This window comes from Streptomyces changanensis (assembly GCF_024600715.1).
GTDB classification, from domain to species: Bacteria; Actinomycetota; Actinomycetes; order Streptomycetales; family Streptomycetaceae; genus Streptomyces; species Streptomyces changanensis.
The window spans coordinates 5,081,284-5,138,954 of the sequence record NZ_CP102332.1 but is presented as its reverse complement, the minus strand read 5'-3'; the positions used below and the strand labels follow the sequence as shown (position 1 = coordinate 5,138,954).

The 57,671-nt window shown below is 74.1% G+C and carries 46 protein-coding genes, 1 pseudogene and 1 riboswitch (1 of these 48 running past the window's edge); of the genes and pseudogenes, 12 read left to right on the top strand and 35 right to left on the bottom strand.

All coding sequences use genetic code 11. From position 1 onward, the window contains the following. On the bottom strand, positions 1-465 hold the 5' portion of the coding sequence (locus tag NRO40_RS22760; RefSeq protein ID WP_058943812.1) for an APC family permease. 1,602 nt of this gene lie to the left of the window's left edge; only the first 465 of its 2,067 coding nucleotides appear in the window; it begins with the start codon at positions 463-465; its stop codon lies beyond the left edge, outside the window. Positions 466-674: 209 nt separating this feature from the next. Here NRO40_RS22760 and NRO40_RS22755 point away from each other — a divergent pair, with 209 nt between their 5' ends. Continuing rightward, the gene (locus NRO40_RS22755) at positions 675-1,343 is read left to right on the top strand and encodes a potassium channel family protein (RefSeq protein WP_058943813.1); all 669 of its coding nucleotides are present in this window, start codon (positions 675-677) and stop codon (positions 1,341-1,343) included. Beyond that, positions 1,343-2,020 (top strand): potassium channel family protein, encoded by a 678-nt coding sequence (locus NRO40_RS22750; RefSeq protein WP_058943814.1) that lies wholly within the window; start codon positions 1,343-1,345, stop codon positions 2,018-2,020. The genes NRO40_RS22755 and NRO40_RS22750 overlap by 1 nt, the downstream gene beginning before the upstream one ends. A 187-nt stretch (positions 2,021-2,207) precedes the next feature. On the opposite strand, the gene NRO40_RS22745 is transcribed toward NRO40_RS22750, so the two are convergent. The 7 genes from NRO40_RS22745 to NRO40_RS22715 form a co-directional block, all read right to left on the bottom strand. Continuing rightward, entirely contained in the window at positions 2,208-3,113 is a 906-nt protein-coding gene (locus NRO40_RS22745) for a DUF3159 domain-containing protein (RefSeq protein WP_408057044.1), read from the bottom strand. 3 nt (positions 3,114-3,116) lie between these two features. Next, entirely contained in the window at positions 3,117-3,515 is a 399-nt protein-coding gene (locus NRO40_RS22740; RefSeq protein ID WP_079047313.1) for an OB-fold nucleic acid binding domain-containing protein, read from the bottom strand. A 108-nt stretch (positions 3,516-3,623) separates the two neighbouring features. Next, on the bottom strand, positions 3,624-4,310 hold the full coding sequence (locus tag NRO40_RS22735) for a response regulator (protein ID WP_058943816.1): 687 nt from the start codon (positions 4,308-4,310) through the stop codon (positions 3,624-3,626). Next, positions 4,307-6,964: a sensor histidine kinase gene (locus NRO40_RS22730; RefSeq protein ID WP_079047314.1), complete on the bottom strand. Its 2,658-nt coding sequence runs from the start codon at positions 6,962-6,964 to the stop codon at positions 4,307-4,309. Before NRO40_RS22730 ends, NRO40_RS22735 begins: the two co-directional genes overlap by 4 nt. Before the next feature lie 144 nt (positions 6,965-7,108). Further along, a complete protein-coding gene (locus tag NRO40_RS22725; RefSeq protein WP_058943817.1) occupies positions 7,109-7,876 on the bottom strand; it encodes a DUF3710 domain-containing protein in 768 nt (255 codons plus the stop codon). A 1-nt stretch (position 7,877) separates the two neighbouring features. Then, positions 7,878-8,390: a dUTP diphosphatase gene (dut, locus tag NRO40_RS22720; protein WP_058943818.1), complete on the bottom strand. Its 513-nt coding sequence runs from the start codon at positions 8,388-8,390 to the stop codon at positions 7,878-7,880. After that, positions 8,390-8,965: a PaaI family thioesterase gene (locus NRO40_RS22715; protein WP_058943819.1), complete on the bottom strand. Its 576-nt coding sequence runs from the start codon at positions 8,963-8,965 to the stop codon at positions 8,390-8,392. Before NRO40_RS22715 ends, dut begins: the two co-directional genes overlap by 1 nt. A 58-nt stretch (positions 8,966-9,023) precedes the next feature. Between NRO40_RS22715 and NRO40_RS22710 the strand changes: the two genes are divergently transcribed. Further along, on the top strand, positions 9,024-9,506 hold the full coding sequence (locus NRO40_RS22710; protein ID WP_058943820.1) for a DUF3093 domain-containing protein: 483 nt from the start codon (positions 9,024-9,026) through the stop codon (positions 9,504-9,506). 301 nt (positions 9,507-9,807) lie between these two features. On the opposite strand, the gene NRO40_RS22705 is transcribed toward NRO40_RS22710, so the two are convergent. The 4 genes from NRO40_RS22705 to NRO40_RS22690 all read right to left on the bottom strand — a co-directional run bounded on the left by NRO40_RS22705 (position 9,808) and on the right by NRO40_RS22690 (position 13,325). Next, positions 9,808-10,722: a hypothetical protein gene (locus NRO40_RS22705; protein ID WP_058943821.1), complete on the bottom strand. Its 915-nt coding sequence runs from the start codon at positions 10,720-10,722 to the stop codon at positions 9,808-9,810. 13 nt (positions 10,723-10,735) lie between these two features. Beyond that, positions 10,736-11,032, bottom strand: a complete 297-nt coding sequence (locus NRO40_RS22700; RefSeq protein WP_058943822.1) for a DUF4193 domain-containing protein — start codon at positions 11,030-11,032, stop codon at positions 10,736-10,738. A gap of 395 nt (positions 11,033-11,427) precedes the next feature. Then, entirely contained in the window at positions 11,428-12,666 is a 1,239-nt protein-coding gene (locus NRO40_RS22695) for a sensor histidine kinase (RefSeq protein ID WP_058943823.1), read from the bottom strand. A gap of 5 nt (positions 12,667-12,671) precedes the next feature. Then, positions 12,672-13,325, bottom strand: coding sequence for a response regulator transcription factor (locus NRO40_RS22690; protein ID WP_058943824.1), 654 nt, complete (start codon positions 13,323-13,325; stop codon positions 12,672-12,674). A gap of 334 nt (positions 13,326-13,659) precedes the next feature. Here NRO40_RS22690 and NRO40_RS22685 point away from each other — a divergent pair, with 334 nt between their 5' ends. Beyond that, complete coding sequence (locus NRO40_RS22685) at positions 13,660-13,833, top strand: hypothetical protein (protein WP_198549417.1); 174 nt, start codon at positions 13,660-13,662, stop codon at positions 13,831-13,833. A 126-nt stretch (positions 13,834-13,959) separates the two neighbouring features. On the opposite strand, the gene NRO40_RS22680 is transcribed toward NRO40_RS22685, so the two are convergent. Together NRO40_RS22680 and NRO40_RS22675 are read right to left on the bottom strand one after the other, a co-directional pair. Next, positions 13,960-14,787, bottom strand: coding sequence for an inositol monophosphatase family protein (locus NRO40_RS22680; RefSeq protein WP_058943826.1), 828 nt, complete (start codon positions 14,785-14,787; stop codon positions 13,960-13,962). Positions 14,788-14,796: 9 nt separating this feature from the next. Continuing rightward, positions 14,797-15,924 carry a ferrochelatase gene (locus tag NRO40_RS22675; protein WP_058943840.1) on the bottom strand — a complete coding sequence of 376 codons (1,128 nt, stop codon included), beginning with the start codon at positions 15,922-15,924 and terminating at the stop codon, positions 14,797-14,799. Between the two features lie 170 nt (positions 15,925-16,094). Between NRO40_RS22675 and NRO40_RS22670 the strand changes: the two genes are divergently transcribed. The 3 genes from NRO40_RS22670 (at position 16,095) to sepH (ending at position 20,177) form a co-directional block, all read left to right on the top strand. After that, on the top strand, positions 16,095-17,363 hold the full coding sequence (locus NRO40_RS22670) for an MFS transporter (protein WP_058943827.1): 1,269 nt from the start codon (positions 16,095-16,097) through the stop codon (positions 17,361-17,363). A 7-nt stretch (positions 17,364-17,370) separates the two neighbouring features. Next, positions 17,371-18,693, top strand: a complete 1,323-nt coding sequence (locus tag NRO40_RS22665) for a D-arabinono-1,4-lactone oxidase (RefSeq protein ID WP_058943828.1) — start codon at positions 17,371-17,373, stop codon at positions 18,691-18,693. A 425-nt stretch (positions 18,694-19,118) separates the two neighbouring features. Next, positions 19,119-20,177, top strand: a complete 1,059-nt coding sequence (sepH, locus tag NRO40_RS22660; protein ID WP_058943829.1) for a septation protein SepH — start codon at positions 19,119-19,121, stop codon at positions 20,175-20,177. A 141-nt stretch (positions 20,178-20,318) separates the two neighbouring features. On the opposite strand, the gene NRO40_RS22655 is transcribed toward sepH, so the two are convergent. Next, positions 20,319-21,179, bottom strand: coding sequence for a sulfurtransferase (locus tag NRO40_RS22655; protein ID WP_257375484.1), 861 nt, complete (start codon positions 21,177-21,179; stop codon positions 20,319-20,321). A 227-nt stretch (positions 21,180-21,406) separates the two neighbouring features. On the opposite strand from NRO40_RS22655, the gene NRO40_RS22650 reads away from it, so the two are divergent. After that, the gene (locus NRO40_RS22650; RefSeq protein ID WP_058943830.1) at positions 21,407-22,180 is read left to right on the top strand and encodes a VOC family protein; all 774 of its coding nucleotides are present in this window, start codon (positions 21,407-21,409) and stop codon (positions 22,178-22,180) included. 192 nt (positions 22,181-22,372) lie between these two features. On the opposite strand, the gene NRO40_RS22645 is transcribed toward NRO40_RS22650, so the two are convergent. The 4 genes from NRO40_RS22645 to NRO40_RS22630 all read right to left on the bottom strand — a co-directional run bounded on the left by NRO40_RS22645 (position 22,373) and on the right by NRO40_RS22630 (position 27,881). Next, on the bottom strand, positions 22,373-23,074 hold the full coding sequence (locus tag NRO40_RS22645; protein WP_058943831.1) for a thymidine kinase: 702 nt from the start codon (positions 23,072-23,074) through the stop codon (positions 22,373-22,375). Positions 23,075-23,133: 59 nt separating this feature from the next. Then, complete coding sequence (locus tag NRO40_RS22640; protein ID WP_058943832.1) at positions 23,134-24,339, bottom strand: alkaline phosphatase family protein; 1,206 nt, start codon at positions 24,337-24,339, stop codon at positions 23,134-23,136. Further along, positions 24,339-24,923 (bottom strand): DUF5998 family protein, encoded by a 585-nt coding sequence (locus tag NRO40_RS22635; RefSeq protein WP_058943833.1) that lies wholly within the window; start codon positions 24,921-24,923, stop codon positions 24,339-24,341. Before NRO40_RS22635 ends, NRO40_RS22640 begins: the two co-directional genes overlap by 1 nt. A gap of 66 nt (positions 24,924-24,989) precedes the next feature. Further along, positions 24,990-27,881, bottom strand: coding sequence for a bifunctional acetate--CoA ligase family protein/GNAT family N-acetyltransferase (locus tag NRO40_RS22630; RefSeq protein WP_198549418.1), 2,892 nt, complete (start codon positions 27,879-27,881; stop codon positions 24,990-24,992). A gap of 126 nt (positions 27,882-28,007) precedes the next feature. Between NRO40_RS22630 and NRO40_RS22625 the strand changes: the two genes are divergently transcribed. Beyond that, positions 28,008-28,295: an HPr family phosphocarrier protein gene (locus NRO40_RS22625; RefSeq protein WP_058943841.1), complete on the top strand. Its 288-nt coding sequence runs from the start codon at positions 28,008-28,010 to the stop codon at positions 28,293-28,295. A gap of 312 nt (positions 28,296-28,607) precedes the next feature. Here the strand turns inward: NRO40_RS22625 and NRO40_RS22620 are convergent, their stop codons facing one another. The 4 genes from NRO40_RS22620 to NRO40_RS22605 form a co-directional block, all read right to left on the bottom strand. Next, a complete protein-coding gene (locus tag NRO40_RS22620) occupies positions 28,608-29,285 on the bottom strand; it encodes a GntR family transcriptional regulator (protein WP_058943835.1) in 678 nt (225 codons plus the stop codon). A gap of 253 nt (positions 29,286-29,538) precedes the next feature. Beyond that, on the bottom strand, positions 29,539-30,342 hold the full coding sequence (locus tag NRO40_RS22615) for a M23 family metallopeptidase (RefSeq protein ID WP_058943836.1): 804 nt from the start codon (positions 30,340-30,342) through the stop codon (positions 29,539-29,541). Between the two features lie 13 nt (positions 30,343-30,355). Continuing rightward, positions 30,356-30,519, bottom strand: a riboswitch (cyclic di-AMP (ydaO/yuaA leader). A 263-nt stretch (positions 30,520-30,782) separates the two neighbouring features. Next, positions 30,783-32,150: a M16 family metallopeptidase gene (locus NRO40_RS22610; protein WP_058943837.1), complete on the bottom strand. Its 1,368-nt coding sequence runs from the start codon at positions 32,148-32,150 to the stop codon at positions 30,783-30,785. Between the two features lie 26 nt (positions 32,151-32,176). Continuing rightward, complete coding sequence (locus NRO40_RS22605) at positions 32,177-33,526, bottom strand: M16 family metallopeptidase (RefSeq protein ID WP_058943838.1); 1,350 nt, start codon at positions 33,524-33,526, stop codon at positions 32,177-32,179. A gap of 184 nt (positions 33,527-33,710) precedes the next feature. Between NRO40_RS22605 and NRO40_RS22600 the strand changes: the two genes are divergently transcribed. Then, positions 33,711-36,173: a DNA gyrase/topoisomerase IV subunit A gene (locus tag NRO40_RS22600; protein ID WP_257375483.1), complete on the top strand. Its 2,463-nt coding sequence runs from the start codon at positions 33,711-33,713 to the stop codon at positions 36,171-36,173. A gap of 376 nt (positions 36,174-36,549) precedes the next feature. Here NRO40_RS22600 and NRO40_RS22595 read toward each other — a convergent pair. Continuing rightward, positions 36,550-37,587 (bottom strand): annotated as a pseudogene (locus NRO40_RS22595) (CobW family GTP-binding protein); the annotation flags it as partial. Between the two features lie 116 nt (positions 37,588-37,703). Here NRO40_RS22595 and NRO40_RS22590 point away from each other — a divergent pair. Next, entirely contained in the window at positions 37,704-39,662 is a 1,959-nt protein-coding gene (locus NRO40_RS22590; protein ID WP_079047225.1) for a sensor histidine kinase, read from the top strand. 22 nt (positions 39,663-39,684) lie between these two features. Here the strand turns inward: NRO40_RS22590 and NRO40_RS22585 are convergent, their stop codons facing one another. The 4 genes from NRO40_RS22585 to NRO40_RS22570 form a co-directional block, all read right to left on the bottom strand. Beyond that, positions 39,685-40,566, bottom strand: coding sequence for an SGNH/GDSL hydrolase family protein (locus NRO40_RS22585; RefSeq protein ID WP_058943286.1), 882 nt, complete (start codon positions 40,564-40,566; stop codon positions 39,685-39,687). 435 nt (positions 40,567-41,001) lie between these two features. Then, a complete protein-coding gene (locus NRO40_RS22580) occupies positions 41,002-42,606 on the bottom strand; it encodes a solute symporter family protein (RefSeq protein WP_058943285.1) in 1,605 nt (534 codons plus the stop codon). Then, positions 42,596-43,276 carry a DUF485 domain-containing protein gene (locus NRO40_RS30830; protein WP_058943284.1) on the bottom strand — a complete coding sequence of 227 codons (681 nt, stop codon included), beginning with the start codon at positions 43,274-43,276 and terminating at the stop codon, positions 42,596-42,598. Before NRO40_RS30830 ends, NRO40_RS22580 begins: the two co-directional genes overlap by 11 nt. Before the next feature lie 219 nt (positions 43,277-43,495). Beyond that, entirely contained in the window at positions 43,496-45,613 is a 2,118-nt protein-coding gene (locus tag NRO40_RS22570) for a DNA gyrase/topoisomerase IV subunit B (RefSeq protein WP_058943283.1), read from the bottom strand. Between the two features lie 438 nt (positions 45,614-46,051). Between NRO40_RS22570 and NRO40_RS22565 the strand changes: the two genes are divergently transcribed. After that, positions 46,052-46,282, top strand: coding sequence for a DUF7455 domain-containing protein (locus NRO40_RS22565; protein ID WP_058943282.1), 231 nt, complete (start codon positions 46,052-46,054; stop codon positions 46,280-46,282). Between the two features lie 703 nt (positions 46,283-46,985). Here the strand turns inward: NRO40_RS22565 and NRO40_RS22560 are convergent. From NRO40_RS22560 to NRO40_RS22530, 7 genes are all read right to left on the bottom strand, one after another. Beyond that, positions 46,986-47,816, bottom strand: coding sequence for a S1 family peptidase (locus NRO40_RS22560; RefSeq protein WP_058943281.1), 831 nt, complete (start codon positions 47,814-47,816; stop codon positions 46,986-46,988). Positions 47,817-47,959: 143 nt separating this feature from the next. Further along, the gene (locus NRO40_RS22555) at positions 47,960-49,510 is read right to left on the bottom strand and encodes an RNA polymerase sigma factor (protein WP_058943289.1); all 1,551 of its coding nucleotides are present in this window, start codon (positions 49,508-49,510) and stop codon (positions 47,960-47,962) included. Positions 49,511-49,910: 400 nt separating this feature from the next. Then, positions 49,911-50,852 carry a FadR/GntR family transcriptional regulator gene (locus tag NRO40_RS22550; protein ID WP_269803097.1) on the bottom strand — a complete coding sequence of 314 codons (942 nt, stop codon included), beginning with the start codon at positions 50,850-50,852 and terminating at the stop codon, positions 49,911-49,913. A gap of 116 nt (positions 50,853-50,968) precedes the next feature. Then, positions 50,969-52,960: an ABC transporter ATP-binding protein gene (locus NRO40_RS22545; protein WP_058943279.1), complete on the bottom strand. Its 1,992-nt coding sequence runs from the start codon at positions 52,958-52,960 to the stop codon at positions 50,969-50,971. A 135-nt stretch (positions 52,961-53,095) separates the two neighbouring features. Then, a complete protein-coding gene (locus tag NRO40_RS22540) occupies positions 53,096-53,866 on the bottom strand; it encodes an NUDIX hydrolase (protein ID WP_058943278.1) in 771 nt (256 codons plus the stop codon). Positions 53,867-53,997: 131 nt separating this feature from the next. Further along, a complete protein-coding gene (locus NRO40_RS22535; RefSeq protein ID WP_058943277.1) occupies positions 53,998-56,061 on the bottom strand; it encodes a glycogen debranching N-terminal domain-containing protein in 2,064 nt (687 codons plus the stop codon). A 115-nt stretch (positions 56,062-56,176) separates the two neighbouring features. Further along, the gene (locus tag NRO40_RS22530; protein ID WP_058943276.1) at positions 56,177-57,655 is read right to left on the bottom strand and encodes a DUF4192 domain-containing protein; all 1,479 of its coding nucleotides are present in this window, start codon (positions 57,653-57,655) and stop codon (positions 56,177-56,179) included. Positions 57,656-57,671 lie beyond the last annotated feature (16 nt).

Sequence of the window (57,671 nt, the reverse complement as noted above, 5' to 3'; positions counted from 1 at the left end):
GATGATGCCGATGGCGCACAGGACCTTGTGCTCGATGACGAAGTGGACGGCCGAGCCGAGGTTCTCCACGCCGGAGGAGATGGAGACGGCGACGGTCAGGACGTAGTCGACGAGGAGGGCGCTCGCGACGGTGAGTCCGGCCTTCGGGCCGAGGTTGGTGTTGGCGACCTCGTAGTCGCCGCCGCCGCTGGGGTAGGCGTGGACGTTCTGCCGGTACGAGGCGACGACCGTGAACATGAGGATCACGACGGCCGCGGCGATCCACGGGCTGAAGGTGTAGGCCGACGCCCCCGCGATGGAGAGGACCAGCAGGACCTCGCCGGGCGCGTACGCCACGGAGGAGAGGGGGTCGGAGGCGAAGACGGGGAGCGCGATGCGCTTCGGGAGGAGCGTCTCGCCCAGCCTGTCGCTCCGGAGAGCCCGGCCGATCAGGATCCGTTTGGGCACGTCGGTCAGTTTGGACACGGAGAGGATCGTAAGCGTTCCAAATGGGCCACGCCCACTCGCGGGTGACCGGTTCGACGCGTCGCCCGCGTCCGCGGGCGGATGAGGGCAACCGATCGATCGGGGCATAAGCTCGTGACGAGACAGCACCGCACGCAGGCTGAGAGAGAAGAGTGAGCAGGGTGTTTTCGCAGGTCAGCAAGGCGACCCGGAGTGCGGGGTAGGCGGACGTGCACATTGTGATCATGGGCTGCGGCCGGGTGGGGGCGGCCCTGGCGCAGACCCTGGAGCAGCAGGGGCACACGGTCGCGGTCGTCGACCAGGACCCCACGGCCTTCCGGCGCCTCGGCTCCGGCTTCGGTGGACGGCGTGTCACCGGGGTCGGCTTCGACCAGGACACCCTGCGCGAGGCGGGCATCGAGGAGGCCGGGGCGTTCGCCGCGGTCAGCAGTGGTGACAATTCCAACATCATCGCCGCGCGTGTCGCCCGCGAGATGTTCGGCATCGAGAACGTCGCCGCCCGTATCTACGACCCCCGGCGCGCCGAGGTGTACCAGCGGCTGGGCATCCCGACGGTCGCCACGGTGCGGTGGACCGCCGACCAGATGCTGAGGCGTCTGCTGCCGGCGGGGTCGGAGCCGGTGTGGCGGGACCCGAGCGGTGGGGTGCAGCTCGCGGAGGTGCACACCTCCCCCGCCTGGATCGGCCACAAGGTGAGCACGCTCCAGGAGGAGACGGGGGTCCGTGTGGCGTTCCTGACCCGGCTGGGCGAGGCGATGCTGCCGACGTCGCAGACCGTCCTGCAGGAGGGCGATCTGGTGCACGTGATGATGCGGACGGACGAGGTCGAGAAGGTCGAGGCGGCGTTCGCCCACGGCCCCGAGGGAGGCGAGCACTGATGCGGGTCGCCATCGCCGGCGCCGGCGCGGTGGGGCGTTCCATCGCGGGTGAGCTGTTGGAGAACGGTCACGACGTCCTCCTGGTCGACAAGGCGCCTACCGCCATCTCGGTGGAGCGGGTGCCGCAGGCGGAGTGGCTGCTGGCCGACGCGTGCGAGATCACGTCCCTGGACGAGGCGGCGCTGCAGCGGTGCCACGTCGTCATCGCGGCGACGGGCGACGACAAGGTGAACCTCGTCGTGTCGCTGCTCGCGAAGACCGAGTACGGGGTGCCCCGGGTCGTCGCCCGGGTGAACAACCCGAAGAACGAGTGGCTCTTCACCGAGGCGTGGGGCGTGGACGTCGCCGTGTCGACGCCGCGTCTGATGTCGGCCCTGGTGGAGGAGGCGGTGAGCGTCGGCGACCTGGTCCGGCTGCTGCGCTTCAGCCACGGCGACGCGAACCTCGTCGAGCTGACGCTGCCCCCGGAGTCGGGCCTGGCCGGTACGCAGATCGGGGACGTGGCATGGCCGGAGGACACCTCGCTGGTCACGATCATCCGCGGTTCGCGGGTGCTGACGCCGACCCCGGAGGAGACCCTGGAGGCCGGTGACGAGCTGCTGTTCGTCGCGGCGCAGGCGCGCGAGGAGCAGCTGGAGGAGTTGCTGTCGGTGCGGCGCGAGGACGCCTCCGGCTGACGGTCGGCCGGTCCGGCGCGTACACGGGGAGGGGCCGGGATCCGTTACGGATCCCGGCCCCTCCCCGTGTAGCGGGCGGCGTTGGGGCGCCGGGCGCGGGGCGCTTCTCCCGGGAGCCGCGCCCGGGTCCCGCGCCGAAGCGCCGCGCCCGAGCGTCTCGCTCACGCGCCGCGCTCTGGCGTCTCGCTCAGGCGCCGCGCTGGGGGTCCGGCTGGGTGCGCCGGGCCTCGGCCTGGGCCTTGCGCTCCTCCTCGGCGCGCTCGGCCGCCTCCATCTCCGCGAAGACGTCGATCGGCGGCGGCGCCTTGGCGAGGAACATCCACGTCAGGTACACGGCGAGCAGGAACGGCGGGATCTTCAGTGCGACGAGCACCCAGCCGAGCTGGGTGGTGTCGGCCCACCAGTACAGCGGGAAGAGGATCGCGCACTTGCCCAGCAGGATCAGGCCCCACGCGTAGCTGGCCTTGGCGTACGCCTTCTTGCGGCCGGGGTTACGGGTGCGCCAGGAGAGGTTCTCCTTGAAGATCGGGCCGAGGACGAGGCCGATCAGCGGTACGCCCGCGAGGGTCGTCACGATGTACGCGATCCCGAGCCCGAGGGTGTAGAGCATGCCGGGCAGGTAGAAGTCCTTGGCGTCGCCCGTCATCATCGCGAACACCACGCCGAAGGCGACGCCGAAGACACCGCTGAAGGCGTGCTTCATGGTGTCGCGGCGGACCAGCCGGACGACGACGAGCAGCAGCGACACGGCGAGGGCGGCGAGCGCCGAGACGTGCAGGTCCTTGTTGATCGTGTAGATCGTCACGAAGAGGAGGCCGGGCAGGACCGTCTCCACCATGCCGCGGACCCCGCCGAACGCCTCGAACAGCGCGGCCTCGGTCACGGCCCGCGCGTCGGCGGCCGCGGGGTCGGCGGCCGCGGCGTCGGCGCGTACGGTGCCGGCTGGTGCCGTGCCGTCGAGTGCGGGGGCGCCGTGTCCGGCGGCTTGGTGCGCGGCGCCGTCACCGCGGGCACCACCGCCCCCGCCGCCCTGCGGGCCGTACGGGCCCTGCGGGCCGTCGTGGTCGGCGGTCGGCTTGTCGAGTGACGTCACCGGCTACTCCTGTCCGAGCGGTCGGAGCTCGTATTTCGGATTGAAGAGGACCCTGCGCCCCTGGCTCATGGAGATCCGGCCCGAGGCTATGAGCCTGCGGCCCGGTTCGATGCCCGCGATGGAGCGGCGGCCCAGCCACACCACGTCCAGGGGGGCCGTACCGTCGAAGAGCTCGGCCTCCAGCGCCGGCACTCCGGCCCTCGGACGCAGGGTGACCGTCCGCAAGGTACCAGTCACCTTCACGATCTGCCGGTCACCGCAGTCACAGATGCGCGTGCACCCCGTCGCCTCCGCGTCCTCCTGGAGCTCCTCGGACTCGAGGTCGCCCTGGGAGCTGGCCAGGCGGTCCAGCATCCGGCGGAAGCGGCCGGTCGGCTTCCCTGTACGCGGTGCAGCACTCATACGCAAAGCCTACCGGGACGCACCGGACGCGACCCGGGCTCGGGCCGCCGCCCCGCGACGCACCCCGTGGGCACGGGCGGGGCCGCCCCGGCGCAGGAGCGGAACGCCTCAGCGCTCGAACCGGTACCCCATGCCGGGCTCGGTGACGAAGTGGCGGGGGTGCGAGGGGTCGGCCTCCAACTTGCGCCGCAGCTGCGCCATGTACACCCGCAGGTAGTTGGTCTCGGTGCCGTAGGAGGGGCCCCACACCTCCTGGAGGAGCTGCCTCTGGCTGACGAGCCGGCCCGCGTTGCGCACCAGGACCTCCAGCAGGTGCCACTCGGTCGGGGTCAGCCGTACGTCGGCGCCGCCCCGGTTGACCTTCTTCGCGGCGAGGTCGACGGTGAACCCCTCGGTCTCCACCACCAAGGCGCCCTCCCCGGGCCCGCCGACCGGCTCCGCGCGGCGGACGGCGGCGCGCAGCCGGGCCAGCAGCTCGTCCATGCCGAACGGCTTGGTGACGTAGTCGTCGGCGCCGGCGTCGAGGGCCTCGACCTTCTCGTCGGAGGTGTGGCGGGCGGAGAGCACGAGTATCGGCACCCGGGTCCGGCCGCGCAGCCCCCGGATGACGTCGATCCCGTCCATGTCGGGCAGGCCGAGGTCGAGGACGACCACGTCGGGGTTGCGCCGGGCGGCCAGGGAGAGGGCGGTCGCGCCGTCGGGGGCGGCGTCGACCTCGTACTTCCGTGCCTTCAGGTTGATCACGAGGGCGCGCACGATCTGCGGCTCGTCGTCGACCACGAGCACCCGCGTCATGAGGGGGCTGCTTCCTGTCGTCGGGGGTGGGCGGGGTCCTGGCGGGGGCCCGGCACTGCGGGACCGGGCCCCGAGGGGCCGGGCGGTCCGGCGGCGGCGGGCGCGGGGACGGCCGGGGAGGGCGCGGGGGCGGCTGCGGCGGGCGCGGCCGTGGCCGGGGCGGCCCGGAGGGTGAGGACCATGGTGAGGCCGCCGCCCGGGGTGTCCTCGGCGGTCAGGGTGGCGTCCATGGCCTCGGCGAAGCCGCGGGCGACGGCGAGGCCGAGGCCCACGCCGGCGCCGCGCGGGGCGTCGCCGTACCGCTGGAAGGGGGCGAAGATCCGTTCCTTCGCCTCGTCGGGCACGCCCGGGCCGCGGTCGATGACCCGCAGCTCGACGCGGTCGGCGTGGGCGCTGGCGGAGACGAGGACGCGGCGGCCGGCCGGGGTGTACTTGACGGCGTTCTCGACGAGGTTGGCGACGACGCGTTCGAGGAGCCCGCGGTCGACGGTGACCATGGGCAGCGTCTCGGGGATGTCGAGGACGACGCCGTCCTCCGGGACGCCGCCGAGGGCGACGGGGACGACCTCGTCGAGGTCCGTCACGCGCAGCAGGGGCGTGACGGTGCCGGTCTGGAGCCGCGACATGTCGAGGAGGTTGCCGACGAGGTGGTCGAGGCGGTCGGCGCCGTGCTCGATGGCCTCCAGCAGGTCGGTCCGGTCCTCCTCGGACCACTCGACGTCGTCGGAGCGCAGGGAGGAGACGGCGGCCTTGATGGCGGCGAGCGGGGTGCGCAGGTCGTGGGAGACGGCGGCGAGCAGCGCGGTGCGGATCTTGTTGCCCTCGGCGAGGCCGCGGGCCTCCTCGGCCTCGCCGACGAGCCGCTGGCGGTCGAGGACGACGGCGGCCTGGGCGGCGAAGGCGCCGAGGACGCGGCGGTCCTCAGCGGGCAGGACGCGGCCGGTGAGGGCGAGCGCGAGGTGGTCTCCGACGGGCATGTCGACGTCGGCGTCCTCGGGCCGGGCCGGCGGGCGGCCGGGGCCGACGTGGGCGGCGCAGCTCCAGGGGGTGTGGTCGTCGGGGCGTTCGAAGAGCGCGACGGAGGCCATGGCGAAGGTGTCCCGCACGCCCTGGAGGAGGGCGTCGAGGGTGGTCTCGCCGCGCAGCACGCCGCCGGCGAGCGCGGAGAGGATCTCCGACTCGGCCCGCAGGCGCGCGGCCTGCTGGGTGCGGCGGGCGGCGAGGTCCACGACGGAGGCGACGGAGAGGGCGACGGCGAAGAAGACGGACATGGCGACCACGTTCTCGGGGTCGGCGATGGTCCAGGTGTGCGTCGGCGGGGCGAAGTACCAGTTGAGGAGCAGCGAGCCGGCGGTGGCGGAGGCGAGGGCCGGCAGGAGCCCGCCCAGGAGGGCCGCCGCGACGGTCAGCGCCAGGAACAGCAGCATGTCGGTGGCGATGCCGGGCCCGGCGTCGACGCCGGAGAGGACCAGGGTGAGCAGGGCGGGGCCGAGGACGCCGACGGTCCAGGCGCAGACGCTGCGGCCGGGGCCGAGCCGGGCGCGGCGGGCGGCGGGCAGACCGCGCCCCCGGCCGGCGGCGCCGTGGGTGACGATGTGGACGTCGAGGTCGGCGCCGGAGTCGCGGGCGACGGTGGCGCTGACACCCGGACCGAAGACGTACTGCCAGGTCTTGCGGCGGCTGGCCCCGAGGACGATCTGGGTGGCGTTGTGGCCGCGGGCGAAGTCCAGCAGCGCAGCCGGCACGTCGTCGCCGATGACGTGGTGGAAGGTGCCGCCGAGGTCCTCGGCGAGGGTCCGCTGGAGGGCCAGTTCCTCGGGCGAGGCGGAGGTCGGGCCGTCGCTGCGGGCGACGTGCACGGCGAGGACCTCGCCGCCCGCGCCCCTCTCGGCGAGCCGGGCGGCACGGCGGACGAGGGTGCGCCCCTCGGGTCCGCCGGTGAGGCCGACGACGATCCGCTCGCGGGAGCCCCAGATGGCCGAGACGCTGTGGTCCCTGCGGTACTGCCGGAGGTACTCGTCGGCGCGGTCGGCGGTCCACAGCAGGGCCAGTTCGCGCAGGGCGGTGAGGTTGCCGGGGCGGAAGTAGTCGGCGAGCGCGGCGTCCACGCGGTCCGGCTGGTGGACGTTGCCGTGGGCCACGCGGCGGCGCAGGGCCTGCGGGTCCATGTCGACCAGCTCGATCTGGTCGGCGTGGCGGACGACCTCGTCGGGGACGGTCTCCTGCCGGCGCACGCCGGTGATGGACTCGACGACGTCGCCGAGGGACTCCAGGTGCTGGATGTTGACGGTGGAGACGACGTCGATGCCGGCGGCGAGCAGTTCCTCGACGTCCTGCCAGCGCTTGGCGTTGCGGGAGCCGGGGGCGTTGGTGTGGGCGAGCTCGTCTACGAGGGCGACGGCGGGGCGCCGTTCCAGGACGGCGTCCACGTCCATCTCGGTGAGGGCGGCGCCGCGGTGCTCGACGGTCCGGCGGGGTATCCGCTCCAGACCGGTCAGCAGGGCCCGGGTGCGGGGCCGGGAGTGGTGCTCGACGAGGGCGACGACGCAGTCGGTGCCGCGTTCGACGCGGCGGTGGGCCTCGGAGAGCATCGCGTACGTCTTGCCGACCCCCGGCGCCGCGCCGAGGTAGATCCGTAGCTTGCCGCGTCCCATGGCCTCATCGTCTTCCGAGCACTGCCGACTGCGCAGCGTCGACCCTAAGGCCAGGGATGGGGGCGAACCGGACGGGGGCGGTGGTTTCCGGGCAGCCTTGACAGAGTTCTGACACCCGGGCCGGCCGGCCCCCGTACGGCGTGGTCAGCGGACCTCGGTGATCTCCGGGCCGCGGTGGAGCTGGCCCATGTCGCCGGAGAAGCGCGAGCCGCCCTCGGCGTCGGTCTGGACGCCCTCGGGGACCATCTGCGCGTCCTCGGGGAGCTTGAGGACGATCGGGTCGCGCGGGGCCATCGGGCCCTCGCCGCGGACGACGACCGTGTCGCGGAAGATCTGCTCCAGCAGCCCGGCGGCCTGTGGCTGCACCGCGCCCTGGCCGGAGATGACGCCGCGCAGGAACCAGCGCGGACCGTCGACGCCGACGAAGCGCACCAGCTGGACGCCGCCCGTGCCGTCCGGCAGCTGGACGGGGACCTGGGCGCGCAGCTCCCAGCCGAGGGAGCCCTCGATCTCGTCGATGACGCCACCCTGCTGGGTGATGCCGGAGGCGATCTCCTCGCGGACCTCGCCCCAGATGCCCTCCTTCTTGGGGGCGGCGAAGGCCTGCAGCTGGATCGCGCTGTCCCGCAGGACGACCGTCGCCGCGACGATGGCGTCGCCCGCGACCTCGACGCGCAGCTCCATGCCCTCGACCCCCGGTACGAACATGCCGCCCAGGTCGACGCGGCCCTCCTCGGGCCTGGTCACCTCGGAGACGTCCCAGGGCCCGTCGGGCCGGGGCGCCGGCGGAAGGTTCACGCGGCGGGGGCTGTCCTCGTCCGCCGCCTCGTCGGTGTCGACCGCGTCGACGACCTGCTCGGCCTCGCCCGCCGCGTTCTCGGCGGCACTGGTCTTCTTGCGACGTCCGAACACGTCACTGTCCTTCCCGGTCGGATACGACCGCAGCGTATTGATTCCCACCCGTCCAGCCGCCCACGGCGGCATGCCCGCCAGTGGACCCGAAGCCCCCCTCGCCTCGTGCCGAGCCGGGAAGCTCCGCCACCTCGTGGAAGCGGACCTTCTCGACCTGCTGAACGACCAGTTGGGCGATCCGGTCGAACCGTTCGAACCGCACGCTCTCACGCGGGTCCAGGTTGACCACGATCACCTTGATCTCTCCACGGTACCCGGCATCGACCGTCCCCGGGGCATTCACCAGACCGACTCCGAGCCGGGCGGCGAGCCCGGAGCGCGGGTGTACGAAGGCCGCGTACCCGTCCGGAAGGGCGATCGACACCCCGGTGGGGAGAACCGCGCGCTCGCCGGGCGCCAGCTCGACGGCCTCGGTGGTGACGAGGTCGGCTCCCGCGTCGCCGGGGTGCCCGTACGCCGGGATCGGCACCTCCGGGTCCAGGCGGCGGATCAGCACGTCGACGGGGTTGCGCATCAGGGGTTCACCTCGAAGGCGCGGGCGCGCCGGAGCTGGTCGGGATCGGCCATGGCCGCGCGGATCTCCTCCGGGCGGCCGTTGTCGATGAAGTGATCGACCTTGACCTCGATGAAGAGCGCGTCGGCGCGGACCGCGACGGGGCCCTCCGGCCCGCCGATCCGGCCGGTCGCGGTGGAGTAGATCTTGCGGCCGTGCACGGCGGTGACCTCGGCCTCCAGGTGGAGGACGGTGCCGACGGGCACGGGCCGCGCGAAGTCGGTCTCCAGCCGCCCGGTCACGGCGATGACCCGCAGCAGCCAGTTGAGCGAGCCGAGCGTCTCGTCGAGCGCGGTGGCCAGCACGCCGCCGTGGGCGAGGCCCGGCGCGCCCTGGTGGTCCTCCGTGACGGTGAACCCGGCGGTGACGGTCACGCCCTCGCCTGCCCGGGCCTCCAGGTGCAGCCCGTGCGGCTGGCCGCCGCCGCAGCCGAAGCAGTGCGCGTAGTGGGCCCCGAGGAGCTCACCCGGGGCGGGGGCTTCGGGGTGCCGTACCGGCGGCCGGGCCTCGGCGGGAGGCGTCAGTGCTGTGCTCACAGCCGCAGACCTTACCCGCGCGGCGGCGCACCGGTCGCACCGTGCCAAGCTTGGGTGTATGCAGCCTTCCGACCGCGCTTCGGCCCCGAGTCACGACGAACGCCTCACCGCGCCCGGCCAGTGGTGGCTCTTCGCCGCCCTGCTGGGCCTCTCCGGGGGCCTGGTGGTCATGCCGCTGGGCGCGGTGCCGATGCTGGGGGGCGTCATCGCCGCGGGCGCCCTGGCGTCGATCTGCGTCAGCTCGTACGGCTCGGCGCGCGTGCGCGTGGTGGCGGGGTCCCTGGTCGCGGGGGACGCCCGGATCCCGGTGGAGGCGCTGGGCGAGCCGGAGGTGCTGGACGCCGAGGAGGCGCGCGCCTGGCGCACGCACAAGGCGGACCCGCGGGCGTTCATGGTGCTGCGCAGCTACATCCCGGGCGCGGTCCGCGTCGAGGTGACGGACCCGGCCGACCCCACACCGTACGTGTACCTCTCGACCCGCGACCCGGAGGCCCTGGCGGGTGCGCTGAGGCGGGCGCGCGAGGCGGCGGTACGCGGCTGACGGCGACCGTTCCGGGCGGGCCGTGGGGGCCGCCGGACCGCCGTGAGGCGGTACGCCGGGTGGGCCGGCGGGCGTGTGCCGGCGGGCCGTCCGGGAGCGGGGGAAGCCGGCCGTCCGCCGGGCTGGAGAGGCCCTCCTACGCGGGGCGGGGCCTGTGCGGCGGACACCGGGCGGGGGCTGAGTGGCGGACGCCGTGCTGCGGACGCCGTGCCGCGGGTACCGGGCGGGGCCGCGCGGCGGGGCGGGTGCTCCGCGGGCGGCGGTGGCGGGGAGGCCGTCCGCCGCGCGCGGTGCGGCCGGCTCAGTAGCCCAGCTGCTTGGGGTTCTCGGGCTGCTCCAGCGGGGGCAGCTCCGGCAGCGCGTCCCAGGGGACCTGGCGGGTGCGCAGGTCGGTCCTGATCCGTTCGGCGAGCTTCCTGGTGTCGCGGCGGTTCATCACGGCACCGACGGTGGCGCCGACCATGAAGGGGAGCAGGTTCGGCAGGTTGCGCACGGTGCGCTTCATGATCTGCTGGCGCAGTTCGCGCTTCATGCGACCGCCGAGGGCGGCGTTGACGGTGGTGGGCTTGGTGACGTCGATGCCCCGCTCCTCCGTCCAGGCGGTCAGGTAGGCCGTGGAGCGTTCCTTGAGGCCGCCCGGCGGCCGCTGGCCGTAGACCTCGTGGAGTTCGGCGATCAGCTTCAGCTCGATCGCGGCCACGCCGGTGACCTCCGCGGCCAGCTCGGCCGGCATCGCGGGCGGCACGGGCAGCATGGCGGCGGCGCCGACTCCGGCGCCGACGGTCGCGGTGGCGTTCGCCGCGCCGGCGACGAGCTTGTCGGCGAGCTGCTCCGGGCCGAGGCCGGGGAACTGCCGGCGCAGGGCGGCCAGGTCCCGGACGGCGATGCGCGGCGCCGTCTCGATGATGCGGTCGGCCACGTAGGCCAGACCGGCTCGGGCGCCCGCGCCGCTCTTGCGCACGCCGCGCCGGACGGCGTCCAGACCGCGGGAGCGGGCTGTCGGCCGGTCGGCCCGGTCGGGTGCGGCGCCGTGCGCCGTGGGTTCGAGCGAGGCCCCAGGGCCCCGCTCGTCGTCACGCGCGCCGGGGGAGGACAGGGCGGGGTGCTCGGCGGACGCCCCGTGGGCGCCCTGTGCCGGGCCGATGCCGCCCTCGTGGGCCTCCGGCTTCCCGAGGAGCCGGAAGCGCCTCTTCCTGGACGGGGTGTCGCCTGCCACGTCCGACCGGTCCTCAGTCGCAGTCTCGGCAGATCGGCTGACCGTTCTTCTCCTTGGCCAGCTGGCTGCGGTGGTGCACGAGGAAGCAGCTCATGCAGGTGAACTCGTCCGCCTGCTTCGGCAGGACGCGGACGGCGAGCTCCTCGTTGGAGAGGTCGGCACCCGGCAGCTCCAGGCCCTCGGCGGCCTCGAACTCGTCGACGTCGACCGCGGAGGTCGACTTGTCGTTCCGCCGGGCCTTCAGCTCCTCGAGACTGTCCTGGTCGACGTCGTCATCGGTCTTGCGTGGGGTGTCGTAGTCCGTAGCCATGTCACTCTCCCCCTCTGGGTGTTTGCGGTGTCTCCAGCGCACGTAACGCGTGAGAGGCCGGACTTGTGCCCGACCTGAGGCGGAGATTTTGCCTCACATCAAGGTCTGTTACTCAATCGACACCCAACCGGGGCCCTCTCGGGTGATCGGGTTTGGGTGGCGAACGGGACCGTACACGGTCGGGGTCGCGTGCTTCACACGCACCACCCCGTGTACTTCCCGTGATCCGACCCCCGGGAAACCCGGACTTTTCCCGGGTTTCCAGGGCCAATTACCATCACGGAGCGTAAGTGTCCGGACGAAGACCGCTGTGATCGATCACACAGTGGACCCGCGCGGACAGCCTCGCGAAATTCCGCTGAGAGCGAACAGACGGAGCCCGTCGATCCGGCTCGTCACTGCGGCAGAGTGACGCGCATCACGAGACCACCGCCTTCCCGCGGCTCCGCCGTGACGCGGCCGCCGTGGGCGCGCGCCACGGAGCGGACGATCGACAGCCCCAGCCCGACGCCCCGGTCGCTCCCGGTCCGCTCCTCGCGGAGCCGCCGGAACGGCTCGAAGAGGTTGTCGATCTCGTACGCCGGCACCACCGGCCCGGTGTTCGACACCACCAGCACCGCCCGGCCCTGCTCGACGCCGGTCGTGACCTCCACCCAGCCGTCCTCCGGCACGTTGTACCGGACGGCGTTCTGCACCAGGTTCAGGGCGACGCGCTCCAGCAGCACCCCGTTGCCCTGGACGACCACCGGGGCGCGCTCACCGCGGATCTCCACGCCCTTCGCCTCGGCCTCGCCCCGGACCTGGTCGATGGCGCGGGAGGCGACCTCGGCGACGTCCACGGGCTTGCGCTCCACGATCTGGTTCTCGCTCCGGGCGAGCAGCAGCAGCCCCTCCACGAGCTGCTCGCTGCGCTCGTTGGTGGCGAGCAGCGCCTTGCCGAGCTCCCGCATCTCGACGGGGGCGGCCGGGTCGGAGAGGTGGACCTCCAGCAGCGTCCGGTTGATCGCCAGCGGCGTGCGCAGCTCGTGCGAGGCATTGGCCACGAAGCGCTGCTGCGCGGTGAAGGCCCGCTCCAGCCGGTCCAGCATGTCGTCGAAGGTGTCGGCGAGCTCCTTGAGCTCGTCGTCGGGGCCGGCCATCTTGATCCGGCGGCTCAGGTCCGAACCGGCCACCTGGCGGGCGGTGCGGGTGATGCGGCCCAGGGGGGACAGCACGCGGCCCGCCATCGCGTAACCGAAGGCGAAGGCGATGATGCTGAGGCCCAGCAGCGCGAAGAGCGAGCGGCGCAGCAGCTCGTCCTGGGCGAGGTCGCGCTGGTGCTGGAGGCAGGCGGCCATGGCGTCGTTGAACTGGTCGGGCGTCACCCCCTCCACGGGCAGCCTGCACCAGTCGAAGTTCGGTTCGACCTCGCCCTTCAGCAGCTTGAACGGCAGGTCGTCCGTGCTGATCGACAGGGCCTGCCGGGTGAGCAGGTAGATGATCGACAGCAGCAGGACGCCGGCGATGAGGAACATCCCGCCGTAGAGCAGGGTGAGGCGTATGCGGATGGTGGGGCGCAGCAGGGGGCGCGCCGGGATCCGCGGGTCCCAGGTGGGTTTGGGGGGCGCCTGTGGCGGTGTGGGGGTGCCGGTCACGGGGGTCAGATCCGGTAGCCGGAGCCGGGCACGGTGATGATCACCGGGGGCTCGCCGAGCTTGCGGCGCAGGGTCATGACGGTGACCCGCACGACGTTGGTGAACGGGTCGGTGTTCTCGTCCCAGGCCTTCTCCAGCAGCTGCTCGGCGGAGACCACGGCCCCCTCGCTGCGCATGAGCACCTCCAGTACCGCGAACTCCTTCGGGGCCAGCTGGATCTCCCGGCCGTCGCGGAAGACCTCGCGGCGGTTCGGGTCCAGCTTGATGCCGGCCCGCTCCAGCACCGGCGGCAGCGGCACGGTCGTACGCCGGCCCAGCGCGCGCACCCGGGCGATGAGCTCGCTGAACGCGAAGGGCTTGGGCAGGTAGTCGTCGGCGCCGAGCTCCAGCCCCTCGACGCGGTCGCTGACGTCGCCGGACGCGGTGAGCATCAGCACGCGGGTCGGCATGCCGAGCTCGACGACCTTGCGGCAGACGTCGTCGCCGTGGACGAGGGGCAGGTCGCGGTCCAGGACGACGACGTCGTAGTCGTTGACGCCGATCCGCTCCAGGGCGGCGGCCCCGTCGTACGCGACGTCGACGGCCATGGCCTCCCGGCGCAGTCCGGTGGCCACCGCATCGGCGAGCAGTTGCTCGTCCTCGACGACGAGTACGCGCACGGCGCTGTTCCTTCCTCCGAGCCCGGATCCGGGCAGATCTACGACACCGCGGGACGGACGGTGTCCCGCTCATCCTGCCCCTTACGCGCGTAAACCGGCTGTAAGGCGGCCGGGCGGGCGGTCCCGGCCGGGGGGCTCGGGGCGGACGCATTCGCGACAGGCGCGATTCTTTGAGGTTTCCCTGAGGTTTCCTCTGGGGAGGACGACTGCACACCCGAGATCACGCCCCGTACGCGGTGCACCACGGGCCGCTCTGTCCCCCAGAGGCGCTGCGCGTGATCCGACCCACCCCCGGCACGCCCCGTGCCACCGACCCATGACGAGGGGGCGCATCATGGACGCTTTCACCGCAGGACTCCTCCAGCGCATAAGGGCCACGCAGAGCGATCTGACGCGGGCACGGGAGACCGGAGACGACTTCCTGGCCGACGTCGAGCAGGCGGAGCTGGACGACCTCCACCGGCTGGCGGAGGAGCACGGCGTCAAGGTCTCCCTGCTGACCGCCTGACGTCCGGACGCGTACGCGCGTCCGCCATCGGCCCGCCGAAGGCCCCGGTGTCCCGGACACCGGGGCCTTCGGCACGTCCGGCCCACCCCGCGGGGCGGGAAGGCGCCGGGCCGGGCCGGGCGCGCGTCAGTCGTGCCAGGCGCCCAGGTCCTCCAGCAGGGCCTGCAACGGGGCGAAGACGCCGGGGCTCGCGGCCACGGTGAGGTCGTCGTCCGCGGGCGAGCCGGGGCGTCCGCCGGTGAGGGCGCCCGCCTCGCGCGCGAGGAGCACCCCGGCGGCGCGGTCCCAGGGGCGCAGCCCGCGCTCGTAGTAGCCGTCCAGCCGGCCGGCGGCGACGTCGGCCAGGTCGACGGCGGCGGAGCCGCCCCGGCGGATGTCCCGGAGCAGCGGGACCAGCCGGCCGGCCACCTCCGCCTGGTGGGCGCGGACCTCGGCGACGTAGTTGAAACCGGTCGACACCAGGGCCTGGTCCAGCGGCGGGGCGGGGCGGCAGCTCAGCCGCCGCTCCCCCAGGTGGGCGCCGCGACCGCGCACGGCGTGGAACGTCTCGCCCCGCATGGGGACCTCGACGACGCCGACGAGCGCCTCGCCGTCGCGCTCGGCCGCGATGGACACCGCCCACGTGGGCAGGCCGTAGAGGTAGTTCACGGTGCCGTCCAGCGGGTCGACGACCCACCGGATACCGCTGGTGCCCTCGGCGGCGCCACCCTCCTCGCCGAGCAGGCCGTCCTGCGGCCGGCGCTCGGCGAGGTACCCCGTGATCAGCTTCTCGGCGGCGATGTCCATCTCGGTGACCACGTCGATGGGGCTCGACTTCGTGGCGGCGACGCCGAGGTCGGCCGGGCGCCCGTCACGCAGCAGCGCGCCGGCCCTGCGGGCCGCCTCCAGGGCGGCGTCCAGCAGCTCGTCCAGCAGCGGGTCGTCGGCCGCCCGGTGCGGCAGCGGGTCAGTCACGGGGCCTCCTCAGGCGTAGGGGCTGTCGGCGCCGGCCGCGGCGGGCCGCCCGGCGCGGGCGGGGCAGCAACCGACCGGGCACAGGTCGTGCGAGGGTCCCAGGGCGCCCAGGGCGCACCGCTGCGGGGCGGCGCCCCGCTCGGCGGCCGCGCGCTCCAGCAGCAGCTCGCGGACGGCCGCGGCGAAGCGCGGGTCGGCCCCGACGGTGGCGGAGCGGCGGACGGGCAGGCCCAGCTCGGCGGCCTTGGCCATCGCCTCGGTGTCGAGGTCGTACAGGACCTCCATGTGGTCGGAGACGAAGCCGATGGGGACCAGCACGACGGCAGGGGCGCCCTCGCCGTGCAGCGCCTCCAGGTGGTCGCAGATGTCGGGCTCCAGCCACGGGATGTGCGGGGCGCCGCTGCGCGACTGGTAGACGAGCTCCCAGGGGTGGTCGACGCCGGTGCGCTCCCGCACCGCCCCGGCGATCAGCCGGGCGACGTCCAGGTGCTGGGCGACGTACGCGCCGCCCTCGCCGTGGCTCCCGACCGGACCGGAGGTGTCCGCGGCGGACTCGGGGATGGAGTGCGTGGTGAAGGCGAGGTGGGCGCCCGCGCGGACGGCGTCGTCCAGCTCGGCGAGGGAGGCGAGGACGCCTTCGACCATCGGCTCGACGAAGCCCGGGTGGTTGAAGTAGTGCCGCAGCTTGTCGACCTTCGGCAGCGGCAGGCCCTCGGCCTCCAGGGCGGCGAGGGCGTCCGCGAGGTTCTCGCGGTACTGCCGGCAGCCGGAGTACGAGGCGTAGGCGCTGGTGGCGAGGACGGCGATGCGGCGGTGTCCGTCGCGGACCATCTCCCGCAGCGTGTCCGTCAGGTACGGCGCCCAGTTGCGGTTGCCCCAGTGGACGGGCAGGTCGACGCCGGCGGTGGCGAGGTCCTCGCGGATCGCCGCCAGCAGGGCCCGGCACTGGTCGTTGATGGGGCTGACTCCACCGAAGAGGAAGTAGTGCTGCCCGACCTCCTTCAGCCGCTCCGTGGGGATGCCCCGGCCCCGCGTCACGTTCTCCAGGAAGGGCACGACGTCGTCGGGCCCCTCCGGGCCGCCGAAGGAGAGCAGCAGCAGGGCGTCGTACGGGGCTGGGTCTCGCTGGTCGGACACACGCTGATCGGACATGGTTCCGATCCTGCCACCCGGCACCGACAGCCGGAAAACCGCCGTGCGTCACCACTCTTTCGGCCGTAATCTGTGAAGGCTGTACCGACGCCTCACCCCGCCCGGTCCGCAGGCGCCGACCGCGGCCCGCCCCGCACCACCCCCGGAGAACCCCCTTGGCCAGTCCCTATCGTGCGCTCTTCGCCGCCCCCGGCACCCTGGGGTTCTCCGCGGCCGGCCTCCTCGGGCGCATGCCGCTGGCCATGATGGGCGTCGGCGTCCTCACGATGATCACGGAGCTCACGGGGCGGTACGGGCTCGCCGGGCTGCTGACCGGGACGCTGGCCCTCTCCGCCGCGGTGCTGGGCCCGCAGGTGTCCCGGTTGGTCGACCGCTACGGGCAGCGTCGGGTGCTGCGGCCGGCGACGCTCGTCTCGGTCGTGGCGGCCGGCGCGCTGCTGGTGTGCGCCGAGAAGGGGCTGCCGGACTGGACGCTGTTCGTGTGCACGGCGGGCGCGGGGTGCGTGCCGAGCCTCGGCGCGATGACGCGTGCCCGGTGGGCGGAGATCCTCCGCGGCCGGCCGCAGGAGCTGCACACGGCGTACTCGCTGGAGTCGATCGTCGACGAGGTCTGCTTCATCGTGGGCCCGCCGCTGTCGATCGGCCTGTCGACGATGTGGTTCCCCGCGGCGGGCCCGCTGCTCTCCGGGGTCTTCCTGCTGGTCGGCGTCTGGTGGCTGACCGCGCAGCGGGCGACGGAACCGGCGCCGCACCCGGTCGGGACGCACGCCGGCGCCCGGACCAGCGCGCTGCGCTCCCCCGGCCTGCAGGTCCTCGTCGTCGCGTTCGTCGCGACCGGGGCGATCTTCGGCGGGGTCGACGTGGTGACGGTGGCGTTCGCCGAGGAACAGGGCCACAAGACGGCGTCGAGCCTGGTGCTGGCGGTGTACGCGGGCGGTTCGTGCCTCGCGGGGGCCGTCTTCGGGACGCTGCGGCTGAAGGGCGCCCCCGCACGCCGCTGGCTCCTGGGCGTCTGCGCCATGTCCGTGAGTATGATCCCCCTCCAACTGGCCGGGAACCTTCCGTTGCTGGCCGTCGCGCTCTTCGTCGCGGGCCTCGCCATCGCACCGACGATGGTGACCACCATGGCCCTGGTGGAGGCGCACGTACCGCGCGGCAAGCTCACCGAGGGCATGACCTGGACAGGGACCGGGCTGGCGGTGGGCGTGGCGCTGGGCACGTCGACCTCCGGCTGGGTGGTCGCCGAGCACGGGGCCTCCGCGGGGTACGCGGTGCCCGGTGTGGCGGGGGTGCTGGCGGCCGTGGTGGCGTTCCTGGGGTACCGCCGGCTGAGCAGGCCGGTGCCGACGCGGGAGGGGCAGCGTGAGCAGCAGGACCCGGAACAGTCCGATCGGCTTGAGCGGTTGGAGCGGTCGGAGCGGTAGCGGCGGGATGAGCCGGCTCGGCCGGCGCCCGGCGGACGGCACCTGGCGGAACTGGGCGGGGAACGTCTCGGTCCGTCCGGCGCGGGAGGCCCGGCCGGCCTCGGTGGACGAGCTCGCCGAGGCGATCAGGAACGCCGCCGACGACGGCCTGCGGGTCAAGACCGTCGGCACGGGCCACTCCTTCACCTCCATAGCGGCGACGGACGGGTTGCTGATCCGGCCCGACCTGCTCACCGGCATCCGACACGTCGACCGCTCCGCGATGACGGTGACCGTGGAGTCGGGCACGCCGCTGAAGCGACTGAACGCCGCCCTGGCCCGCGAGGGCCTGTCCCTGACGAACATGGGCGACATCACGGAGCAGACGGTCGCGGGCGCGATCAGCACCGGGACGCACGGCACGGGCCGCGACTCGGGCTCCGTCGCTGCACAGGTCCGCGGGCTGGAGCTGGTGACGGCGGACGGGCGGGTGCTGACCTGCTCGGCGGAGGACGAGCCGGAGGTGTTCGCGGCGGCCCGGATCGGCCTGGGCGCCCTGGGCGTGGTGTCGGCGGTCACCCTGGCGGTGGAGCCGCTGTTCCTGCTCACCGCGCGCGAGGAGCCGATGTCCTTCGACCGGGTCACCGCGGAGTTCGAGGCACTGCACGCCGAGAACGAGCACTTCGAGTTCTACTGGTTCCCCCACACGGAGAACTGCAGCACCAAGCGCAACAACCGCAGTCACGGTCCGGCCGCCCCGCTCGGTCCGCTGAGCGGTTGGTTCGAGGACGAGTTCCTCTCCAACGGCCTCTTCCAGGTGGCCAGTTCCTTCGGCCGGGCGCTGCCCGCGGCCGTCCCGTCGATCGCCCGGGTCTCCAGCCGGGCGCTGTCGGCGCGGACGTACACCGACATCCCGTACAAGGTCTTCACCAGTCCGCGCCGGGTGCGCTTCATGGAGATGGAGTACGCCCTCCCGCGGGAGGCGGCGGTCGCGGCGCTGCGCGAACTCAAGGCGATGCTGGACCGCTCGCCGCTGCGGGTCGGGTTCCCCGTGGAGGTCCGGACGGCGCCGGCCGACGACATCACGCTCTCCACGGCGTCGGGCCGGGACACCGCCTACATCGCGGTGCACATGTACCGCGGGGCGCCTTACCGGGCGTACTTCACGGCGGCCGAGCGGATCATGACGGCGCACGGCGGCCGGCCGCACTGGGGCAAGGTGCACACGCGGGACGCCGAGTACCTGGCCGAGGCGTACCCCCGGTTCGGCGAGTTCACGGCGCTGCGCGACCGGCTGGATCCCGACCGTCTCTTCGGCAACGCCTACCTCCGGCGGGTGCTGGGTGACTGACGCCTCGTCCGCCGCCGCCCACGGGAGGCGCGCTTAGTTCCCTTTCAGCCGTTTTCCACCCACGGGAACCCGCCCAGCGGGCCGTGTCGGAGGGTCAACTACCGGACGCCCGGAGAACTTCGGCGGCGCGCCGGTCCACTGACATGGCCCGAATGGAGTACTGTGGCCAACCCTGGGCATCGGTCCCTTACGGGTGTCCGGGATCAACGGGAGGGGCCGGAAATGGCACTCGATCCGGCGGCGCCGCGACACCGCACGGAAGCCTGCGACGAGGGGTGACCGATCGGTCACGCTGGGTTGCAGAATAGGCTACCGTGCCAGAACGGCGTTCGAGGGCCCATGCCCGACACGCCGGGCAACTCGGCAAGGTTGTGGCAGGCTGCACCCGGGCAGGCCACACTCGACTAGCGGAAGCAGCGACGCACGTGACGTCGGCAGGCACCACCCGGGAGGTCCCCATGCCCGAACTGCGTGTCGTGGCCGTCTCCAACGACGGCACACGACTGGTGCTGAAGGCTGCTGACAGCACGGAGTACACGCTTCCGATCGACGAACGGCTGCGCGCCGCCGTCCGCAACGACCGCCCCCGGCTCGGCCAGATCGAGATCGAGGTGGAGAGCCATCTCCGCCCCCGGGACATCCAGGCGCGGATACGAGCCGGTGCCTCCGCCGAGGAGGTCGCCCAGCTCGCCGGCATCCCGGTCGAGCGGGTGCGCCGGTTCGAGGGCCCCGTGCTCGCGGAGCGCGCCTTCATGGCGGAGCGGGCCCGCAAGACCCCCGTCCGCCGCCCCGGTGAGAACGCCGGTCCCCAGCTCGGCGAGGCCGTGCAGGAGCGGCTGCTGCTGCGCGGCGCCGAGAAGGACACCGCGGCCTGGGACTCCTGGCGCCGCGACGACGGCACCTGGGAGGTGCTGCTCGTCTACCGGGTCGCCGGCGAGGTGCACACCGCCAGCTGGACGTACGACCCGCCGCGGCGGCTGGTGCAGGCCGTCGACGACGAGGCGCGCGCCCTCATCGGCGAGACCGACGACGCCGTGGCCGTCCCCGAGCCGAGCTTCCCCTTCGTCCCCCGCATCGCGCGGCTGCCGCGCGAGCGGACCCTGGACCGGCCCGCGGCGCCCGCGCCGAGCGCCGAACCGGCGGAGGAGTCCGAACGCGACTCGCTGACCAGCCTGCTGGAGGCCGTACCGAGCTTCCGGGGCGACATGGTCGTCCCCGACCGTCCCACCGGTTCGGACGCCGCGGCGTCCGAGGACGACACGGAGCCGGACGCCGAGGAGCCGCCGGCGCCCGCCGCGTCGGCCGGCGCCGGGTCGGCGTACGCGGACGTGCTGATGCCGCGTTCGGTGAGCGGCCACCGCGACCGGTTGGTCGGCACGACCGACCGCCAGGCCGAGGCGGACGGGGTCCGCCCCGGTCGCCGGGCGGCCGTCCCCAGCTGGGACGAGATCGTCTTCGGCACGCGCCGCAAGAAGCAGGAGTAGCGACCGGCGGCACACCCGGGGCGTGGCCGTGGCCCGGCCACGCCGCCCGGTCGTCCGCCGCGCTCGTCCACCCCCTCGGCGCCCGGTCTCGTCAGCCCGGTCGGCGCCTGTGCTCGTCAGCCCCGGTCGTCCCCGGTCTCGTCAGCCCCGGTCGGCGCCCGTGGCGACCGGCCTCGACGGGTCGCGCGACCACTCGGACCACGAGCCGGCGTACAGCGCCGCCTTGATCCCGGCGACCTCCATGGCCAGCACCTCGTGGGCCGCGGAGACGCCCGAGCCGCAGTACACGCCCACCTCGGGCGTGTCGAGCGCGCCCAGCTCCTTGAAGCGCGCCGCCAGCGCCTCCGCGGGCAGGAAGCGGCCGTCCGGCGCGACGTTGCCGGTCGTCGGGGCCGACACCGCGCCCGGGACGTGCCCGGCCACGGGGTCGATCGGCTCGACCTCGCCCCGGTACCGCTCCCCCGCGCGGGCGTCCAGCAGCAGTCCGGACCGGGCCACGGCGGCGGCGGCGTCCGCGTCCAGCAGCGGCAGCCCGCCCGGTACCGGGGTGAAGTCGCCCGGCGCCGGTCGCGGGACTTCCAGGGACAGTTCGCCCCGCCACGCGGCCAGACCGCCGTCCAGGACCCGGACGTCGGGGTGGCCCGCCCAGCGCAGCAGCCACCAGGCGCGGGCCGCCGCCCAGCCCTGGCCGCCGTCGTACGCGACCACGGGCGCCTCGGCACGGACGCCCGCCGCACGCATCGCCGCCCCGAAGGCCGCGAGGTCCGGCAGGGGGTGGCGGCCACGGGGACCGGGAGCGCCGGCCAGTTCCGCGTCGAGGTCCACGTACACGGCGCCGGGGAGGTGACCGGCCTCGTACGCGGGGCGTCCGGGAGGGCCGCCGAGCTCCCAGCGGACGTCGAGCAGGACGGGGGCCCCGCCGGGGCCCGGTGCCGCCAGCTCGGCCGCGAGCTCCGCCGCGGAGACCAGGGGGTTCGAGTCGGTGCTTGCGTTGGGCTTCATACGTGCCATCCTCGCGCAGACACGGGCCGCGCCGGGACGTCCCCAAGCGGATGGGTCACGGAAATCCGGGCATCCTCCTGCGGGATCGCGCCAAACCGCGGCGCGCCCCGGGCGCACCGTCCGGCCTGCGGTGCGAGCATCTGACGAGGCGTGAAGCCGCAGGGCACGGGCGGTCCGCGCCCCGTCCCCCCGTACGGCCACGACGATGGTCCGAGGAGAGTGTGACGATGACCGAGGCGACTCGGCGCGAGCCGGGTACACCCTGTTGGGTGAGCTTGATGGTGCACGGCCTTGACGCGACACAGAGGTTCTACGGGGAGCTCTTCGGCTGGGAGTTCCGCCCCGGTCCTCGGCAGCTCGGCCCGTACGTGCGCGCCCTGCTCGACGGGCTGGAGGTCGCCGGCCTCGGCCGGCTGCCCGCCGACCGCCATCTGCCGGTCTCCTGGACCACGTACCTGGCGACCCGCGACGCCCGCGACGCCGCCGAATCGATCCGCTGTGCGGGCGGGACGGTCGCCGTCGGGCCGATCGACGCGGGCGAGGCCGGGCGGATCGTGATCTGCTCCGACCCGTCGGGCGCCGTCTTCGGAGTCTGGCAGGCCGCCGCGCACCTGGGGACCGCCGTGCGGGGCGTGCCCGGCGCGCCGGTCTGGAACGAGCTGCTGACCCACGACACGGAGTCGGTCGCGAAGTTCTACCGGACGGTCTTCGGCTGCGAGCTGGATCCGCTGGTCCCGGCCGACACGGACCTCGTGACGCTCCGCGCGGGCGGGCAGCCCGTCGCGGGGTTGCGCGGGATGGGCAGCGCCCTGCCGCGCGACCGCGGCGCGCACTGGATGACCTGGTTCGAGGTGGCGGACCCGGACGCCGCCGCCCGGCGTGTCGAGGAGCTGGGCGGGCGGGTGCTGCGCCCGCCGGGCGACGCCCCGGAGGGGCGGCACGCGGTGGTGGCGGACCCGGAGGGGGCCGTGTTCACGATCGTGCGGTCGGCCGGGGTCTGACCTGCCCGGTAGCGGCCGCCGGCGGCGCCGCTACCGCTGGGAGGCGGGTACGCGCGCCGGGCGGACCGGCTGCGGGGCACGTACGTACCGCACGCGCTCGGGCGGCCGGCCGGACGTGCCGCACCGGCCCCGTAGAACGTACCGCCCGCACACCGTCGGGCGGTACGCGGGACGGGCCCCGGCCCGCGGACGTCAGGCGGGCTGGACGCGGTCGGTGGGCCGGGGCTGCCGGGCGCGCTCGGCGGGCCCGGCCGGTTCGACGGGGAGGACGTCCGGGGAGAGCGCGGCGGCATGGGCGCTCGCGGCCGTCATGCGGCGGCGGTGGTGGCGCCGGCACAGCACCTCGTACCCGACCTGGTCCCCGGCGTTGACGTCGCCCACGACGACCTGCGCGCCCTCGACGACCATCACGCCGCCGACGGTGCGGGCGTTGTGCGTGGCCCGCGCCCCGCACCAGCACAGCGCCTCCACCTGCAGCACCTCGACCCGGTCCGCGAGCTCCACGAGCCGCTGCGAGCCGGGGAAGAGCTTGGAGCGGAAGTCGGTGGTGATGCCGAACGCGAAGACGTCCAGCTCCAGGTCGTCGACGACCCGCGCGAGCTGGTCGATCTGCTCCGGGGCGAGGAACTGCGCCTCGTCCGCGATGACGTAGTCGCAGCGGCCGCCGCGCGACAGGTGGTCGACGAGGTAGGCGTAGAAGTCGAACTCCTCGGCGGCCTCGACGGCCTCCGTGACCAGGCCGAGGCGGGAGGAGAGCTTGCCCGCCCCCGCGCGGTCGTTCCGGGTGAAGATCATGCCCTGGAGGCCGCGCGCGGACCGGTTGTGCTCGATCTGCAGAGCCAGGGTGCTCTTTCCGCAGTCCATCGTTCCGGAGAAGAACACCAGCTCGGGCATGGGGAGGCGACGACCTTTCGGGTCCACGGGAGGAAGCGGGGGCGGGGAGCGCGCGGCGGTTACGGGCGCACTTCGAGCAGCGGGACGAGCTGTTCGGCGGCGGTCATGGAGCCGTGCATGCCGGCCATCGCCGACTCGTGCGGCTCCTCGATGGAGGCCGTCAGGGCCACGTCGTCATGGGCGGCCGCGACGACGTCGCCGATCCGGCCGTGGACCCGCTCGTCGATGTGCGGCCCGAACCAGCCGGCCTCCACCGCCTCGTCGCGGCCGGCGACCCAGAAGCGGTCGCCGAGCACCTCGCGCCAGCAGGCGAGGACGTCGGACGCGGCGCCGGGCACCGCGTACACGTGGCGGGCGCGGCCCTCGCCGCCGAGGAGGGCGACGCCGGCGCGCAGCTCCCAGTCCTCGTCGAAGTCGATCCGCGACTCCTCGTCGAAGGGGATGTCCACCATGCCGTGGTCGGCCGTGACGTAGAGCACGGAGCGCGGCGGGAGCTGTTCGGCGAGCCGCTGGACGAGCTGGTCGGCGTGCATCAGCTGCCCGCGCCAGGCGTCCGAGTCGACGCCGAAGCGGTGCCCCGCGCCGTCCACCTCGCTGTAGTACGTGTAGAGCAGCGCGCGGTCGGCGGCGGCGAGCTGCCGGGCGGTGAAGTCCATGCGCTCCTCGCCGGAGAGCCGCCCGTGGAAGGTCCCGCCGCTGAGGGCGACCTTGGTGAGCGGTGTGTCCTGGAAGGCCGGGGACGACACCTGCGCCGTGTGGACGCCCGCCGCGTCGGCCAGCTGGAACACCGTGGGGTAGGGCTGCCAGACGTGCGGCGGCGTCCAGGGGCGCCAGCGCAGCTGGTTCATCAGCTGCCCGCTGTCCGGGTCGCGGACGGTGTACCCGGCGAGGCCGTGGGCTCCCGGGGGCAGTCCGGTGCCGACCGAGGCGAGGGAGGTCGCGGTGGTGGCGGGGAAGCCCGAGGTGAGGGGACGGCCCGTGCCGCCGCGCGAGGTGCCGAGGAGCGAGGTCAAGAACGGCGCCTCGGCGGGGTGCGCCCGCACCTGTTCCCAGCCGAGCCCGTCGATGAGGAAGACGCAGACCCGGTCGGCCGGCGTCAGCTCCGCGATGCGCGGTGCGAAGTCCGGCACACCGAGCCCGGCCGCCAGGGTCGGCAGCAGGTCGGCGAGCGAGCCGGTGCCGTACTCGGGTACGGGCGCGGTGTCGAGGGCCAGCGGTACCGGGTCGTCGGGCCAGGCGGAGGCCGTGGTGGCGGGCTGGACCATCAGCGGGTGGCCGCGGTGGCTTCGGACAGGGCCTGGGCGAAGTGCAACGCCTGGCGGACCGTCTCGGGGCCGTCGCCGGCCTCGCTGACGCGGAGGCTGAGGTCGTCTGCGGTGGAGCTGCCGGTGTAGCCGTGGTCGGCGTCGCAGTTCGCGTCGCCGCAGGCGGCGGGCTCCAGGTCGATGCGGGCGACGGCGCCCCAGCCGACCGTGAGGACCACCTCGCGGGGGAGGGAGCCGGGCGTGTACGCCTCGGGGTTCGCCACGACGCGGCTGACGACCACCGACGAGATCCGGTCGAGCTTGACGGACTCGGTGGACGTGGTCGCGTACGGCGTCGGGGAGCTGGTGTCGGCGTTCTGCTCGTCGGTGTGGCTCACGATGAAGCGCGTCGACGTGAGGACGAGGACGGTGACGTGGCGCCGCACCTCGTTCGCGTCGAAGGTGGTCTCCTGGTGGACGAGGTACGACGAGATCGGCTCGCCGCCGATGGCGGCCTCCACCGCCTCGGCCACGAGGGCCGGGTAGTAGCCGCTGCGCTCGATGGCCGCGCGCAGCCCCTGGGTCGTCGTACCGGTCTTCGCCATGGACTCCATCCTAAGGGGCGTACGGGCACCCGGTGACGGTCGCGGAGGCGTCCCCGCGAGGAGTGCCTAGTAGCTGGGGAGCCGGCGGGGGCCGATGTCGGTGCGGGCGGGTGGTGGGGCGAGCCGGACGGTCGCGCCGAGGACGGCGAGGCCGCGGGGGGCGACGACGACCGGTTCCAGGGCGACGGCGACCACCTCGGGGTGGTCGTCCACCAGCCGCGACACGCGCAGCAGCAGCTCCTCCAGGGCGGCGGTGTCGACGGGGGCGGAGCCGCGCCAGCCGAAGAGGAGCGGGGCGGTCCGGATGGAGCGGATCTGCTCGGCGACGTCGCGGTCGGTGGCCGGGACGAGACGGTGGGCGGTGTCCCCGAGGAGCTCGGAGGGGGCTCCGGCGAGGCCGAAGGAGAGCACGGCGCCGACGCCGGGGTCGATCGCGGCGCGCACGACGGTGTCCACGCCGCGCGGGACCATGGCCTGGACGACCGGCTGGAGCTCGGTGGGCTTGCCCAGGGCATCCGTCAGCTCGGTGTACGCGGCGCGCAGCTGCTCCTCGGTGGCGAGGTCCAGGCGTACGCCGCCGAGGTCGGGGCGGTGGCGCAGGTGCGGCGCGGTGGTCTTCAGCGCGACGGGGTAGCCGAGCCGGGCGGCGGCCCGCACGGCGGTGTCGGGGTCGGGCGCGGGGAGGGCGGGCCGCACGGCGATGCCGTAGCGGCCGAGCAGCCGGTGGGCGTCGTCCGGTGTGAGCGTGACACCCCGCTCTCCCGCCTCCGGCGTGTCCAGGAGGTCCTGGATCCGCGCGGCTGCCCCGGTCTCGTCGATCCCCTCGTACTCGGGGACCCGGCCGGGGTCGGCGACCTTGCGGCGCCACTCGGCGTACCGGACGGCTTCGGCGAGGGCGCGGACGGCGCGTTCGGCTGCGGGGTAGGCGGGGATGTGGCCGGGGGTGGCGGGAGGTGTGGTGCCGGTGGGCGGGGCGGCGGTGCCGGTGGGCGGGGTGGCGGTGGGCTGGGTGTGTGCCCGGGTGGCGGCGGGGGCCGGCGGGGTGGGTGGGGGCGTCGTGCCGGTGGGGTGTTCCGGGGCGGGGGCGGTGCTCGTGGCGGCGGCGAGGGCGTCCGCCAGCGCGCCCAGCTCCACGTGGACCACGACGACCGGCTTCGCCGGCGCCGCGGCGCGGGCCGCCCGCAGTGCCGCGGCCAGCACCTCCCCCTCGCCGGACGTGTCGATGCCGCCGTGCGGGCCGACCGACGGGATGGCGGTGACGACGACCGCGTCACAGGCGTCGTCGTGCAGCGCCGCGGCGAGCGCCGTACGGAAGTCGTCCGGGGTGGCCGCGGTGGTCAGGTCCCGGGGCGGCAGCGGCCGCAGCCCCTCGGTGAGGCAGGCGTCGTAGGTGAGGAGGCCGAGCGACTCCGAGTTGCCGAGGATCGCGACCCGCGGGCCCGCGGGAAGCGGCTGCCCGGCGAGGAGCAGCCCCGCGTCGACCAGTTCCGTGACGGTGTCGACGCGAATCACCCCGGCCTGCCGGAGCAGGGCCGACACCGTGGCGTGCGGGATGCGGGTGACGGGCACGGCGTGGCCGGGCGGCGCGCTGCCGCTGTGCCGGGCGCCCTTGACGACGACGACCGGCTTGACGGCGGCGGTCCGGCGGGCCAGCCGGGTGAACTTGCGCGGGTTGCCGATCGACTCCAGATAGAGCAGGACCACGTCGGTGTCGGGGTCCTCGTACCAGTACTGGAGGATGTCGTTGCCGGAGACGTCCGCCCGGTTGCCGGAGGAGACGAACGACGACACGCCGGCGCCGCGCCGGTGCAGCCCCGCGAGGAGCGCGATGCCGATCGCGCCCGACTGGGTGAACAGGCCGATGCGGCCGGCGGCCGGGAGCTGGGGGGCGAGGGAGGCGTTGAGCCGGGCGCCGTCCGCGGTGTTGATGACGCCGAAGGCGTTGGGGCCGATGACCCGCATGCCGTACGAGCGGGCCTGCCGTACCAGGGCGCGCTGGCGCTCCCGGCCCGCGGGGCCGCTCTCGGCGTAACCGGCGGAGAGGACGACCAGACCGCGCACGCCGTGCTCGCCGCAGTCGGCGACGGCCTCCGGGACCCGTTCGGCGGGCACGGCGACGACCGCGAGGTCGACCGGCTCGCCGATGTCGCGGACGGAGCGGTGCGCGGGGACGCCCTCCAGCGTGGCGGGCCCCTCGGGGAGGGCGCTGTTCACGGCGTACGCGCGACCGGTGAAGCCGGCACCGACGAGGTTGCGCAGGACGGTCCGGCCGACGCCGCCGGGGGTGCGGCCCGCGCCCACGACGGCGACCGAGCCGGGGGCGAGGAGGCGCTGCACGGACCGTGCCTCGGCGCGCTGCTCGCGGGCGCGCTGGACGGCGAGGGAGCGGTCGGTGGGCTCCAGGTCGAGGTGGAGGCGGACGGCGCCGTCCTCGAAGCTGCGCTTCTGGGTGTACCCGGCGTCCGTGAACACCTTGATCATTTTGGTGTTGGCGGGCAGGACCTCGGCGGCGAACCGGTGGATGCCGCGCTCGCGGGCGACGGCGGCGATGTGTTCGAGGAGGGCGGAGGCGACGCCCCGGCCCTGGTGCGCGTCCTGGACGAGGAAGGCGACCTCGGCGTCGGCGGCCGGAGCGGTGGCGGGGTGGCCGTGCTCGTCGATGCGGTCGTAGCGGACGGTCGCGATGAACTCGCCGCCGATCGTGGCGGCCAGCCCCACCCGGTCCACGTAGTCGTGGTGGGTGAAATGCCGCACGTCCTTGGCGGAGAGGCGGGGGTAGGGTGCGAAGAACCGGTAGTACTTCGACTCGTCCGAGACCTGCTCGTAGAAGCTGACCAGGCGTTCGGCGTCGTCCGTGGTGATCGGTCTGATCCGCGCGGTGCCGCCGTCGCGCAGCACCACGTCTGCTTCCCAGTGGTCTGGATAGGCGTGCGCCGACTGATCGGACGGGTTCAGCATGGGCCAAGGGTACGGCGCGCGGCGTGGTGCGGGAGGGGGTCGGCAGGCACGTCGAGCCGGGTTCCACCACTCTTCCGCATATGGGAGACTGGTCTAGACAACCACTAGCACGTGAAGGGCAACACCATGGCTGAGCGCCGCGTCAACGTGGGTTGGGCCGAGGGCCTGCACGCCCGCCCCGCCTCCATCTTCGTCCGTGCCGCCACGGCGTCGGGCGTCCCCGTGACGATCGCCAAGGCCGGCGGCACCCCGGTCAACGCCGCGTCGATGCTCGCCGTGCTGGGTCTCGGCGCGCAGGGCGGCGAGGAGGTCGTGCTCGCCTCCGACGCCGAGGGCGCGGACGCGGAGGCGGCGCTGGACCGCCTGGCGAAGCTGGTCGCCGAAGGCATGGAGGAGCTGCCCGAGACCGTCTGACGGTCCCCCGGCAGCACCACGGAACACGGAGCCGCACCCCCTGGTCGGGGGGTGCGGCTCTTCTCGTTGCCGGGGCGGGCGCGCGGGCAGCCGGAGGGGAATTCCCGGCGCGAGAGGGATTACCAGGGCGGACGGGCGCTTTCCCCGGATGAATTCCCGGCCGTCGACGCATTACGACATGCCGGCGTCGCGTCGTCGCGCATCCCCGCCACCATTTCCCGCACCGCGTTCCGCAGCCGCCCCCATTCCGGGCGCCCGGCGGAGGCGAAAAGATTCGGGCCGCGCTCGCCCTTTTTGTATACGAGGCCGCTGTTAATGCCGTGCGCCGGCCGTGTTTACGGGAGGTTGCGAACCCCTCACACCGTTCGCGCGGCGCAGCCGGTGGGAGCCGCGCCAGCGTTCGGCGTGCTGCGCGGTGAGCGCCCGGGCGCGCTCGGCGTCGCCGCGGGCGACGGCGTCGACGATGGCGCCGTGTTCGGCCCAGGCGTCCGTCGGGTGGGCGGGCTCGTCCACCACGTACATCCAGGCGATCTTGTGGCGCAGCTGGGTGAGCAGCGAGGTGAGGCCGGGGCTCGCCGACGCCTGGGCGAGCGTCTCGTGGAACCAGCCCCCGAGCGCCCGCAGGTCCTCACCGGGGCCGCGGCGGGCCCCCTCCTGGCCGAGCCGGACGAGGCCGCGCAGCACCTTCAGGTGGGCGTCGGTGCGCCGCTGGGCGGCACGGGCGGCGCCCAGCGGCTCCAGCAGCGCGCGCATCTCCAGGAGGTCGGCGGCCTCCTGCTCGGAGGGCTCGGCGACGCAGGCGCCGACGTGACGGCGGGAGGTGACGAAGCCCTCGGACTCCAGCGTGCGCAATGCCTCGCGGACCGGTACGCGGGAGACGCCGTAGCGGCGGGCGAGCTGCTCCTCCGTCAGGCGGCTGCCGCGCGGCAGCGCCCCGGAGACGATGTCCGCCCGGATCGCCGTGCACACCGAATGCGCGGGAATGCGCATACCGAACCTCCGAACCGCTCCGCCCACCGTTTAATCCGCGCGACACCCAGGAGTTCGACGCTGTTGCGGTGACTCTATGGCAAGCACACCGATTTTCCGATGCCGGGCCGGAATTCATGGTGCTTTTTTGGACGTGCGCGGGCGCGCGGGAGGGTGTCCCGCCGACCTGTTCGGCGGGACACCCCTGGGGGCCACAATGGTGCGGAGGCCCCGGCTCGTCGGCGAGCGGGGGCCTCCGTGAGCGGGTGGCGGGTCAGACGTTGACGCCGCGGGCCCGGAGGTAGGACACCGGGTCGATGTCGGAGCCGTACTCGGCGCTCGTGCGGGCCTCGAAGTGGAGGTGCGGGCCCGTGGAGTTGCCGGTGGAACCGGAGACGCCGATCTGCTGGCCCGGCGCGACGCTCTGGCCGACGGAGACGCTGACCGAGGCGAGGTGGCCGTACTGGGTGTAGGTGCCGTCGTTCATGCGGATGACGACGTTGTTGCCGTAGGCGCCGCCCCAGCCGGCCTCGACGACGGTGCCGAGGCCCACGGAGACGACGGTGGAGCCGTAGGCGGCGTGGAAGTCGACACCGGAGTGGCTGCCGGAGGACCACAGCGCGCCGCCCGACTGGTAGGCGGTGGAGACGTACGAGCCGGCGACGGGCAGCGTGAAGCTGTTCAGACGCTTGCGCTCGGCCTCGCGGTCGGCGCGCTCCTGCGCCTCGCGGGCGGCCTCGGCGCGGGCCTCGGCCTTGCGGGCCGCCTCGGCGCGGGCCTCGGCGTTGCGCTTGGCGGCCATCTCGGCCTCCGCCTGGCGCTCGGCGACCTCGGCGGCCAGCTCCTGCGCCGACGCCTGGTCCGCGACCTCGTCGGCCAGTTCGTAGTCGGCGATGGCGGTGGTGAGCCCGGCGTCCTCCGGGGCCGCGGTCCGGTCGGCCTCGGCGGCGAAGGCCGGGGACGCGAGGGTTCCGATGACGCCGGAGGTGGCGAGTGCGGCGACGCCGGCGGCGTGGGCGCTCTTGCGGCTCAGACGGCTGGGGGCGCGGTGCTTCCCGGCGGCACGGGTGAACGCCATGAAGTGGATGTGTCCTTTCCTTCCCTCTCGCCTACCGGGTTAGCTGACGGGTTCGGAGCAGGAAGGTCTCCTACGGGCCCCTCCGCGCGGTGGCGAAGGCGTCCGATTCACCCCAGGGGACGGTGGGTCCCCGGTTCCCCAGGCTCGCGCCTGACGGGGATTCGGCGATCGCTGCCCGATGCCGCGGGTGCGGCGGATCATGCGGGCGGACAGCGACTAAGACGCTAAGTGGCTGATCTTCCAATAACCAAACGGACACGGTTTTTTGTAGCGCACGCCACAGTGCAGACACCCCACCTTGCCCACAAAACGGACACCCGGCCGAGGAAGGGAGGAGCCCCGGCATCCCTGGGGACGCCGGGGCTCCGTGTGCCCCTCCGAGTGCCGGGGCCGGCGGGAACCCGAGGTTCCGCGCGCCGCGGCTCCGGACCGGGTGTCAATCAGCCGGCGACGACGGTGACTTCACCGATGCCGAGCGCCTCCACCGGCGCCTTGATCCGCGCGGCGTCACCCACGAGCACGGTGACGAGGCGGTCCTGCGGGAAGGCGCTCACGACCGCGGCCGTGGCCTCCACCGTGCCCGTCGCGTCCAAGCGCTGGTACAGCCGGGCCTGGAAGTCGTCCGGGAGGTGCTGCTCCACCTGGTCGGCGAGCGTGGCCGCGACGGACGCCGCCGTCTCGTACTTGAGCGGCGCGACGCCCACCAGGTTGTGCACGGCGGCGTCACGCTCCGCGTCGGTCAGCCCCTCGGCCGCGAGGGTCCGCAGCACCTTCCACAGGTCCTCCAGGGCGGGGCCGGTGTTGGGGGTGTCCACCGAGCCGCTGATGGCGAGCATCGCCGCGCCCGAACCGTCCGGCAGCGACCGCAGGACCTGGCCGAAGGCCCGCACGCCGTAGGTGTAGCCCTTCTCCTCGCGCAGGACGCGGTCCAGGCGCGAGGTGAGGGTGCCGCCCAGGCAGTACGTGCCGACGATCTGGGCCGGCCACACGCTGTCGTGCCGGTCGGGGCCGACGCGGCCGATGAGCAGCTGCGTCTGCACGGCTCCCGGCCGGTCCACGATGACGACGCGACCGGTGTCGTCGGCGGTGACGGCCGACGCGGCGCGCTCCCGGGGCGCGTCGCCCGTCCACGCGCCGAGCGTGTCGGCGAGGACGGCGTCCAGGTCGATCCCGGTCAGGTCGCCGACGACGACCGCCGTCGCCGACGCGGGACGGACGTGGGCCTCGTAGAAGGCGCGCACGGCCGCGGCGTCGATCCGGGCGACGGTGTCCTCGGAGCCCTGACGGGGGCGGGACATGCGCGAGGTGGCCGGGAACAGCTCGGCGGAGAGCTGCTTGGCGGCGCGGCGCGCCGGATTGGCCGTCTCGTGCGGGATTTCGTCGAGCCGGTTCCGCACGAGGCGCTCGACCTCGCCGTCGACGAAGGCGGGGGCCCGCAGCGCCTCGGCGAGCAGCCCGAGGGCCTTGTGCAGCCGGGAGGCCGGCACCTCCAGCGAGACCCGCACGCCCGGGTGGTCGGCGTGCGCGTCGAGCGTCGCGCCGCAGCGCTCCAGCTCCGCGGCGAACTCCTCCGCGGAGTGCTTGTCGGTGCCCTCGGACAGGGCGCGCGCCATGATCGTGGCGACGCCGTCGAGGCCCTCCGGCTCGGCGTCCAGCGGGGCGTCCAGGACGATCTCCACGGCGACGACCTGCTGGCCGGGACGGTGGCAGCGCAGGACGGTCAGCCCGTTGTCCAACCGGCCCCGCTCCGGGGCGGGGAAGGCCCACACGCGGGGCGCGCCGGCCTGCGGCTGCGGGTGGAATTCCATGCTGGTCAGAGACACGGCAGCGTCGCTCACTGGTCCGTACCCTCCTCGTCGTCGCTGTCGGTCGGGTCGCCGTCGGCGCCCTTGGCGGGCTCGTAGACGAGCACCGCGCGGTTGTCCGGGCGCAGCCGCTGGGCGGCGACCTCCCGGACCTCGTCCGCGGTGACGTCCAGGACGCGCTGGACGGCGGTGAGGGCGAGCTGCGGGTCACCGAAGAGGACGGCGAAGCGGCACAGTTCGTCCGCGCGGCCGGCGACCGTGCCGAGGCGGTCCAGCCACTCGCGCTCCAGCTGCGCCTGGGCCCGCTCCATCTCCTCGGCCGTGGGGCCCTCGGCGGCGAACCGGGCGAGCTCCTCGTCCACGGCCGCCTCGATCTCCGGCACCTCCACGCCGGCGGACGTCTTGACGTCCAGCCAGCCGAGCGAGGGGGCGCCGGCCAGCCGCAGCAAGCCGAAGCCCGCGCCGACGGCGGTGCGGTCGCGACGGACGAGCCGGTTGTGCAGCCGGGACGACTCGCCGCCGCCCAGGACGGTCAGCGCGAGGTCGGCGGCGTCGCACGCGCGCGTGCCATCGTGCGGGAGGCGGTAGGCGGCCATCAGGGCGCGCGCGGGGACGTCCTCCTCGACGACCTGGCGGAGCTGCTCGCCGATGACGTCCGGCAGCGTGCCGTCCCGCGGGGCGGGCTTGCCGTCGTGGGCCGGGATGGAGCCGAAGTACTTCTCGACCCAGGCGAGCGTCTGCTCCGGGTCGATGTCGCCGGCGACGGACAGCACGGCGTTGTTCGGCGCGTAGTACGTGCGGAAGAAGGCGCGGGCGTCGTCGAGGGTGGCCGCGTCCAGGTCCGCCATCGAGCCGATCGGCGTGTGGTGGTAGGGGTGGCCGTCCGGGTAGGCGAGGGCCGTCAGCCGCTCGAACGCGGTGCCGTACGGGACGTTGTCGTACCGCTGGCGGCGCTCGTTCTTGACGACGTCCCGCTGGTTCTCCATCGAGTCGTCGTCCAGGGCGGCGAGCAGGGAGCCCATGCGGTCGGCCTCCAGCCAGAGCGCGAGCTCCAGCTGGTGGGCGGGCATGGTCTCGAAGTAGTTGGTGCGCTCGAAGCTGGTGGTGCCGTTGAGCGAGCCGCCGGCGCCCTGCACCAGCTCGAAGTGCCCGTTCCCCCGGACCTGCTGGGAACCCTGGAACATCAGGTGCTCGAAGAGGTGCGCCAGGCCGGTGCGGCCCTTGACCTCGTGGCGGGAGCCGACGTCGTACCAGAGGCACACCGCGGCGACCGGGGTCAGGTGGTCCTCGGAGAGCACCACGCGCAGGCCGTTGGCCAGCCGGTGCTCGGTCGCTGTCAGGCCGCCGGAGCCGGCCTCGGCCGTGGCCGTGTGACCCATGGGCATGTACGTCCCTTCGATCGCGTCATGGAAAAGTCCTGCCACTGTATGCAAGCGCGCCACCGCGCGGCGAAGTTCCCGGCAAGCTGCGGGGTCCCTCTTCCGGGTCGCGGTCGGTCCTGTCAGTGGGACGGTCCACAATGGTCGGCGTCAGATCCACCTTGGTGAAGGAGCCGCAGCAGCGATGGCCCGCCGCAGCACGAAGACCGCGCCGCCCGACGACTTCGAGGAGCGCATCCTCGACATCGACGTCGTCGACGAGATGCAGGGCTCCTTCCTCGAGTACGCGTACTCGGTGATCTACTCCCGGGCCCTGCCGGACGCACGGGACGGCATGAAGCCCGTGCACCGCCGGATCGTCTACCAGATGAACGAGATGGGGCTGCGTCCCGAGCGCGGCTTCGTCAAGTGCGCCCGGGTCGTCGGTGAGGTGATGGGCAAGCTCCACCCGCACGGTGACGCGTCGATCTACGACGCGCTGGTGCGCATGGCGCAGCCCTTCTCGATGCGCGTGCCCCTCGTCGACGGCCACGGCAACTTCGGTTCCCTCGGCAACGACGACCCGCCGGCGGCCATGCGGTACACCGAGTGCCGGATGGCCGACGCGACGTCCCTGATGACGGAGTCGATCGAAGAGGACACCGTCGACTTCGTCCCGAACTACGACGGGCAGGAGCGCGAACCGATCGCCCTCCCCGCCGCCTTCCCGAACCTGCTGGTCAACGGCGCCTCCGGGATCGCCGTCGGCATGGCCACCAACATGCCCCCGCACAACCTGGGCGAGGTCATCGCCGCCGCCCGGCACCTGATCAAGCACCCCGGCGCCGACCTCGAGACGCTCATGCGCTTCGTGCCCGGCCCGGACCTGCCGACCGGCGGCCGGATCGTGGGCCTCTCGGGCATCCGGGACGCGTACGCGTCGGGCCGCGGCTCGTTCAAGATCCGCGCGACGGTGACGGTGGAGAACGTGACGGCGCGCCGCAAGGGCCTCGTCGTCACGGAGCTGCCGTTCGCGGTCGGCCCGGAGAAGGTCATCGCCAAGATCAAGGACCTGGTCGGCGCGAAGAAGCTCCAGGGCATCGCCGACGTCAAGGACCTCACCGACCGCGAGCACGGACTGCGGCTGGTCATCGAGGTGAAGAACGGCTTCGTCCCCGAGGCCGTGCTGGAGCAGCTGTACAAGCTGACGCCGATGGAGGAGTCCTTCGGCATCAACAACGTCGCCCTGGTCGACGGCCAGCCCCTCACGCTGGGCCTCAAGGAGCTGCTGGAGGTCTACCTGGACCACCGCTTCGAGGTGGTGCGGCGGCGCAGCGAGTTCCGGCGCGGCAAGAAGCGGGACCGGCTGCACCTGGTCGAGGGGCTGCTGGTGGCGCTCATCGACATCGACGAGGTGATCCGGCTGATCCGGTCGAGCGAGAACTCCGCGCAGGCCAAGGAGCGGCTGATCGAGCGGTTCTCGCTGAGCGACGTCCAGACCCAGTACATCCTCGACACGCCGCTGCGCCGCCTCACCAAGTTCGACCGGCTGGAGCTGGAGGGTGAGCGGGACCGGCTGAAGGGCGAGATCGAGCAGCTGACGCGCATCCTGGAGTCGGACGCGGAGCTGCGCCGGCTGGTCTCGTCGGAGCTGGCCACCGTGGCGAAGAAGTTCGGCACCGAGCGGCGCACGGTCCTGCTCCAGTCGGCGGGCTCCCCCGCCGCGGCCGTCCCGCTGGAGGTCGCCGACGACCCGTGCCGGGTGCTGCTGTCCTCGACGGGCCTGCTGGCGCGCACGGCGACGGCCGAGCCGCTGCCGGAGGACGAGGGCAAGCGCGTGAAGCACGACGTCATCGTGTCGGCCGTGCCGGCGACGCAGCGCGGCACGGTCGGCGCGGTGACGTCCGGCGGGCGGCTGCTGCGCATCCCGGTGATCGACCTTCCGCAGCTGCCGGACACGGCGACGGCGCCGAACCTCTCGGGTGGCGCGCCGCTGGCGGAGTTCCTGACGCTGGAGAAGGACGAGACGGTCGTCTGCCTCACCACGCTCGACGAGTCGTCGCCCGGCCTCGCGCTGGGCACGCTCCAGGGGGTGGTGAAGCGGGTCGTGCCCGACTACCCGGCGAACAAGGACGAGCTGGAGGTCATCACCCTCAAGGAGGGCGACCGGGTCGTCGGCGGCGCCGAGCTGCGGACCGGCGAGGAGGACCTCGTCTTCATCACGTCCGACGCGCAGCTGCTGCGCTACCAGGCCGCCCAGGTGCGCCCGCAGGGCCGTCCCGCGGGCGGCGTGGCGGGGATCAAGCTGGCGGCGGGCGCGCGGGTCCTCTCGTTCACCGTGGTCGACCCGGCGGCGGACGCCCTCGTGTTCACGGTGGCGGGCGCGACCGGACAGCTGGACGCCTCGATCGGTACGTCGGCGAAGCTGACGCCGTTCGACCAGTACCCGCGCAAGGGGCGGGCGACCGGCGGCGTGCGCTGCCAGCGGTTCCTGAAGGGCGAGGACGTGCTGGTGCTGGCCTGGGCGGGCGCGGCGCCGGCCAAGGCGGCCCAGAAGAACGGGATGCCGGTCGAGCTGCCGGACGTCGACCCGCGCCGGGACGGCTCGGGCACGCCGCTGGTCAGGCCGGTGGCAGTACTGGCGGGACCCGTCGCGCAAGGGGCGTGACGGGCAGGGGGCGTGACGCCCACCGGGTGGTGGGCGGCGCGTCCCCTGCCGTCGTCCGTCAGGCGCCGTACGGGGGGTGTGCGCCGCCGTACGGGGCGGGGTGGGGGGCGTCCGGCTCGGGGTGCGGGTCGGGGGCGTCCCCGTACGCGTCCGGGTCCGCGTAGGCGTCGGGATCCGCGTACGGGTCAGGGTCAGGGTCCTCGTAGGCGTCCGGGTCCGCGTACGGGTCGGGCTCCACGTCGGCGTAGGCCGCCGGGTCGGGGACGGGCTCGGGGGCCGTGGCGCCCTCCGCCGCCGGGGCCCCGCCCGTCGCGGCGGCACCCTCCGGGTCGGCGCAGGGCCGGTGCGGGGCCCGCGGGTCCCCGTCGACCGGATCGGGCTCGGGCACGTACCGCAGGACCCCCCACAGGGCGTGTTCCTCCGGCACGTCGTGCGGGCCCGCCACCCGGCAGGCGTCGAGGCCCCGCAGCAGGGCCGCGCCGTCCGTGCCGGAGCCGATCAGGACGAGCTCGGTCAGCCGCTCCCCCGGCGGCCAGGGCTGCGGGTAGAAGCGCAGGAAGCGGCCCACCGCGTGGACGGCGTACCGGTGGTCCGGGTCGGCGGCGCCGAAGTCGACGAACCCCTTGATCCGGTACAGCCCCTCGGGCCGCGAGTCCAGGAAGTCCATCAGCCGCCGCGGGTGCATCGGCTCCCCCGCCGTGAACGACACCGTCTCGTAGGCGGCGTGCGGGTGCTCCCGGTGGTCGCGTTCGTACGCGTCGGCGTACAGGTCCTCGAAGGAGAGCTGCCGGACGCCGTCCGGGCCCTCCTCGAAGCGGGCGGCCCGGTCGAAGAGCAGCTCCGGGTCGACCCGCCCGTGCGCCGCGACGATCACCGCGGCACGGTCGGCGACGCCCGTCACGGCGTCCACGACGCGCCGCAGCTCGGCCTCCGGCACCCGGTCGGCCTTGTTGACGACGACGAGGTCGGCGAGGGCGAGGTGCCGGTCCGTCTCCGGGTGCCGGGCGCGGGTCGCGTCGAACTCCGCGGCGTCCACGACCTCGACGAGCCCCCCGTACACCACCCGGGCGTTGTCGCTCGCGAGGATCATCCGGACCAGCTCCTGCGGCTCGGCCAGGCCGCTGGCCTCGATGACGATGACGTCGAGCCCCGTGCCGGGCCGGGTGAGCGTGTCCAGGTAGGTGTCGAGTTCGCTCGTGTCGACGGCGCAGCACAGGCAGCCGTTGCCGAGGGAGACCGTCGAGCCGACCTGGCCGGCGACGGTCATGGCATCGATCTCGATGGAGCCGAAGTCGTTGACCATCACGCCGATCCGGGTGCCCCGGGCGCTGCGCAGGAGGTGGTTGAGCAGGGTGGTCTTGCCGGACCCGAGGAATCCCGCGAGGACGACGACGGGGATCTGCTGCACGCTCAAGGGGCACCTTTCACTCGGCCGCGGAGGAACGGAGGGTTCCTCAGGATAGGCGGGCGGGTGCCCGGTGTGGCGGCGGCCATTCCGCCTGGCGGCGGCGCCGTCTAACGTGTCCCGCCATGTGCCCGGCCCTCCCTCCGCCCTCGCCCTCCCGCGGCTCCCCGCCCGTCCGGCCGCCGCGGCCGGCCCGGTTGCCGTTCGGCCGTCCGCGCCGTGTGTTCTCGCAGGTGCTGCTGATCCAGCTGGCGGTGGCGGCCGGGGTGACGGTCCTGGTGACGGGGTTGTTCCTGGCGCCGCTGAGCAGCCAGCTGGACGACCAGGCGATGCGGCGGGCGCTGGCGATCGCGCAGACGACGGCGTCGTCGCGGCTGGCCGGCGAGCTGCTGTCGTCGGCACCCGCTGAGGACGGTCCGGTCCAGGCGGAGGCCGAGCGGATCCGGCGCGTCACGGGCGCGGAGTACGTGGTGGTGATGGACGCGCGGGGCGTCCGCTGGTCCCACCCGAACCCCGCCAGGATCGGCGAGGTGGTGTCGACCGACCCGAGCGGGGTGCTGGCGGGCCGGGACGTCCTGGAGATCGACAGCGGCACGCTCGGGCGCGCGGCCCGTGGCAAGGCGCCGCTGCGCGACGGGGACGGGCGGATCGTCGGCGCGGTCTCCGTGGGCATCGCGTACGACAGCGTGCGGGGCCGGTTCCTCGCGGCGATCCCCCCGCTGCTCGCGTACGCGGGCGGTGCCCTGGCGGCGGGGGCGCTGGCCGCGTGGCTGATCGCGCGGCGGATCCAGCGGCAGACGCGGGACCTGGCGTTCTCCGACATCGCGGCGCTGCTGGCCGAGCGGGAGGCGATGCTGCACGGCATCCGCGAGGGTGTCGTCGCGCTGGACGGGGCCGGCCGCATCCGGCTGGTCAACGACGAGGCGCAGCGGCTGCTGGAACTCGGGCCCGAGGTGACCGGGCGGCCACTGGAGGAGGTGCTCGGCGGCGGCCGTACCGCGGACGTGCTGGGGGGCCGGGTCACGGGCGGGGACCTGGTGGCGGTCCGGGGCCGGCGGGTGTTGGTGGCGAACCGGATGCCGACGCACGACGGCGGCGCGGTGGTGACCCTGCGGGACCGTACGGAGCTGGAGCGGCTGGGGCGCGAGCTGGACGCGACGCACGGCCTGATCGACGCGCTGCGGGCACAGGACCACGAGCACGCCAACCGGATGCACACCCTCCTGGGGCTGCTGCAGTTGGAGATGTACGACGACGCGGTGGAGTACCTGGTCGAGGTGGCGGGCGTGCGGCGGGCCACCGCCGAGCAGGTCACCGAGAAGGTGCACGACCCGCTGGTCGCGGCACTGCTGGTGGGCAAGGCCACGGTGGCGGCCGAGCGCGGCGTGGCCCTGCGGGTCTCCCCCGGCTCGCTGCTGCCCGACCGGTTGGTCGCGCCGGGCGAGGTGGTGACGGTGGTGGGCAACCTCGTGGACAACGCCGTGGACGCGGCGGCCGGATCACGGGGCGCCGCGGTCGAGGTGGAGCTGCTGGCACGGGGGCGCACGGCGGTGCTGCGGGTCTGCGACACCGGTCCGGGCGTCCCGTCGAACCACCGGGAGGCGGTCTTCACGGAGGGCTGGTCCACGAAGCGGAAGCCGTCCCACGGCGCCGGCCGCGGGCTGGGCCTCCCCCTGGTGCGCCGGCTCGCGGAGCGCCACGGGGGCGGCGTACGGGTGGGCGCGGCGGCGGGCGGCGGCGCGGAGTTCACGGTGACCCTGCCGGAGGCCCTCGCGGAACCCGCCCCGCCCCCGGCGGGTCCCGAGCCCGGCCTCCCGGGGGCAGCCGTGCCCGCGGAGGGAGCCGTACCCGCGGGAGGATCCGCCCCGGCGGTGCCCGAGCCCTCCGCGGCGCCGGAACCCCGATTCGCGGGCGTACCGGAGACGGGGGCCCCGGGGCTACAGGTGCCGGAGCCCCCGGCCGTACCGGGGCCACCGCCCGGGCTCCCCGGGGAAGCGACGCCGTGCCCCGGGCCGGGGTCCGGGCCCGGGACGGTGGGCGCGCCCGCACCGGACCCCGCGGCGGGCCCCGGCGCCTGCCCGTAGGTGCCGCCGTCCGATCGTCCGATCAGCGCAGGGCGGCGAGGACGGCGTCGGCCATCGCCCGTTCGCCCGCCGCGTTCGGGTGGAACGGCGCGGCGGCGTTGGTGAAGAGCGGTTCCATCCACCGCGTCCCGGCCGGCTTGCAGGCGTCGTGGCCGATCGACTTCGTGTAGGTGTCGACGTACACGGCCCCCCGCTGGGCGGCCTGGGTGGCGATCATCGCGTTCAGGCGTTTGTGGGTGTCGCGCAGCCACGGGGCGTCGCCCTTGGCGATCGAGACGACGGACGGGCAGTTGGTGCCGTCGTCGGGCAGTATCGCGGGATAGCCGGTGACCAGGATCGTCGCGTGCGGCGCGCGCTGGCGGACGCCGTCGATGGCCGCCGCGATCTTCGGGGCGGTGGCGTTGACGGTGGCGGCCAGCTGGTCGGTGCCGGTCCAGGTGTAGCTGCTCTTGCAGGGCGAGCCGAAGGGGTTGAACAGGCCGAGGCTCACACACCGGACGATGATGTCGGCGAAGCCGATGTCGTTGCCGCCGATGGTGAGGGTGACCACGTCCGTGTCGGCACTCAGCGCGTCGAACTGCGGCGGCGCGGAGGCGTTCTGGGCGGTCGTCATGTGCACGGTGGTGGCACCGCCGCAGGAGACGTCCCGGTGCGCGGCGGGGGTCAGCGAGGCGCGCACCAGCGCCGGGTAGTTGCGGTCGGATCGCATGCAGGCGGAGTCGACCTGGTCGGGCACGCCGGCCGCCGAGGCGAACGAGTCACCCAGCGCGACGTAGCGGTCGACCGACGTCTCGGCGCCCGCGGCGGGGCCGGCGCCGAGCGCGGCCGTGGCCAGCGCGGCCGCGGCGGTGGTGGTGGCGGCGAGGACGGTACGGGCGCGGCGGCCCGGGGGGACGGAACGCATGATGGTGCCTCTTTCGGTGGGGGCGGAGGCGTCGCCCCCGGCGGGCGGGAGGCCGGGGGCGAGCGGGGGGCGGCAGGCGGTCCCGTCCGGCCTGCCGTGTCATGGGGCACTGCGCGCAGTTACTGGTGCGTACTACCGGTACGTAATATGTGGCGGCCGTGACGACCCGTCAAGACATCGCGCAGCGGCGGTCGGATCTCCATCCGACCCCGGGGGGCGGGCCCGGGTTCCGTCCGGCGCGTCCGCCCCCGACCTCCACCCCGGTACCGGCCCGCCCACCCCCGGGCTCCGGTCCGCCCGCGTCCGCATCCGTCAAGCCGCGCCGACACCGGTCCACGCGCGCCCCCTCCCCTCACGCCGCGCCCGCGCCCGCTCCCGTCACGCCCGTCCCGCCCCGGCGGCGGTCAGGCCCGGCCGGCCCTCTGGCCGCGTCCGTCACGCCGCGCCCGCGCCGGTCAGGGCGCGTACCTCCGTCTCCGCGTGCTTGGCCGCGTCCGGCGGCTCGGGGGACGTGACCGTGCCGAGCCACCCCGCGAGGAAGCCGAGGGGGATGGAGACCACGCCCGGGTTCTGGAGCGGGAAGAGGTGGAAGTCGACGTCGGGGAAGAGCGCGCCGGGGCTGCCCGAGACCACGGGCGACAGCACGACGAGCACGACGGCCGGCACCAGCCCCCCGTACACGGACCACACCGCGCCGCGGGTGGTGAACCGGCGCCAGAACAGCGCGTACAGCAGGACGGGGAGGTTCGCCGACGCGGCGACCGCGAAGGCGAGCCCGACGAGGAACGCCACGTTCAGCCCCTGGGCCAGCAGGCCGAGTCCGATGGCGGCGGCCCCGATCACCACGGCCGACACGCGCGCGACCGCGACCTCGCCGTACCGGCCGGCGGGGCGGCCGTCCCGGTCTCGGGTGAACGACGCGTACAGGTCGTGGGCGACGGACGTGGACGAGGCGAGGGTGATGCCGGCGACGACCGCGAGGATCGTCGCGAACGCCACGGCCGCGACCACCGCGAAGAGGACGGCCCCGCCGGTGGAGCCCGCTCCGCCGCCGAGGTCGAGCGCGAGCAACGGCACGGCGGTGTTCCCGGCGGCGTTGGACGCCCGCACGGCGTCCGTGCCGACGATCGCGGCGGCGCCGAACCCGAGGACGATCGTCATCAGGTAGAAGCCGCCGATGAGGCCGATGGACCAGACGACCGAGCGCCGGGCCGACCGAGCCGTGGGCACGGTGTAGAAGCGGGCGAGGATGTGGGGCAGGCCGGCCGTGCCGAGGACGAGGGCGATGCCGAGGCTGATGAAGTCGAGGCTGGCCGTCCAGTCCCCGCCGTAGGCGAGCCCGGGCGCGAGGAAGGCCGGGCCGTGCCCGCTGCGTTCCGCCGCGGTGGTCAGCAGCGCGCCGAAGTCGCCGTCGAAGCGCAGCAGTACGAGCACGGTGAGCGCGCCGGCGCCCGCCATCAGCAGGACGGCCTTGACGATCTGGATCCAGGTGGTGGCGCGCATGCCGCCCAGCGAGACGTAGACGACCATCAACGCGCCGACCCCGACGACCGTCCAGCTCCGGGCGGCGTCGCTGGTGCCGCCCAGGAGCAGGGCGACGAGGCTGCCCGCCCCGACCATCTGCGCCACGAGGTAGAGGAGCGACACGGCGACGGACGAGACGCCCACCGCGGTACGGACACCCCGCTCACCCATGCGGGCGGCGACGACGTCGGCGAGGGTGAAGCGCCCGCAGTTGCGCACGAGTTCGGCCACGAGGAGGAGGACGACCAGCCAGGCCACGAGGAAACCGACGGAGTACAGCATCCCGTCGTACCCGTGGAGCGCGATCAGCCCGGAGATGCCGAGGAAGGAGGCGGCGGACATGTAGTCGCCGGAGATGGCGAAACCGTTCTCCATGGGGGAGAAGAGCCGGCCGCCGGTGTAGAACTCCTCCGCGCTGCCGTGCCGGCGGCGGCCCGCCCAGGTGGTGATGGCGAGGGTGACCGCGACGAACGCGCCGAACAGCAGCAGGGCCAGGGTCTGGTGGTCACCGGTCACGGCGCGCCTCCCGGGTCATCTCCTGCGTGTCCCAGCGCAGTTCCAGCGCGGCGCGGTCCCGGTGCACGCGGGCGTGCCGGGTGTAGGCCCAGGTCAGCGCGAAGGTGGTGAGGAACTGGCCGAGGCCGGCGACCATCGCCACGTTCACCGCGCCGACGACCGGGCGGGCCATCAGACCGGGTGCGGCGGTCGCGGTGACGACATAGGCGAGGTACCAGCCGAGGAAGACGAGGGCGGCCGGGCCGACGAACCGGCGGTAGCGGCCGCGCACCTCCTGGAAGGCGGGGCTGCGCTGGACCTCCAGGTAGACGTCGGCGGCCCGCTGCGCGCCCGTGTCCGACGGCCCCGGCCACCCCCCGGCACCACCGCCCACCGGTAGGGCGGAGGCGGTGCCCGCGGTGCCCGCGGCGCCGGTGGGGGCGGGGGCCGCGGCGCCGGTGGGGCGCGCCGCACCTCCTGCGCCCGCCACTCCCCCCGCGGCTGCCGCGCCTGCCGGTCCCGCCCCGGCGGCCGTGCCCCCCGCGACCGCCATGTCCCCCGGTGCCGCCGGGTCCGCCGTGCCCGTCGCGCCCGCCTCCCGGCCCGGTTCGCCCCATCCGGACGCCAGGGCGTCGTACCAGGGGTCTTCGATGCGCGTCGCGGCGGCGTCGCGTCCTTCCCAGTTGTCCACCGGTAACTCTCCTTGTCAGCGAACCGTTTCGGCCGCGTGGCCAAGCATGGGCAGAACGGGAAGTTCCCGGACTCTTCTCCCGCCCCTTTCACCCCATCAGGTGACGCGGGAGCCGATCCGGAGCGGACGGGGAACGCAGAAGCCCACCGGCCGGAAGGGGGGTTCCGGTCGGTGGGCTTCGGTGTGTCGGGCGCGGCGGAGGGCGCCGCGGCGGTGCGCTCAGGCGTCGATGCGCGAGCGGTCCAGCGTCGCGGCGGAGCTCGTGATGAACTCCTTGCGGGGGGCGACGTCGTTGCCCATGAGCAGGTCGAAGACCTGCTCGGCCGCCTCCAGGTCGCCGATGTTGATGCGGCGCAGGGTGCGGTGGCGCGGGTCCATGGTGGTCTCCGCCAGCTGGTCGGCGTCCATCTCGCCGAGGCCCTTGTAGCGCTGGATGGAGTCCTTGTACCGGACGCCCTTGCGCTGGAACTCCAGCAGCGTCTGGCGCAGTTCGCCGTCCGAGTACGTGTACACGTACTTGTCCTGGCCCTTCTTGGGCTGCACCAGCTCGATCCGGTGGAGCGGCGGCACCGCGGCGAACACGCGGCCCGCCTCCACCATGGGCCGCATGTACCGCTGGAAGAGCGTGAGCAGCAGGCAGCGGATGTGGGCGCCGTCGACGTCGGCGTCCACGAGGAGCACGATCTTGCCGTACCGGGCGGCGTCGATGTCGAAGGTCCGGCCTGAGCCCGCCCCTATGACCTGGATGATCGCCCCGCACTCGGCGTTCTTCAGCATGTCCGACACGGACGACTTCTGGACGTTGAGGATCTTGCCGCGGATGGGCAGCAGGGCCTGGAACTCGCTGTTCCGGGCGAGCTTGGCCGTGCCGAGCGCGGAGTCGCCCTCGACGATGAACAGTTCGCTGCGCTCCACGTCGTCACTGCGGCAGTCGGCGAGCTTGGCCGGCAGCGACGAGGTCTCCAGCGCGGTCTTCCGGCGCTGGGCCTCCTTGTGCTGACGGGCCGCGATGCGCGTGCGGGCGGCGGCGACGGCCTTCTCCAGGACGGCGCGGGCCTGGGCCTTCGCGTCGCGCTTGGTGGAGGTGAGGAACGCCTTGAGCTCCTTGGCGATGACGTTGGCGACGATGCGGTTCGCCGCGGACGTGCCCAGGACCTCCTTCGTCTGCCCCTCGAACTGCGGCTCGGCGAGCCGGACCGTCACGACGGCGGTCAGGCCCTCCAGGGCGTCGTCCTTGACGATGTCGTCCTCGGCGACGCGCAGCAGCTTGGCGGCGCGCAGGACCTCGTTCATGGTCTTGGTCACGGCCCGCTCGAAGCCGGTGACGTGGGTGCCGCCCTTGGGGGTGGCGATGATGTTGACGAACGACCGGACCGTGCTGTCGTACCCCGTGCCCCAGCGCAGGGCGACGTCGACGCCGAGCTCGCGGGTGACCTCGGTGGGCGTCATGTGGCCGCGCTCGTCGAGGACCGGGACGGTCTCCTTGAAGGTGCCCTGGCCGGTGAGGCGCAGCACGTCGGAGACGGGCTTGTCGGGTGCGAGGTACTCGCAGAACTCGCTGATGCCCCCGTCGAAGTGGAAGATCTCCTGGCTCTTGCCCAGGCCCTCCAGATCGCGGTCGTCGCGGACGACGATGGTCAGCCCGGGCACGAGGAAGGCGGTCTGGCGGGCTCGCTGGTGCAGGGTCTCCAGGGAGAGCTTGGCGTCCTTGAGGAAGATCTGCCGGTCCGCCCAGTAGCGCACACGGGTGCCGGTGCGGGTCTTCGGGACGCGCTTGGTCTTGCGCAGGCCGTTCCCCGGGTCGAACGGGGCGTCGGGGCCCGACTCGGTGAAGATCCCGGGCACGCCGCGGCGGAAGCTGATGGCGTGGGTGGAGCCGTTCCGGTCGACCTCGACGTCGAGGCGGGCGGAGAGCGCGTTCACCACGGAGGCGCCCACGCCGTGCAGACCGCCGGACGCGGCGTACGAGCCTCCGCCGAACTTGCCGCCGGCGTGCAGTTTGGTCATGACGACCTCGACGCCGGACAGACCCGTCTTGGGCTCGACGTCCACGGGGATGCCGCGGCCGTTGTCCCGGACCTCCACCGAGCCGTCGTCGTGGAGGATCACCTCGATGTTGTCGCAGTACCCTCCGAGGGCCTCGTCCACGGAGTTGTCGATGATCTCCCAGATGCAGTGCATCAGGCCACGGCTGTCGGTGGACCCGATGTACATGCCGGGACGCTTGCGGACCGCTTCGAGCCCCTCGAGGACGAGCAGGTGCCGCGCGGTGTAGTTGGAACCGTCACGGTCTGCGGTCAGCAGAGCACTGGACGGAACGGACGTCTCGGCGGTCACGCGGTTCGCTCCTCGCTGAATTTGGGTTCTTGCCCACGTGGGTAGGGCGGTCGGCCTCTGTGCCGGTCCGAGCGTACAGAGCCCAGGTAGAGCGGTTGTCACGCCACCCACGTGAACGGTCATGCTAGTCCAGACTCGTATGGGTGTTCGATCCCTCGTCCGGGTGACGTGGACATCACGTTCCCTTCCAGGCATGAACCATTTAGGCTCCGGGCACGTCCTCCTGAACAACCGGCAACCCAGCCGGGGGGACACACCAGACAAGCAACGCGAAACCCGTAACGCACAGCGACACCGCAATACGGCTCATTCGCCGCCAACCGGCAGCAGACAGCCACCTTGAAAAAGTTTCGAGGAAAAGCCGCGAGCGGGAACGTTTTCGGCCTGGTTGGATGTTGACCCTGGTACGACAGCTCGTCGAGCTAGAGAAGAGGCGACGTGACTACTGTTCTGACCCCCGCGAGCCAGCTGACGGCCGCCGACCGTTGCGACCGCTGCGGCGCCCAGGCATATCTGCGCGTCGTGCTGTCCAGCGGTGGCGAACTGCTCTTCTGCGCCCACCACGGCCGCAAGTTCGAGCCGGAACTGAAGAAGATCGCCGCGGAGATACAGGATGAGACGGACCGGCTCACCACCGTGCCGGCCGGAGCACCCGACGAGGACCGCTGACACGCGCATCCACGACGAGCCAGACCGGTCCAGGACCGGCCATCGGGCGGCCGCCCCCGTCTCCGCGGGGTAGGCCGCCCGCGGCTTTTCCGGCCCGCGCCGGAGGGTCCGGGACCGCCGGTGACGCGGGGCGGCACCCTGAGTGACGGCGGGGTGCCGCCCCGCTCCGCACCCATACGGCGCGCAGCGGGGTTTCCCGCTGCGCTCCCCCGACGGCACCACACCGGACCGGGCCCTTCCCCGCCCTCCAGCGGCCCTTGGCCGGACGGGTACGGGCCCGGCGGACGACTCCGCCGGGCCGGGCGGGGCCAGTCCCGTACGACGCCGTACACGAACCGCCGCCCGGACAGGCCGGACGCAGCCCCGCTCGGGCAGCGGGTCGGCCGACTCGGGACAGATGTCCGCCCGTTCGGGACGGGCGCCGCCACTCGGCGCGGCTGTTCCCCAGGCGGCGGACGACTGCGCCCGGCTCGGGCGCCCGGGACCGCTCCGGCGGGTGTCCGCACGCTCGGGACCGAGGCCGGCCGGTCAGGGGCCGCGGGCCGAACCGGCATGTCCGGCCGTCCCGTTCGTGCGCCGCCCGAGACTCACGCACCGGCGCGACCCGACCCCACCGCGTGACGGCGGACGTCGATCCCCTTGCGACGGCGGCCGGTCGCGGCGCGACGGCGTACGGCGGTCCCGGCGCGACGGCGCACGCCCGTCACGACGGCGGCAGGAGCGTCGACGCCCGCGTGTAGACGCCCGGGCTGTCCGCGCGGCCGCAGCCGCTGCCCCAGGACACCAGGCCGATCAGGCGCCCGTGTGCCACCAGCGGGCCCCCGCTGTCGCCCTGACAGGCGTCACGGCCCCCCTGGTCCGTGCCGGCGCACAGCATCGTGTCCGCCCGGTATCGCGCGGGCCCCTTCCCCGCCGGGTAGGCGCGGGCGCAGGACTCGTCGGGAAGGACGGACACCTCCGCGGCGTGGAGCCGGGAGGCGTACGTGCCCTGGCCGGTGGTGTCGCCCCAGCCGTACACGGTCGCCGCCGTACCGGGGGTGTAGGCGGCGTCCCCGGCGCGGGCGACGGGGATCGTGTAGCCGTCCGGCAGGCGCTGGGCGAGGGTCAGGACGGCGACGTCGCCGGAGTTCGAGTCGGGGTCGTAGGCCGGGTTGATCCAGATCGCGCTCACCGGGACCTCGTACCCGCCAGGCCCCAGCAGCGAGGAGCGGCCGGCGATGACCTTGAGGTCCTCCAGCCGGTCCGGCGCCACCCCGAGCACGTCCTCCCGGAGGCAGTGCGCCGCCGTGGCGACCTTCGCCGGGGCGATCACCACGCCACCGCAGAACTGGCCGGCCCGGGTACGCCCGAACCGGTCACGGCTGGACAGGGCGACCACCCACGGCGCGTCCGCGACCTGGGCCGTGTGCCCCCCGACGACGCCACCGTCCGCGGCGGCCGGGGCGGGCGCCACGAGCGTGGCCACGGCCGCCGCCGCGGCCACGACCCCGACCGCTGCCCGCCTGCTGCTGATGGGATGACGCGTTCCGCGCATTCGGCCTCCTGACTCAGGGTTGCATGTCACCCACTCAGCGTCAGCCACCGAGCGGACGACCGCACCCCGCAACGCCGGAGGGCCCGGTTCCTTTTCCGGAACCGGGCCCTCCGTGCGTCGCGCGGGACGTGCCCGCGGACCACTCAGTCGAGGTAGTCGCGGAGCACCTGGGAGCGGGACGGGTGGCGCAGCTTCGACATGGTCTTGGACTCGATCTGGCGGATCCGCTCACGGGTCACGCCGTAGACCTTGCCGATCTCGTCGAGCGTCTTCGGCTGGCCGTCCGTGAGGCCGAAGCGCATGGAGACGACACCCGCCTCACGCTCGGAGAGCGTGTCGAGCACGGAGTGCAGCTGCTCCTGCAGCAGGGTGAAGCTCACCGCGTCGGCCGGCACGACCGCCTCGGAGTCCTCGATCAGGTCACCGAACTCGCTGTCGCCGTCCTCGCCGAGCGGGGTGTGCAGCGAGATGGGCTCACGGCCGTACTTCTGGACCTCGATGACCTTCTCGGGGGTCATGTCGAGCTCCTTGGCCAGCTCCTCCGGTGTGGGCTCGCGGCCCAGGTCCTGGAGCATCTGGCGCTGGACGCGCGCGAGCTTGTTGATGACCTCGACCATGTGCACCGGGATGCGGATGGTGCGGGCCTGGTCGGCCATGGCGCGGGTGATCGCCTGGCGGATCCACCACGTGGCGTACGTGGAGAACTTGTAGCCCTTGGTGTAGTCGAACTTCTCGACGGCGCGGATCAGACCGAGGTTGCCCTCCTGGATCAGGTCCAGGAAGAGCATGCCGCGGCCGGTGTAGCGCTTGGCCAGGGAGACGACCAGGCGGAGGTTCGCCTCCAGCAGGTGGTTCTTGGCGCGCCGGCCGTCCTCGGCGATGATCTCCAGCTCGCGCTTGAGCTTCGGCGCCAGCTTGTCGGCGTTCGCCAGCTTGTCCTCGGCGAAGAGACCGGCCTCGATGCGCTTGGCGAGCTCGACCTCCTGCTCGGCGTTGAGCAGCGGGACCTTGCCGATCTGCTTGAGGTAGTCCTTGACCGGGTCGGCGGTGGCGCCGGCGACGGCGACCTGCTGCGCGGGGGCGTCGTCCTCGTCCTCGTCGGAGAGGACGAAGCCCTTGGCCTCGCCTTCGGGCTCCTCTTCCTCGCCCTTGGCCGGCTGGACGTCCTCGAGCAGCTCCTCGCCCTCGATGATCTCGTCGGCGTCCTTCTTTGCCGCGGTCTTCTTCGCCGTCGTCTTCTTGGCCGTCGTCTTCTTCACGGCCGTCGCCTTCTTGGCGGCGGTCTTCTTGGCGGCGGTCTTCTTCGCAGGGGTACCGGCCTCGTCGACCGGGGCGTCCTCGCTCGGGGCCGCCGGCGCCGCCGCGGACGCGGTCGTCCTGGCCGCGGTCGTCCTGGCGGTGACGGTCTTGGTGGCGGTGCGCTTCGCCGGGCTCTTCGCTGCGACGCTCTTGCGGGCGCGCTTCGGCGACTCCGCTGCACTGACCATCAGCGTCACACCCTCTTCCTCGAGGATCTGATTGAGGCTGCGCAGAACATTCTTCCACTGGGTTGGCGGAATCTGGTCAGCCTCGAAGGCCCGACGCACGTCATCGCCCGCGATCTGCCCATCAGCCTTTCCCCGCTCGATGAGCGCCATCACAGACTCGGACTCGGCGATCTCCGGCGGGAGCGTACGGGATGTGCTGGCCGACACGAACAACCTCTCGGAACGATGGAAACGGCTTCCGGCCCCGCCCATGATCGGGCCGGAGCCGACGACCGCCGGCGGGGAATGAGCCGACGACGCGGGCTGGGCCTCGGAGGTGGACAGCGCCGTGATCGGCGCCTGTATTCCCTCCTCGGCTGTCACCTCTTAGGTCATCGCCGTGCTTCGAGGAGCGTTACGCCCAATCCGCGTGGCCCGAGTCACACCGCATAACGGCGTACACAGGGCGTACGAGGACATCACCCCGCAATCCCGTCACCGGTCCGTGCCGCCGGACCCGAGTGGTCCGATCCTGTCGAGTACCCCGAGGGGTCGGCGGCACGCCTCCGAACGACGCTTCCGTGTGCCGTGTGACACCGTGCGCGCTCCCCGCGCCCACGGTCGGCGCTCAGTGCTCGCGGGGAGCGGGGACGACCCGCTCCACGTCGGGCTGGACGATGAGGAGCTGCCGCATGGCCGCCTCGGCGGCCGGGCCGTCACCGGCGGCGAGGGCCTCGGCGATGCGGGCGTGGTGGGAGATGCAGGACTCGCCGGGGCGGTCGCAGCTGATCGCCGGGGCGCCGGACACCTGGAGCGCGGCGGAGACGATGCCGGAGAGGTGCTCCAGCATGCGATTGCCCGCGAGCTGGATGAGGAGGGAGTGGAACTCGGCGTCGGCGCGCGAGAACGTGATCGCGTCGCCCTGCGCGAAGGCGTGGCCCATGATCTCCACCATGTCCGCGAGCCGCTGCTGGAGGTCTTCGCGGCTGTGGCCCGCGGCGAGCCTGGCGGCCAGGGGCTCGATGGTCCAGCGCAGCTCGGCCAGCTCCCGTCGCTGGTCGTCGCGCTGCGGCCCGAAGGCCCGCCACTCGATGATGTCGGGGTCGAGGAGGTTCCAGTCGCTGACCGGGCGGACGCGGGTGCCGACGTTCGGCCGGGCGCTGACGAGACCCTTCGCCTCCAAGACGCGGAGGGACTCGCGGACGACGGTGCGGGAGACCTCGAACCGCTGGCCGATCTCCTCCGGGACGAGGGGGCGGTCGGCGCCGAGGTCGCCGGAGACGATCATCTGACCGAGCTGTTGGACGAGTTGCCCGTGGAGTCCGCGACCGCGGTTGCCCGCCGACCGGCGGCCCATGCGGCCCAACTCCGAATCGGCGGCTTCCCAGGACGGTGCGCCGACGCGGTCGGCGGCCGGCGCCTCCGCGTAGGGGTAGCGGTCGAGACCGCCCGGGGCGGCGAGGGAAGCCTCGGCGTGGCGGGCGGCGGTCATCATGGTGTGCGCAAGGGTACTCACGCATCCTTTGTCGGCGCCGCTCCCGAACCCCTTGAGGTCTTTGGTGAAAAGCACACGAAAGGGTGATCGGCGCCCGCGCTGCACTTGACGCCTTATCGGAAGGAAGCGGGCAAATTCCAAGGGCGACCGAGCGATTGGCGCGCAACGATCACTTCCCGATCGGCAACTGATCACCACCGTGCGGTGCGGCGCACCCCGGTGAACAGGAACGCGCACAGGAGCACCGTGAGGGACAAGGCCAGGGCGGCGCCGACCGGTTGGGCCATGACCCGCAGAGCACCGTCCACCCAGCGGTCGCCTTCCGCGGGCCAGCGGGGCCAGGCCAGTTCCCGCAGCCGGGCGGGGAGTCCGGCGACGCTGCGGACCGCGGGCCCGAGGAGGGCCTCCTCGACGGCCGGCGCGATCACCACGGGTACGGCGAGGACGGCCGCGAGCCCCGCCGCGGCGGCCCGGAACACCCCGGCCGCCAGCAGCCCCGCCCAAGCGCATCCGACGACGAGCGCGAGCCAACTCGCGCAGAGGGTAGGCCAGTTCCCCGGCACCGGGATCAATCGGCCGCCGTAGACGAGCCGCAGCGCCTCCAGATCGACGACGGCGACCACCACCGCCAGCAGCACAGCGGTGGCGGCCGTGACGGCGAGTTTGGCGAGCAGGAGGCCGATGCGGCGCGGGGTGGCGCCCAGGGAGGCGGGGAGCGCCGGGTAGCGGTACTCGTCGCCGAAGGAGAAGGCGCCGACGAGCCCGGCACCCAGGGCCGCGGGCGGCAGGGGCAGCAGGTCCGGCCAGGCGGCGACGGCGGCGGGCACGGGGGTGCGGCCGAGCCGCCCCATCAGCACGGCGAGGACGACGGAGGCGAGGACGGCGGCGCCGAGGGTGATCGGCGTGGAGGGCACCCCGGTGAGGCGGCGCAGCTCGTAGCGGAGCGGCCGCAGCGGTGCGCGCCGTGCCGCCCACGAGCGCTCGCGCCCGCGTCGGCGGCGGCGCTTCCCTGCGCGGGGGGCGGGGTGGCGTGGGGTGGCGCGGGCGGCGGGCGGGGTGGTGGTGCGGGTCGGGGCGGGGGCGGCGGCCGGTCCGCGGTCGGGTGCGCTGGTGCGGGTCGGGGCGGGGATGCCTCGTCCGGTGGTGGCGCGGTCGGGTGCCCCCTCCCCCGGGACGGCCGCCGCGAGCGGGTGGGCGGGGGCGGTGACGTGCGCGGGGGCGGTGACGTGCGCGAGCGCGGTGGTGTTCGGGGGCGCGGGGGCACGCGGGGGCGTGGAGGCGTTCGGGGGCGTGAGGGTGCTCGCGGGTGTGGGCGCGGGGCCGGTCTCGTCGGCAAGGCGGTGCAGGAGGATGCCGTGGCGGAAGGCGGTCTCACCGACCTGGGCGCAGTCGCTGCCGTACACGTACAGCCCGTTGCCGTGCTCGGAGACGACCTCGACGGAACGGTGGGCGGCGCGGGCCTCGCGTCTGAGCTGGGCGGCGAGGCGGGCGGCGTGCGGGGTGCGGACGGCGACGCGGGGACGCAGCCGCGTGCGGGCGAAGGTGGCGGCGTCCTGGTCGCCGACGAGCCGGCCGGCGGCCATCGCCACCACGTGGTCGGCGGTACGGGCGGCAGCCCGGCTGTCGGAGGTGGTGTAGAGGACGGTGCCGCCGTGGTGGGCGTGGGCCCGCAGCAGGCCGTGCAGCCAGTTCGCCTCACGCGTCGAGAGGCCGGCGGTCGGCTCGTCCAGGACGAGCGTGTGGGGGTCGCCCAACAGGGCCGCCGCCATGCCCAGTCGGCGGTCCATGCCGCGGGACAGGGCGCCGAGGCGCTGGTCGTCGAGACCGTCGAGGCCGACGGCGTCGATCAGCTCGTCGGCGCGGGAGACCGGGACGCCTGCCACCGCGCACAACATCCTGAGCTGGCCGCGGACGCTGCGCGCCGGGTGCCCCGGCACGTCGCCGAGGAGGACACCGACCTCCCGCGGCGGGTTGGCGATGCGGTGGAGGGGGCGGCCGCGGAAGTAGGCGACGCCCTGGCCGCGTTCGAGTCCGAGCATCAGGCGCAGCGCCGTGGTCTTGCCCGCTCCGGGCGGGCCGAAGAGGGCGGTGACCTCTCCGGGCCGCGCCTCGAAGGTGAGGTCGTCCACGGCGGGCGGGCGGTTCCTGCGGTGCGTGCTGGTGAGTCCGATTGCCTGGAGCATCGTTTCTCTCGCGGTAGGTGAGACCGCTCGGCGGCAGGGTGGGTACCGCAGCACAATAACTCGGCATTTCGGACTTTCCGCGCACATCGGGCGGTTGCGGGGTGCCCAACCGTCCGACGCCGCCACGCAGGCGCGTCAGACCTCGGGACGCAGCATCGGCGGGTTGAGCAGGGTCGCGCCACCTGCGCGGAACAGCTGCGCGGGACGCCCGCCCTGGCGCGTGGTCGTGCCTCCCGCCGGAACGAGGAAGCCCGGCGTTCCCGTCACCTTGCGGTGGAAGTTCCGCGGATCCAGGGCCACCCCCCACACCGCCTCGTACACGCGCCTCAACTCGCCGACGGTGAACTCGGGCGGGCAGAAGGCCGTCGCGAGCGAGGAGTACTCGATCTTCGACCGGGCGCGCTCCACACCGTCCGCCAGGATGCGACCGTGGTCGAAGGCGAGCGGGACGGACGGCTCCTCGCCGCGGTCGAAGCCCGTCTCGGGGCTGAGCAGTTCCTCCACGGGCGCCCAGCGGACGCTGTTGGCGTCACCGCCCGGCCGGGGTGCGGGCAGATCGGGCGCGAGGGCGAGGTGGGCGACGCTGACCACGCGCATGCGGGGGTCGCGCTCGGGATCCCCGTACGTCGCCAACTGCTCCAGGTGCGCACCGGCGCCCGGAGCGGGTGTCGGGTCGCCCGGGTCGTGCACGCACAGCCCGGTCTCCTCGGCGAGCTCGCGCGCCGCGGCCGCGCCCAGATCCTCGTCGGGCCGTACGAACCCCCCGGGCAGCGCCCAGCGGCCCTGGAACGGCGGCTCCCCACGCCGGACGACCAGAGCGCACAGCGCGTGCCGGCGCACGGTGAGGACGACCAGGTCGACGGTCACGGCGAAGGGCGGGAAGGCCGAGGGGTCGTAGGGGGGCATGCCGCGATCATAGTCGTCTTCCTGACGATAAACACGTCGTCGGGACGTCTGGCGGGGGCCTCCCCCACCCCCGCCCCCTCCCTCCCCCGCCCCCGCCCCCCTCGCGTTGCCCCGTGGCTGACCGCGCGTGGTCACACGCCCAACTGGAGTCCCGCGGCGGCCTCCTCGACCATCCCGAGCCCCATCCTGCTCACGCGCACCGCGAACGACTCCCCCGCCACACTGAGCCCGGAGAGCCTCAGGGCGCCCAGGGGGGCACCGCCCAGAGGGTGCAGCGCGACCGTGCCGGCCGGGACGTCGGGGCGGATGCCCGCGACAGCGGCGAGGACGTGTACGGCCGCGGCCGCGGCGACGGCGGCGGGACGGCAGGCGGAGGGGTGCGGCACGGGCGCGCCCCCCTCGGTGCGCTGGTCCCCGCCGTACATCTCCGGCAGCCGGTACGCGAACGCCTCCGCCGCATCGAGCAGCCCGCGGACCAGCCCGGTCGCTTCCTTCTCGTATCCGGCGGAGGCGAGGCCCACGACGGCGACGGCGGTCTCGTGGACGCGGACGGCGCCCGCGCGGTGGCCGAACGGATTGTGCCCGGGCTCCTTGGTGCCGAGGCCGCGCAGGCCCCAGCCGGTGTCGAGCGCGGGGCTGCCGAGCAACCGGGCGACCTGTTCGGTCTGCAACGTGTCGAGTAGTCCCCCTGCGTGGCCTCCCCCGCCGACCAGTCCGGTGTCGAGCAGGTGGGCCGCGGCACACCCCAGATGGGGTAGGGGGCGGCCGTCCGTGGTGAGCGCGGCGGCGGGGCGGCCGCCGGTCGGGTCGTCCAGCCAGAAACTCTCGCGGAAGCGGCGCCGGATGGCGTGGGCGCGGTCGCGCCATGCGTCGGCGCCGTCCCGACCGCACGCCTCCAGCAGGTCGGCACCGAGCAGGGCGGCCCGGTGGGCGTGGGCCTGTGTCTCCGCGCGCCGCACACCGGCGGCTGGTCCCGGCTCGGCCACCAGCCCGTCGTCGTCGACGGCGGCGCAGAGCCACGCCAGGCAGCGTTCCGCCGCCGGCAGCAGCTCGGCCAGGTCCTGCTCCGGGAGCCCCCACAGGCGGGCCTCGGCGAGGACGGCGGGGAAGGCGAGCGTGGCCTCCACTCCGGTGCAGGCCGGCGGAAGGTGGGGACCGGCGTCGCGGAGCGGCCCGGGGACGCGTCCGGCGGACGCGCCGGTGGCACCGTCCAGGGAACGGGCGACGCCGCGCAGGGTGTCGACCGCGAGTCGGGTGCCGAGCGGGAGGAGCATACGGGCGGCCCAGAGGGTCTCGGCCGGGGCGGGGCCGGTGCGCCAGGGGACTCCGGCCGCCAGGTGGAGGTCGGCGGGGTGGGCGGGGTCGCGGACGAGGAGGGAGCGGAGGTCGTCGAGGGCGGTGGCGAGGAGCCTCGCGGCACGGGGGTCGTCCCCTTCCGCCCGGGCGTCGGAGAGGATCCGGCCGCTCGACCGGGCGGCCGGTCTGAGGGGCCGCCCGGCGTGGACGTGCAAGGTGATGGTGCGGGCGGCTCCCGCGTCGACGTCGAGCTCCCAGCGGAGCAGTCCGGTGGACGCGAGCGCGTCCTTCGGCGGGGGCTCGGCGGTGACGACGGACTGGCCGCCACTCGGTGCCGACCAGCGCAGTCCCGAGCCGTACACGGAGGGGCGGAGCTCGGGGCCGGGGCGTCCCGACGCGATGGCGGCGAGTGCGGAGAGGTCCGTGCCGAGGGTGAGCTCGACCGGGACGCGCAGGGGCCGGCCGGTCGCGTTGCGCAGGGTGATCCGTTCGGAGCCGTCGGCGTCCCTGGAGCGTTCCACGGCGACGCCCGGGTCCGGGCCGGGGTCGGCGGGGGTACGAACGAGGGCGACGAACCGGGCGCGGGACGCTGAGACCAGCCTGCCCTGGACGGGGACGGGTTCGCGGCCGAAGACGCGCAGGTGGCACCGGGAGAGAAGTCGTCGTCCGGACTGGTAGAACCCTTCGAGGCCGTGGCCGGTGAGCTGTCCGTGTTCGGGGGAGACGGCCAGTCCGGGCAGGGCGACGCCGACGAGGGCGTGGTGGACGGACGGGGGTCCGCCGGGTGGCGCGGCGGGGGGTCGGCCGTGGGCGGCGGGCGGTGGGTGGGCCCGCCCGCCGGGGCGGGCCTGGGTGCGCCGGGACGGGGTCGGGGCCGGGGAGGGGACGGTGAGGTCCATGGGTCGTCTGCTGAGCCTTCTGTGCGCTCCGGACAGCCGCTGGAGGTACGGCGGCACGGGTCGGGGGACTCCGCCACAGACGTGAACGGCCGTACGGGGGCGCGGGTCACGGCCGTCATCCGGCGCTCCCTCCATCGCTCGCGTCCCGGCCGCCGGTCCCCCGCAGGTCGTCGTGCCGTTCTGCGGTCCGACCGTCCTGCGCTCCCCGCAGCCCGCCGCCGCGGACGGTGCGCGTGCGCGCGGGACGGGCGTCGGGGCCGGGGCGCGCCGGGCCGGGCGGTGGGGTGTTCGTCGTGGTGGGTCGGGGCGCGGGGGTCCGGGCGCGCAGTTTGCGCCGTACCGCTCGCGCCCCCGACCCGCGCACGGCCGTCCGGCGCCTGCCGGACCGGCGGTCCTCCGCGCCTTCCCTGGCGTCTCGCTCGCCCCGCAGGCAGTGGCGGAGCGTCTCGGGGTCCAGTTGCTCGTTGCACGCCTGGTGCAGCAGCCGGGCGAAGACGTACTCGGGGTCGGCCTCCAGGGCGAGCGCCAGGGCGACGCGGGCGGTCGGCTCGTCTCCGGCCGACCAGGCGACCCAGCCGGCGAGGGTGAGGGGCGCGGCGGCGTGCTCGCCGTAGGCGCCGACGCAGCGGCGGGCCAGGGCGCGCCACAGCCGTAGGGCGCGGTCCGCTGCGGCGCCTTCCATCCACTCGGCGGCACGGTCCCGGGTCCGGCGGTCCTGGAGTCCGACGATCAGCTCGGCGGCTTCCCGGTCGTCGATCAGTGCGTCGTCCCGCATGTCGCCGGCGGAGTCGTCGCTGAGTGGCGGGTGCTCGGAGAGCCGGTCGATCAGGCGCTGGGCGAGTCGGATGGTCTCCTCCCTGACACGCGTGGCCTCCTTGGCGCTGAGGATGCGGTGGACGAGCGAGGCACTGGCCGTGTCGAGGGCGTGCTCCTGGGCGGCCGTGGTGGGGCCGGTCGGCTGGGGCCTGAGGCGGGCTTCCATGTCGCGCAGCGAACCGCGTACGTGGATGCCCGCGTAGGCGGCGGCCGCCGCCATGACGGACGTCCCGGGCGGGGCCAGGGCCGTGCCGCCGGGCGGGCAGCAGTCGCTGTCGGGGCAGCAGTAGGACCAGAACCGACCGCCGGAGATGCACAGGGCTTCGTACACCGGCACGTCCAGGGCCCCGCACGCCGTGCGCAGCTTCTGCGCGAAGGGCCGCAGCCGCTGCATCACCCTCCTGCCGTCCTCCTCGCCGGCGGCGGGGTCCTGGCAGAGGAAGACGACGACGCCGTCCGGGCGGGAGCCGCGCCGCTCGCACCCTTCGACGAGGCACTCGGCGAGCTGTTCGGCGACGGGTGCCCACTCGCGGGGCGAGGCGGGGATGCCGAGCCTGAGACGTCCGCCGAAGCGGCCGCGCTCGCCGTGCAGGGCGAGCAGGACGACCGAATCGGTCGGATGGAATCCCAGCATGTACGGGAGGGCGTCGGCCAGTTGGGCGGGGCCGCGCAGGGTGATCTGCGGTTCGTCCGTGAAGCCCGGGGAGGTGACGGGCAGCGGGCCGGCGGCGGACGGGTGGGTGTCGCGGGGGCCGGTGTGATCGTGGTGTGCGTTCATGGCTTGACGGTCCCGC

Excerpts from the sequence above, each read along its gene's own strand:
- NRO40_RS22750 (WP_058943814.1), top strand. The coding sequence starts at position 1,343 with ATGCGGGTCGCCATCGCCGGCGCCGGCGCGGTGGGGCGTTCCATCGCG.
- NRO40_RS22740 (WP_079047313.1), bottom strand. The coding sequence starts at position 3,515 with ATGAGTGCTGCACCGCGTACAGGGAAGCCGACCGGCCGCTTCCGCCGG.
- NRO40_RS22735 (WP_058943816.1), bottom strand. The coding sequence starts at position 4,310 with ATGACGCGGGTGCTCGTGGTCGACGACGAGCCGCAGATCGTGCGCGCC.
- NRO40_RS22730 (WP_079047314.1), bottom strand. The coding sequence starts at position 6,964 with ATGGGACGCGGCAAGCTACGGATCTACCTCGGCGCGGCGCCGGGGGTC.
- dut (WP_058943818.1), bottom strand. The coding sequence starts at position 8,390 with ATGCGCAACCCCGTCGACGTGCTGATCCGCCGCCTGGACCCGGAGGTG.
- NRO40_RS22710 (WP_058943820.1), top strand. The coding sequence starts at position 9,024 with ATGCAGCCTTCCGACCGCGCTTCGGCCCCGAGTCACGACGAACGCCTC.
- NRO40_RS22700 (WP_058943822.1), bottom strand. The coding sequence starts at position 11,032 with ATGGCTACGGACTACGACACCCCACGCAAGACCGATGACGACGTCGAC.
- NRO40_RS22685 (WP_198549417.1), top strand. The coding sequence starts at position 13,660 with ATGGACGCTTTCACCGCAGGACTCCTCCAGCGCATAAGGGCCACGCAG.
- NRO40_RS22665 (WP_058943828.1), top strand. The coding sequence starts at position 17,371 with ATGAGCCGGCTCGGCCGGCGCCCGGCGGACGGCACCTGGCGGAACTGG.
- NRO40_RS22655 (WP_257375484.1), bottom strand. The coding sequence starts at position 21,179 with ATGAAGCCCAACGCAAGCACCGACTCGAACCCCCTGGTCTCCGCGGCG.
- NRO40_RS22650 (WP_058943830.1), top strand. The coding sequence starts at position 21,407 with ATGACCGAGGCGACTCGGCGCGAGCCGGGTACACCCTGTTGGGTGAGC.
- NRO40_RS22645 (WP_058943831.1), bottom strand. The coding sequence starts at position 23,074 with ATGCCCGAGCTGGTGTTCTTCTCCGGAACGATGGACTGCGGAAAGAGC.
- NRO40_RS22640 (WP_058943832.1), bottom strand. The coding sequence starts at position 24,339 with ATGGTCCAGCCCGCCACCACGGCCTCCGCCTGGCCCGACGACCCGGTA.
- NRO40_RS22635 (WP_058943833.1), bottom strand. The coding sequence starts at position 24,923 with ATGGCGAAGACCGGTACGACGACCCAGGGGCTGCGCGCGGCCATCGAG.
- NRO40_RS22630 (WP_198549418.1), bottom strand. The coding sequence starts at position 27,881 with ATGCTGAACCCGTCCGATCAGTCGGCGCACGCCTATCCAGACCACTGG.
- NRO40_RS22625 (WP_058943841.1), top strand. The coding sequence starts at position 28,008 with ATGGCTGAGCGCCGCGTCAACGTGGGTTGGGCCGAGGGCCTGCACGCC.
- NRO40_RS22620 (WP_058943835.1), bottom strand. The coding sequence starts at position 29,285 with ATGCGCATTCCCGCGCATTCGGTGTGCACGGCGATCCGGGCGGACATC.
- NRO40_RS22615 (WP_058943836.1), bottom strand. The coding sequence starts at position 30,342 with ATGGCGTTCACCCGTGCCGCCGGGAAGCACCGCGCCCCCAGCCGTCTG.
- NRO40_RS22610 (WP_058943837.1), bottom strand. The coding sequence starts at position 32,150 with ATGGAATTCCACCCGCAGCCGCAGGCCGGCGCGCCCCGCGTGTGGGCC.
- NRO40_RS22605 (WP_058943838.1), bottom strand. The coding sequence starts at position 33,526 with ATGGGTCACACGGCCACGGCCGAGGCCGGCTCCGGCGGCCTGACAGCG.
- NRO40_RS22600 (WP_257375483.1), top strand. The coding sequence starts at position 33,711 with ATGGCCCGCCGCAGCACGAAGACCGCGCCGCCCGACGACTTCGAGGAG.
- NRO40_RS22590 (WP_079047225.1), top strand. The coding sequence starts at position 37,704 with ATGTGCCCGGCCCTCCCTCCGCCCTCGCCCTCCCGCGGCTCCCCGCCC.
- NRO40_RS22585 (WP_058943286.1), bottom strand. The coding sequence starts at position 40,566 with ATGCGTTCCGTCCCCCCGGGCCGCCGCGCCCGTACCGTCCTCGCCGCC.
- NRO40_RS22560 (WP_058943281.1), bottom strand. The coding sequence starts at position 47,816 with ATGCGCGGAACGCGTCATCCCATCAGCAGCAGGCGGGCAGCGGTCGGG.
- NRO40_RS22545 (WP_058943279.1), bottom strand. The coding sequence starts at position 52,960 with ATGCTCCAGGCAATCGGACTCACCAGCACGCACCGCAGGAACCGCCCG.
- NRO40_RS22540 (WP_058943278.1), bottom strand. The coding sequence starts at position 53,866 with ATGCCCCCCTACGACCCCTCGGCCTTCCCGCCCTTCGCCGTGACCGTC.
- NRO40_RS22535 (WP_058943277.1), bottom strand. The coding sequence starts at position 56,061 with ATGGACCTCACCGTCCCCTCCCCGGCCCCGACCCCGTCCCGGCGCACC.
- NRO40_RS22530 (WP_058943276.1), bottom strand. The coding sequence starts at position 57,655 with ATGAACGCACACCACGATCACACCGGCCCCCGCGACACCCACCCGTCC.